The following is a 55,225-nucleotide window of genomic DNA, read 5'->3' as shown; positions in this document are numbered from 1 at the left end:
GGATCTGGTGGTTCAACGACACCGACGGCGACGAATTCGGTTCCTGGGTCCGCGAACCGTTCACCCCAGGGGCCGCCGCCGAACGGGCGGTGCCGGACGTCCACGACGGTTACCCCGCCGGGCTCGAGATCGGCACCCGCGTGGTCGCCGTCGGTGTTTCGACCGACGACGGCAGCGAACTCTTCGCCGACATCGACGGCGAAACCACCCGTTTCTACCGCCATGACGACGACGCCGGGATCGCGTCGCTGTCCCGTGACGAGTCCCTGCTCGCGATCTCCCATTCCGAGCACGGTGATTCACGACACCCCGCGCTGCGCGTCCTGTCGACCGACGGCTTCACCACGGTCGCCGACAAGTGGGACGGCGAAGGCAAGGGCCTCGGCGCGCTGGAGTTCTCGCCGGTCGCCGGTGATCAGCGCCTGCTGGTGCTGCACGAGCGGCGCGGCCGCGAGGAACTGCTGATCTGGGACACGGCCGCGGACACCGAACGGGAGATCGAACTCGACCTGCCGGGCGAAGTGGTCGCCGGCTGGTACCCGGATGCGCGAGCGCTCCTGGTCGTCCACTTCCACCAAGGCCGCAGTTCCCTGCATCGGTACGACCTCGCGAGCGGCGAACTGTCCTCTTTGGACACCCCGCCGGGCCGGATCGGTGGCGCCGGGGTGCGACCGGACGGGACCGTCGAGTACTCGTGGTCCAGTGCCGCGCAGCCCACGGCGGTACGCGCGCGGACCGCGGACGGCGCCGACTCGGTACTCCTCGAACCGCCGGGTGAGCGGGCTCCGGAATCCGCCCCGGTCACCGACGCGTTCGTCGACGGGGTCGGCGGGCAGATTCACGCACTGGTGTCCCGCCCGATCGACGCGCCAGAAGGCCCGCTGCCGACGGTCTTCTCCTTGCACGGCGGGCCGCATGCCGCCGACGAGGACCGGTTCTCCGCCTATCGCGCCGTCTGGCTGGACGCCGGATTCGCCGTCGTCGAAGTCAACTATCGCGGCTCGACCGGCTACGGCTCGGCCTGGCGCGACGCCATCGAAGGCCGCCCTGGGCTGACCGAACTCGAGGACGTCGCCGCCGTGCACGATTGGGCGGTCCAAAGTGGACTTTCCGATCCGGAGAAGTGCGTGGTGAACGGTGCTTCGTGGGGCGGCTACCTGTCCCTGCTGGCGCTGGGCACCCAGCCCGCCCGGTGGGCGGCGGGGATCGCCGGCGTTCCGGTCGCGGACTACGTCGCCGCGTACGAGGACGAGATGGAGCAGCTCCGCTCGTTCGACCGGGCGTTGTTCGGCGGATCGCCGGAGACGGTGCCGGCGGTGTACCGGGAATGCTCGCCGATCACCTACGTCGAGGCCGTGACGGCGCCGGTGCTGGTGCTCGCCGGGGACAACGACCCGCGCTGCCCGATCCGGCAGGTCGAGAACTATCTCGACAGGCTCGCGAAGCGGGAGATCCCGTTCGAGTTCTACCGGTTCGACGCGGGGCACGGTTCACTGGTGATCGCGGAGACGATCAAGCAGACGGCGATCGAGGTGTTCTTCGCGCAGCGGGCCGTCGGGCTCCGCTGACGTGCGATGGCTGACGTGAGACGAACGGGACTTTCATGGCAAATTTTGCGATGAAAGTCCCGTTCATCTCATCTGGAGGCTGGGTCAGCGCTCGGAGAAGAGGGTCCCGCCCGCGGCCCAGTGTTCGGCGGGGATCTCGTTGATCGTCACCCAGACGCCCTCGGCGTTGCCGCCACAGGTGCGGACGAAGGCGTCGGTCACCTCGCGGACGAGGGCCTGCTTCTGTTCGGCCGTGCGGCCGGGGAACATGGAAACGCTGATCATCGGCATGGCGGAACTTTAAAGGCCGCGGTCGTGCTTCCGGAGCCTGTCCACCGCGTAGGCGTCACCTTCGAAGGTGAGCCGGACGGCGTCGCGGCCGAAGACGAACAGCAGCAACTCGATCGGCGCACCGGCCAGGGTCACCGTGTCCGGGCCTTCCTTCACCCGCGCCTCGCGGCCTTCGGGCGTCTTCAGGATCACGCCGACCGGTGATTTCCGCAGGTTCAGCTTGGCCGCCTGCTTCGCCGACTTCCACGCCGCCGCGTCCCGCGCGGGATCCGCCGGACGCGGCTCCCAGCCGGGCTGTCCTCGGCGGACGTCCTCGTGGTGCACCAGGAACTCCGGCCCGTTCACCAGCTCGTCGAGGGGGCCGATCGTGGTCGGCCAGTACCAGGCGGGGCCGGACCGCACCTGGCCGACGACCTCGGACCACGGTCGCGCGGCGTAGGAGTCCTGCACCCGCTGCGTGTAGGAGGCGAGCGCGGGCACCAGGATCCCTGGCGCCGCGTCCGGCCGTCGCTCGCGCACCAGCAGGTGCGCCGCGAGATCCCGCGTCTTCCAGCCCGCGCACAGGGTCGGCGCGTCCGGGCCGACCTCTTCGAAAAGCTCGCTCAACGCACGACGTTCGTCTCCGGCGACTCCCATACCCCCCGACGTTACGCGCCGGTAGGGCCCGGGGAAATCCGGCGTGACACAGGGCACCCGGCTCGGTGAGGCAGTGGGTCTCGTGAGTGGTAATGACGGTTCTAACCGTCATTACCACTCACGAGGCGAAAGCGTCAGGCCTGCTGCGCCTGCCACATCCAGTGCGCCTTCTCGAGTTCCTGAGTGATCTCGATGAGGAGGTCCTGGGTGACCAGGTCACTCTTGTCGGTCTCGTCGATGCGCTTGCGCAGCCGCTCGATCAGCGCCGCGAGAATGTCGACGATCGCGGCGACCGTGGACTCCACGGACTGCCAGTTGTCGGGGTAGTCCGGCAGACCGGAACTCTCCACGACGACCTTCGCCTGCCCGTTCGGCGAGATGCCGATGGCGTTGGCGCGTTCGGCGACCTCGTCGACGTACTGGCGCGCGGTGGCGACCAGTTCGTCGAGCTGCAGGTGCGCGCTGCGGAAGTTCGCGCCGACGACGTTCCAGTGCGCCTGCTTCGCGATCAGCGACAGATCGACGAGATCGACCAGCGTAGCCTGCAAGGCGTTACCGGTGATCTCCTTGTCGGCTTCACTCAGCGGGCTCTGGATCGGGGACTTGCCCATCTTCGGTCTTCCTTTCAGAAATTGCCGGTACGAGTGGACCTGTCGCGAGCGGGGTCAGACCGTCGCCGACAGCGCGACCTCGATGTTGCCGCGGGTCGCGTTCGAGTAGGGGCACACCTGGTGCGCCTGCTCGACGAGCTGATCGGCCTGCGCCTGCTCCAGGCCGGGCAGCGAAACCTTGAGTGCCACACCGAGGCCGAAACCCGCGCCCTGCTTGAGCACGCTGACCTCGGCGGTGACGGTCGAGCCGTCCAGCTTCACCTTCGCCTGGCGTGCGACGAGCTGCAACGCGGAGTGGAAGCAGGCGGAATAGCCGGCGGCGAAGAGCTGCTCGGGGTTGGTCTTGTCACCGCCCGGTCCGCCCATTTCCTTCGGGACCGCCAACGACTCGTCGATGACGCCGTCAGAGGACGTGACCTCACCGTTGCGGCCGTCGCCGCGAGCGGTGGCCACAGCGGTGTACAGAGCCTCAGCCATTCTTCGCCTACCTCCTGGTCTCAAGACACGCCCCGTTGAGCGTCTCTTCGGTGTCAACGTCCCGCAACCGCGAAACCTTGCCACCCCATGGCAGGCATCACGTCCGGCGATTACCCGGACGATGAACGGAGCAAACGACTAGTGACCGGCGCGACTCAGCGCGAACTCGGCGACCTGGCCGCCGATCAGGCGAAGGGTGCGGACGCTCTTCTCGTCCGAGGCGCCGCCCGTTTCGTCGAACTTGGTCTCCGCGGTGTTGATCGAACCACCCAATGGGGTGGCCCAACCACGTAGTGCGTGCGTGATCGTGCGCAGTTGTTCCAACGTGGTGACCGCGGCCTGCCAGCCGAACGCGACGGCGGCGAGGCCGACCGCGCGGCCGTCGAGGTACGGGCGGGCGTCGTCACGCAGGTCTTCGACGTAGTCCAAGGCGTTCTTGACCAGGCCGGACAACGCGCCGTGGTAGCCGGGCGAGACGACGATGAGGCCGTCGGCGCGGCGAATCGCCTCGACCAGCCGCACGGCCTGGTCGTGCCGCTCGTCCAACGCGGCGTCGTAGAACGGCAGCACCAATTCCGGTCCGGCGATCAGCTCGGTGGTGACTCCGGCTTCGGCCGCACCGCCCAGGGCGATGCGCAGCGCGCGCTCGGACTGCGATCCCTCCCGCAGGGAGCCGCCGATACCGAGCACATGAACCGAGTTCGTCGAAGTCACGCTTCGAGGCTAACCCCTCTACTTAAGTGGAGGACCAGGATCTGGACCGGAGGCTTGCGTCACACCCGTTCGCCGCAAAGCGTCCTGTCCCGCTGGACGGCCTACTTACTCGCAAGTAACCTGGCCGGAAGCCCTCAGGAGGAAGTATGGCGATTCCGCTCCAGATCCGTGCCGAGGCCGCGTTCTCGCAGCTGGCGTTCTGGCTCCCGCAGCCGGTCAGAAGGGCCATCGCCGGGCCTCCGCTCCGCCTGGACGGACAGGAACTGGCCCTGGACGCCCAGCTCCTGCTTCGCCTGCAGAAGCTGGCGAAGGCGTCTCTGGTGCGAGGCACCGTCGAGGAGTCACGCAGTCTCCTGCTGGCGAGCAGGCACCTGGTCAGCGGCAAGATGATCGAACCGGTCGCCACCAGAGAGCTTCAGATCCCGACGGGTGATGGCGACGTGCCGGCCACGCTCTACACCCCGGCCGGGCTGCCCGATCCGTCCGCGCTGCTGGTGTTCTTCCACGGCGGCGGCTGGGTGATCGGCAGCCGGGTCTCCCACGACAACACCGTCCGCTACCTGGCGAAGCAAGCTGGCGTGCGGGTTCTTTCGGTGGAGTACCGGCTCGCACCGGAGACGCAGTTCCCCGGCGCCACCGAGGACGCGATCGCGGCTTTCGAGTACGCGTTCGCGAAGGCGCGGGACCTGGGCGCCGACCCGGCCCGCATCGCCGTCGGCGGCGACAGCGGCGACAGCGCCGGCGGAAACCTCGCGGCGGTGACCGCGCAACAAGCGGTGAAACGCGGCGGCGGCGTCCCGGCGTTCCAGCTGCTGTTCTATCCGGCGACCGATTTCACCGTGCGCCGTCGTTCCCGGGAATTGTTCGCGGAAGATCTGTTCCTCACCGACTCGGACATGAGCTGGTTCGAAGGACATTACGTGCCGAAGGGCACCGATCTGTACAACCCGAAACTCTCCCCGCTGCACGGCGACGTTTCCGGTTTGCCACCCGCGTATATCGCGACGGCCGGATTCGATCCGCTGCGCGACGAGGGCGAGGCTTACGCGGAGAAATTGCGGAAGGCCGGGGTTCCGGTGGCGCTCAGCCGCCAGCCGGATCTGATCCACGGGTACATCAACTTCATCGGCGTCGGTCAGCGGTTCCGCGAAGCGACGGCCGAGGCGGCGGGCGCCCTGCGGCTGGGACTCGCCCCCAAGTGACGGCCAGAGCCCGAGTGAGGAGAAATGTCCTCACTCGGGCTCCGGCCCCCATATCGTGGCCCGCCCTGCACGGCGGAACCGGACGGCCCTGCTACGGCGCGGGGAGTGGCACCGGGGGAAGCGGCAGCGGCGGGACAGGGAGTCCGCCTTGGCCGTCGGGTCGGCCAGCGGAACGTTTGGCTTCATCACTCTGTTGAACAGGCGCGTCGAACTGGTCCACTCGTGTTGTCCCCACGCACGCCTCGCCATCTGTATGGCGCAACTCGTTTCAGCTGCGAGCGTGGAGAGGAAACGCACCCGGTGCGCGAGGATGACGCGCACCGGGTGCGTTCCGGTGGTGGGAGCAGCCTCTCGAAGAGAGGTCCTTCTACTCGCGGAACGCGTCCGCGACCTTGTCGCCGAGGTCCTTGTCGACGTTCCGCCAGTACTCGAAGACGCGCTCGAGCACCGGCCGCGAAACGTCGTTCGAGGCGTGGCCGATGATGTTGCTCGCGAGCCGCGCGCGCTGCTCGTCGTCCATCACCTCGCGCACGAGCGTGCCCGGCTGGCCGAAGTCGTCGTCCTCCGCGTGGAGCTTGTACGCCGACCGGATGACCTCGTCCTCGACGCCGTAGCTCGACGCGGTCTCGGCGGCGATCTCCGCGTTGGCGTGCGGGCCGCCGTAGGAGTTCGGCGCGTACACCGGGTCGCCCGGGTTGTTGTAGCGCATCGCGCCATCGCGCGAATAGCTGTTCACCGGGGACTTCGGCGCGTTGACCGGCAGCTGGGTGTAGTTCGCGCCGATCCGGTAGCGGTGCGCGTCCGGGTAGGCGAACAGACGGCCCTGCAGCATCTTGTCCGGCGACGGGCCGATGCCCGGCACCAGATTGGACGGCTCGAACGCGGCCTGCTCGATCTCCGCGAAGTAGTTCGCCGGATTGCGGTCGAGTACGTAGCGGCCGACCTTGATCAGCGGGTAGTCGCCCTTCGGCCACACCTTGGTCAGGTCGAACGGGTTGAAGCGGTAGTCCGCGGCTTCGGCGTAGGGCATCACCTGGACGTACAGCGTCCAGCTGGGGTGGTTGCCCTGCTTGATGTTCTTGAACAGGTCGCGGATGTAGAAGTCCGCGTCCTCGCCCGCGATGCGGTCCGCGTCGGCCTGCGGCAGGTAGCCGATGCCCTGGTCGGTCTTGAAGTGGTACTTGACCCAGAACTTCTCGCCGCCCGCGTTCTCCCACAGGTAGGTATGCGAGCCGAAGCCGTCCATCTCGCGCCAGTTCGACGGGATGCCGCGGTCGCCCATCAACCAGGTGACCTGGTGCGCCGACTCGGGGCGCAGGGTCCAGAAGTCCCATTGGATGTCGTGGTCGCGCAGGTGGTTGTCGGCGCGGCGCTTCTGCGAGTGGATGAAGTCGGGGAACTTGATCGGGTCGCGGATGAAGAACACCGGGGTGTTGTTGCCGACGAGGTCGTAGTTGCCCTCGGAGGTGTAGAACTTCACCGCGAAGCCGCGCGGGTCGCGCCAGGTGTCGGGCGAACCGTTCTCCCCGGCGACCGACGAAAAGCGGATCAGGCTCTCGGTGCGCACACCCGGCTGGAAGAGCGCGGCCTTCGTGAACTGGCTGACGTCTTCGGTGACCTCGAGGAACCCGTGTGCACCGCCACCCTTGGCGTGCACGACGCGCTCGGGCACGCGCTCACGGTTGAACTGGGCGTTCTTCTCGATGAGGTAGTGGTCCTGGAGCAGGATCGGGCCGTTGGCGCCCAGCGTCAGCGAGTCGTTGTCGCTCGCGACGGGGATGCCCACGTTGTTCGTGGTCGGCAAGGTCACGCCGGTGCCTCCTGTTTGGTGGTGGTCCCACCACCCTCCCGCGTTTTCTGGAATCAGTCAAGAAACGACCCTCGGGTCGGGTGACCGGCACGACGAAATAAAGTTGCACGTGCGTACTAACTTACGTTCTCATCGGACACATGGCCCTCGCTCCGTACCGTCGTGTGTTAGCCGTGCCCGGAGTTCCCAGCTCGATGATGCTGATGTTCCTGGCGCGGCTGCCGATGACGGCCATGGGCGTGACGATGACGTTGTACGTGGTCAACGACCTCGGCCGCGGCTACGGCGCGGCCGGGCTGATCGGTGCCGCCACCACGCTCGGCAGCGCGCTCGGGGCGCCACTCGTCGGCCGGTACGTCGACCGCTACGGGCTGAGGCCGGTGGTCGCGATCTGCGGGCTGGGGTCGACGTCGTTCTGGGTGAGCGCGCCGCATCTGCCCTATCCGGTGCTGCTGGCGGTCGCGCTCCCCGCCGGCGTGCTGTCGGTGCCCGCCGGGACGCTCGCGCGACTGGTGCTCACCGCGCTCGTCCCGCTGGAGCAGCGCCGGGCGGCCTACTCGCTGGACACGATCCTCGTGGAGGCGTCGTTCATGATCGGGCCGTCGGCCGGGATCATGGCGATCACGCAGCTGCCCGCGGTCTACGCGCTCACCGGCATCGGGGTCTGCTTCGCGCTCTCCGCGATCCTGATCTACCGGCTGAACCCGCCGATCCGCGCCGAGGCCGACGCCGAGGTGTTATCCGGCGAGCGCCCGCCGGTACGGAGCTGGCTCACCGGACGGCTGGTGATGGCGATGTTCATCGCCGCCGGTGCGCTGTTCTGCCTGGTCGGTATGGAACTCGCCGCACTGGCGACACTGCGCGCGAGTGGCGACATCGCGTGGTCCGGACTGCTGATCACGCTGATGTGCGTCGCGTCGGTCCTCGGCGGGGCCATCCACGGCGCGGTCCGGCGATCGCTTTCGCAGGGCACGCTGATGGTGCTGCTCGCGGTGCTCACGCTGCCGGTCGGGCTGATCGCCGAACCATGGTGGCTGCTGGCGATCGTGTTGTTCCCGAGCAACGTGCTGTGCGCGCCGACGCTCGCGGCGAGCACGGAGACGGTCAGCGCGGCGGCCCCGGCGAGGGTGCGCGGCGAGGCGATGGGCCTGCTGGACGCGGCCAGCCGGATCGGGCTGGCGATCGGCAGCCCGATCATCGGGTTCGTGATCGACCACTCCAGCCCGGGCTGGGGATTCTCCGCCTCGGCCGTCGGGGCGCTGGCGATCGCGTCGGTCGGCCTGTTCTGGCGCCGCACCCGGACCCCCGCCAAGGTGCCCGCGCTGACTTCCTCCTGACGCGTTTCGTCCTCTGAATGCGGTAGATGCACGCGCAAGTAACGCATTGAGAGGACGAAACGCGGGTGAGGCTAGGCGCAGACCTGGCGGAGGGCTTCGACCCGGTCGAGGTTGCGCTTGGTCCAGTCCGCGATCTTGCCCGCGTCCTGGATGTTCTCCTTCTGGACCTGCAAGTACGAGTCGGCCATGCCGGTGAGGGCGCCCGCCACGTTCTGCTCGCCGACGCTCGTCGCCAGCTCGCGCAGGCGCTTCTCCTTGTCCGCGGCCCGCTCCTTGATGGTCGCCGGGTCCGGATTGAGGTCGACGAGGCTGAGTGCCTCGGCGCACGCGCCGACCTTCGTCGCGGCCTTGTTCGTCTGATCGACCGCGTTCGTGACCTCGCTGCAGCCCGCCAGCGCGAGTCCGGCGGCCGCCAGGAGCGCCGCGAATCCCAACCTGTTCATGAGAACCACAGTAGCGAGAAACGTGGGTGGTATGTCGGGTTCCCCCGGCACCACCCACGCTTCACCCCTTGACGCAGATGACCTGCTTCAAGTGCGCGACCACCTCGACGAGGTCGGTCTGTGCCTTGATCACCGTTTCGATGTCCTTGTACGCGGCCGGGATCTCGTCGACGACGCCGGAGTCCTTCCGGCATTCCACCCCGGCGGTCTGCGCGGCGAGGTCGTCGGCGGTGAACAGCTTCTTGGCCTTGTTCCGCGACATCCGGCGGCCCGCGCCATGCGACGCGGACTGGAACGACGTCTCGTTGCCGAGGCCGCGCACGATGTACGAACCGGTGCCCATGCTGCCCGGGATGATCCCGAGGTCGCCCGAACCCGCGCGGATCGCGCCCTTGCGGGTCACCAGCAGGTCGACGCCGTCGTAGGTCTCTTCGGCGACGTAGTTGTGGTGGCACGAGATCGCGTCGTCGAACGTCGTCTGCGGGACGACGTCCTTCAGCGCCTGCTTGACGAGCGCGACCATGGTCGCCCGGTTGCGCGCCGCGTAGTCCTGCGCCCAGAACAGGTCCCGCCGGTACGCCTGCATCTCCGGCGTGCCGGCGACGAACACCGCGAGGTCCGGATCCGGCAGGTCCGCGTTGTGCGGCAGCTTCCGCGCGACGGCCATATGGCGTTCCGCGAGTTCCTTGCCGATGTTGCGCGAACCGGAGTGCAGCATCAGCCACACACGGCCTTCGTCGTCGCCGCCCTGTTCGAGGCAGACCTCGATGAAATGGTTGCCGCCACCGAGGCTCCCGATCTGCCGCGCCGCGCGGTCGTGCAGGTCCTGGACGCCGACGTGCAGGTCGCCGAAGGACTTCCAGAACGCGTCCCAGCCACCGACACCGTGCACCTTCGCCGGGTTCACCGGCGTCTTGTGCAGGCCGAAGCCGACCGGGACGGCCGATTCGATCCGGCGGCGAAGCTTCAGCAGGTCGTCGGGCAGATCCGCGGCGGTGAGCGAGGTCCGCACCGCGCTCATCCCGCAGCCGATGTCCACCCCGACCGCGGCCGGGGACACGGCGTCGCGCATCGCGATCACACTGCCGACGGTCGCGCCCTTGCCGTAGTGGACGTCGGGCATGACCGCGACGCCGTGCACCCACGGCAGGTTGGCGACGTTGTGCAGCTGTCGCATGGCTTGGTCTTCGACCGAGGTGGGATCCGCCCACATCCGGATCGGAACCCGCGAGCCTTCGACCGCCGTGTACATGACTTTCCCTTCGTGGAAAACGTTTGTCGTCCATGAGGATGCCCGGACCGGGCGAACCGGACAACGCATTTACTCGTCTCCACAGTGGACAGTCCGTACGACGCGCTGCCACCCTGACGCGTTTGGTCCGCTGAATGCGGCAAGGCGGTAGCGTCAGGCCTGCGCGACCAGTTCGGCGATCTGGACGGCGTTGAGCGCCGCGCCCTTGCGCAGGTTGTCGTTCGACAGGAACAGCACCAGGCCGCGGCCGCCGTCGACGCCCGGGTCCGTCCGCAGCCGCCCGACGTAGGACGGGTCCCGGCCCGCGGCCTGCAGCGGGGTCGGGATCTCCGACAGCTCCACGCCGGGAGCGCCGGTCAGCAGTTCGGTCGCGCGGGCGACCGAAAGCGGCTGCGAGAACTCGGCGTTGATCGAGATCGAGTGCCCCGAGAACACCGGCACGCGCACACAGGTGCACGAAACGCGCAGTTCCGGGATACTCAGGATCTTGCGGCTCTCGTTGCGGAACTTCTTCTCCTCGTCCGTCTCGAATTCACCGTCGTCCACAATGGACCCGGCGAGCGGGAGGACGTTGTGCGCGATGGTGCGCGCGTACTTCTTCGGCTCGGGGAAGGTCACCGCCGAGCCGTCGTGGGTCAGCGCGCCCGCGTTCGACGCCGACGCGGCGAGCTGGCCTTCCAGCTCCTCGACACCGGCGAGCCCGCTGCCGGACACCGCCTGGTAGGTGCTGGCGACCAGCCGCACCAGGCCCGCTTCGGCGTGCAGCGGCTTGAGCACCGGCATCGCGGCCATCGTGGTGCAGTTGGGGTTCGCGATGATCCCCTTCCGCGCCTCCTTGACCGCCTCCGGGTTGACCTCGCTGACGACCAGCGGGACGTCCGGGTCCATGCGCCAGGCCGACGAGTTGTCGATCACCGTGGCACCGGCCGCGGCGAACCGCTCGGCCTGCGCCTTGGAAGTCGAGCCACCGGCGGAGAACAGCGCGATGTCCAAACCGGACGGATCAGCGGTCGTCGCGTCCTCGATGACGATTTCCTCGTCCTGCCAAGGAAGTTTCGAACCGGCGGACCGCGCCGAAGCGAAGTACCGCATTTCCGCGACCGGGAAACCCCGTTCGGCCAGCAGACGGCGCATCACGCCACCGACCTGGCCGGTCGCCCCGACAACCCCTACTCGCAGACCTTCCGGCATCAGCGACCACTCCCCGCGTAGACGACGGCTTCTTCATCGCCGCCGAGTTCGAACGCCTCGTGGATCGCACGCACCGCGTCGTCGAGTTGCGCGTCCCGGATCAGCACCGAGATCCGGATCTCCGAGGTGTTGATGATTTCGATGTTGACGCCCGACTGCGCGAGCGCCTCGCAGAACGTCGCCGTGACACCGGGGTGCGAACGCATCCCCGCGCCGACGAGCGAGACCTTGCCGACGTGGTCGTCGTAAAGGACCGACTCGAAGCCGATCTCGCCCTTGATCTTCTCCAGCGACTGCACGGCCTTCGCCCCGTTGGCCTTCGACAGCGTGAAGGTGATGTCGGTGCGGCCGGACACCGTGCTGGACACGTTCTGCAGCACCATGTCGATGTCGATCTCGTCGTCGGCGATCACCCGGAAGATCCTGGCGGCGGCGCCGGCGTGGTCCGGGACGCCGGTCACCGTGATCTTGGCTTCGGAGCGGTCGTGCGCCACACCGGTGATCAACGCTTGTTCCACGGGGATCTCCTCGATAGAACCGGTCACCGTGGTGCCCGGCTTGTCACTGTAGGAAGAACGGACTCGGATCGGGACGCCGTAGCGGCGCGCGTACTCCACCGAGCGCAGGTGCAGGATCTTCGAACCGCCGGCGGCGAGTTCGAGCATCTCCTCGTAGGCGATGGTGTCGAGTTTGCGGGCGTCGGGCACGACGCGGGGATCGGCGGTGTACACACCGTCCACATCGGAATAGATTTCGCAGACGTCGGCGTTCAGCGCCGCGGCCAGCGCGACGGCCGTGGTGTCCGAACCGCCGCGGCCGAGCGTGGTGATGTCCTTGGTGTCCTGTGACACGCCCTGGAAGCCCGCCACCAGCGCGATGTAACCCTGGTCGAGGGCTTCGGTGACCCGGCTGGGGCTGACGTCGATGATCCGCGCGTTGCCGTGCACCGACGTCGTCACCACGCCGGCCTGGGAACCGGTGAACGACCACGCCTCCGCACCCTGCGCCGAAATCGCCATCGCCACCAGCGAGTTGGAGATGCGCTCACCCGCGGTGAGCAGCATGTCCATCTCACGCTCCGGCGGAGCCGGGTTGACCTGCTGAGCCAGGTCGAGCAGCTCGTCCGTCGTGTCCCCCATGGCGGAGCAGACGACGACGACGTCGTTGCCCGCCTTCTTGGTGGCGACGATGCGTTCCGCGACGCGTTTGATCCGGTCGGCACTTTCCAGCGACGAACCGCCGTACTTCTGGACCACGAGGGCCACGCCCGAACCTCCTCGACGGGCCGGGCGTGCTCCTGGTGGGCACCGAGGAGCCCCCGCGTCCCTTATTTGGGCGAAAGCCTACCGGGGTCACGCACGCTCGCCACCCTCGTAAGTGGTCCTGACCACCGCTTCGAGGACTCCGGGAAGTAAATCTTCCTTAACACCAACGAAATAGTCGGAGGGCTTTCACTTTAGTGACGGAGAGCACCCCTTGCTAAAGTCCGGCGGTGCACAAACCCGCCGAGACGAGCACCCCGATCGCGCCGATCCTGGCCGCGAGGTGGAGCCCTCGCGCTTACGACGAGTCGGCGATCGTCACCGAAGACCAGCTCCGCGCGCTGCTCGAAGCGGCCCGCTGGGCGCCGTCGTTCGGCAACACCCAGCCCGCCCGCTACCTCGTCGGCCTGCGGGGCACGCCGTCGTTCGACCGGATCCTCGCGACGCTCAACTCGGGCAACCGCGCGTGGGCCGGACGCGCCGGGCTCCTGCTGATCGGCGTGATGGTGACCACGAACGAGAAGGGCGACGTCCCCTACGCCGAGTACGGGCTGGGGCTGGCGAGCGAGAACCTCGTGCTCCAGGCCGTCGAACTCGGGCTGGTCGCGCACCAGATGGCGGGCTTCTCGGCCGACGCGGCGAAGGACTTCTTCGAGCTCCCGGACGACGTCGTCCCCAAGGTCGCCATCGCCGTCGGCTCACCGGCGGACCCGTCCGTGCTCGAAGAGGACTGGCGCATCGAGCGTGAGAAGGCACCGCGCGAACGGATCCCGCTGGCGGAGTTCGCCTACTCGGACACCTGGGGCACGAGCGCCTTCACCGACGGACGCTGAGGGAGCCAGCGCAGGGCGAGCGCACCCAAGGCGAAGTGCAGCAGGCTCAGCACCACCACGGCCGCGTGCAGCCCCGAGACAAAGGCCGACTTCGCGTCAGCGGCCGCCGCGGGCGCGATTCCGGGCAGCTGGAGGGTTCCGTCGAGTGTGGGGGCGAGATCCGGACCGGCCACGCGGAACACCACCGCGGCGAGCGAGCCCATGAGCGCGATCCCCAGCGCGTTGCCGATCTCGTTGCTGGTCTCGGCGATCGCTCCCGCCGCTCCCGCCCGCTCGGCGGGCACCGCCGCGACGGCCGTGTCGGCCACCACGCTGAACGAGATGCCGTAGCCGACGCCCGCGACCACCGTCGAGGCGACGTACCAGCCAGCCCCGCCCGAAACGCCGGTCATCAGCAACAGCAGCAGGCCGGTGGCGATGGAGACGTGACAGAGGACCAGCGCCGTCCTCTTGCCGACGCGGTCGACCAACGCCGGGGTGACGACGCACATCGTCGTCAGCACCGCCGCCCCCGGCAGGGCCAGCAGCGCCGCGTCCGACACGGCCAGGCCGAGGACCGACTGGAGGTGGATCCCCGCCAGGTAGGCGGCGGCCGACCACGCCGCCAGCGGCAGCAGGCCGGTGACGATCGCGATCGTGAAGACCCAGTCGCGGAACAGCGAGAAGTCGATCAGCGGCTGCTCGAGGGTCCGCTGGCGACGGGCGAACCACCCCAGCAGGACGACCCCGGCGATCCCCGTGGCCACCCCGGCGACGGACAGGCCTGCCGCGGCGGTGTGCTTGACGCCGTAGATCGCGAGCAGCAGCCCGACGGCGGAGAGCAGCACGCTCGGCACGTCGACCTGGCCGGTCCCCGCGGCCCGGACCTCACGGAGCAGCATCGGTGCGAGCAGCAGGAAAACCGCGATGACCGGCAAGTTGATCAGGAAGACCGAGCCCCACCAGAACCGTTCCAGCAGCGCGCCGCCGACGATCGGGCCGATCGCGAAACCGGCGGCGAACGCGGCCGCGAAGACGCCGATCGCCTGCGCGCGCCGCCGGGGGTCGGTGAAGAGTTCGCTCAACACCGCCAGCGCCGACGGCAGCAGCGTCGCGCCCGCCAGGCCCATCAACGCCCGGAACGCGATCAGCAGTTCCGGACTCGGGGCGAACGCCGCGCCCGCCGACGCCGCGCCGAACACGGTGGCGCCGATCATCAGCAGCTTCAATCGGCCGTACCGGTCGCCGATGGCGCCGAACGCGATCAGCAGCGAACCGACGGCGAACCCGTAGACGTCCAGCAGCCACAGCTGCTGATCGGCCGTCGGGGTCAGGGCCTGGCTGATCTCGGGCATCGCGAGGAACAGGATCGACCCGTCCATGGAGACCAGGAGTACCGGGCAGAGGATCACCAGAAGGCCGAACCAGGACCAGGTGCTTTCTCGTGTCATGACGCCGACGGTGCGACACCGGCCGCCCGGCAACCATCCACCTGTTTCGGGTACCCATCGCAGGTATACCCAAGGGCCCGCCCGGCGCACTTAAGCTCGGAGTCGTGGAAAGCCTGGGGATGTTCTTGAAAAGCCGTCGGGACCGGGTGACGCCCGCCGAGATCGGCCTCCGCACCTACGGCACCTCACGCCGGGTGCCCGGCCTTCGACGGGAAGAACTCGCCCAGCTCGCCGGGGTCAGCGCCGGGTACTACGCGCGGCTCGAACAAGGCCAGGCCGAGACCGCTTCACGCCAGGTCCTCGACGCGCTCGCCAGGGCGCTGCGGCTCGACGACGTCGAGACCGGCCACCTGCACAACCTCGCGCGGCAGACCGCCCTGCCCAGGTTGGCCGACCCGGGTCCGGAGGAACCGCACCGCCGCGTCCTCGCGCTGCTGGAGAACCTCGGTGAGGCCGTGCCCGCGCTCGTCTTCGGCCGTCGCGGCGACGTGCTCGCGTGGAACCACGCCGGGAACGCGCTCATGGCCGAACATGTCGCGTTCGACGCGCCGCGGGATCCGGAGCGGCGGCCGTCCCTCCCGCGAATGTTCTTCCTCGACCCGCTCACCCGCGACCTGTACCGGAACCGGTCCGAACTCGCCCGCGTCCACGTCGCCTACCTGCGGCTGACCGCGGGACGCCAGCCCACCGACGCCCGGCTGGCCGGGCTCATCGGCGAACTGACCATGCGCAGCGACGACTTCGCGGCGCTCTGGGCGACCGGCGACGTCGCCGATTGCACCGTCGGCGCCATGCACCTCCAGCACCCCACGGTCGGCGCGGTGAGCGTCGACTACCAGGTGTGGCTTCAGCCGGACAGCCCCGATCACCGGTTGGAGATCTACACGCCGAAGGACCCGGGTTCCGCCGACGCGCTGAAGATCCTCACCCAGTTCGATCGCTAATCTCGGGCTATGGGGGCTTTGCGCAGTCATTTCCGGAACGAGGCACGCACGCTGGCCGGCCTCTGGCTGTATCTGAGGCGCCGCAAGGACGGAATCGACGGTGACGCGGTGGCCGTACCCTACGGCTCTAATGGCAAGGCGATCTTCATCGTCTTCACCGTGGTGAGCCTGGCCGAAGCGGGTCTGTTCTGGCTGATCGACCTCGGCCTGTTCGCCGATCTCCTGCTACTCGTCCTGGGCGTCTACTCGGTGCTGCTGGTCTTCGGGGTCTACGCGGGCACCGTCGTCCGGCCACACGTGATCTCCTCGCGCGAGGTTCGGGTGCGCTACAGCTCGTTCTACGACGTACGGATCCCGAGGGAGAACATCGTCAGTCTGCGTCACCTGAAGGAGAGCCACGATCCTGCCAAGGCGAAGGCCTTTCGTGACGGGACGTGGCTCAGCTACGACAACTACTACGAGACCAACCTCGTCGCCGAGCTGCGCGAGCCGGTCACGGTGACGCGGCCGCTGGGGAAGACCGAGCCCGTCCGCGTCGTGAAGTTCACCGCCGACGATCCGAAGGCCGCCGTCGAGGCATACGAACGGCTCAGCCTCACGTGAGCCGGTAACCCCTGGTCACGATCGCCAGCGCGAGCTCGCTGACGCTTTGGTTCCGGGCGAAGGCGTGGCCGCGGATCATGGCGAGCGCGTCCGAGACCGAGCAGTCGTGGGTGGCCATCACCACTCCCGCCGCCCGATGCACCGCGGCACGGAGATCGATGTCGCCGAACAACGGATGCACGGGAAGACCGTCGGCACCGTCGCGCCGCACGGCCGGGTTCAACGCGGTCTCGGTCAGCGCTTCGGCGATCACCCCCACGGATCTGGCCACCTCGGCGTCCGGTTCGGGCTCGGTCCGATACGCGGTGAGGGTGCCCAGCAGCAACGCGGACGGGCCCAGTGGCGCCAAAACCACCGCGCGGACGCCGAATTCCCGCACCGCGGCGCCGAATTGGGGCCACCGGCGCAAGAGCTCCGGCTCACCACAGACCCCCTTGGCCAACGAAGTGCGCCGGGACGGCCCCTCGGCGAAAACGTCTTCGAGATCGCGCACCCGGGCGGCGACGGGGTCCGACACCACGACCGCGGACCCGCTTTCGGTGGTGCCGAACAAGGTCAGCGCCAGACTTCCGAGGCCGGACGACTCGGCGACCGCCGCCATGAAGGCGGGCGGGACCCCGGCCGGTTCGCCCGGCCGGTCGGCCCAGCGCCCCACGGCGTCGAGATAGCCCGTGTGCAGATCGACCGCGGCACGGTGCTTGCGCTCGGTAGCGCGGTGCAGTTGCGCCATCCGCAGGTGAAAGGACCGCATGGATTCGATGGCCGTGCCCAGTAGGCCTTCGTGCCGCGATGCCACTGCCGCCGCGCGATCCGCGCGCCCGCGCTCGGTTTCGATCAATTTACGCAGAGCCGACGGGTCGTACCGGCCACCGGTGCCGTCCCACATGGGGCTGAGCGTACGCCCGCACCGGGCTCACCGGGCTGCCCCGAATGGTTGAGCGGGTGTCTTGTTCTCCGTCAGGGGACTACCGTGGTCAGCCCAGCGCCTCTCGAAAGCTTTTTGCCGCAGGAAGGCCGCATTCTGATGCTGAATCGAGAAAGATGGGTCGCCGACACGTTGGTGGAACTCGCCGACACGCTGGCCCCCGGCCTCGACCCGACCAATTATTGGCTCTGTGTGGCGGATCGCTACACGCACTTGATCGCATCGGCGTCGATCCGGCTGACCGCCGTCGGCCACCGAGCCGCCCGGCCGGTCGTGGTGGTCACGGACGATCGTCTCGGTGAACCGCCACTCGACGGGCTTTTCGCCGAGGAGGGTCCCGGGATCGAATGCGGCGAGAGCGGCGGACCGATCGTGAACGTCCGCCTCGACCAGGCGGCCACGCGCTGGGAGCGGCTGGCCCCGGCCGCGCTGTCCCTCGGATTCCGGTCCGCGCACGCGTTTCCGTTCAGCCGCCGCGAGGACACCCTCGGCGCGGTGACGATCCTGACCACCGAAACCACGCCGCTGCCGGAAGCCGACGTGCGCGTCGCGATCGCGCTCGCCGACGCCGCGACGATCGGCATGCTCAACCACCGGGCGATCGCCGGGCTGACCGCGACCTCCGAACAGCTGCAGGGAGCGCTCAGCAGCCGAGTGATCATCGAGCAGGCCAAGGGTCTGTTGTCCGCCCGGTTGGAGATCGGCCCGGACGAGGCGTTCCTCCTGCTGCGCCGCTACGCGCGCAGCCACAATCAGCGGATCGGCGAGCTCGCCGAAGAGCTCGTCAGCCGCCGCATGACCGCGGGTGACGTGGTGACCTCACTGCCCAAACAGGGAATACGGACCAGTCGCCGCTGACTTCATTTGCGCAGCCGCTTCTCGATCAACAGCACGACACCGCCGCCGGGCCCCCGCAGCGGTGAACAGCTGATCGAAGCCACGAGCGGCCTTCCCCGCCGGTCCATCGCGTCGATCTCGACCTGATCCGCCCGGTGCCCGGTCGCGTTGCAGACCTCGACGACGTCACGGAGTTCGGTGGTCGGCAGGCCGAAGTCGAGCTCGAAGAAGTCCTGCCGGTAGACCTCGCCGGTACGCAGGCCCCACAGCTCTTCCGCGCCGCGGTTCCAGCTGCGCACCTGGAGATCGCCGTCGAGCACGACCACACCGGCCTCGACGCTGGACAGCACCCCTTCGAAGAACATGCGCGTCTCGTCGAGTTCCGCGGTACGGGTGCGCATCTCCTCGTTCATCGTTTCGAGTTCTTCGTTGCCCGCCTGGAGTTCCTCGTTGGTGGTCTCCAGTTCTTCGTTCGTGGACTGGAGTTCCTCGTTCGTCGTCTCCAGTTCCTCGATGCTCGACTGGAGTTCCTCGTTGACCGTCTCGAGTTCCGAGTTGGTGGACTGGAGTTCGGCGTAGGCCGTCGACAGGTCTTCCTGTACGCGTTTCACTTCGTGCTGCAGCCTGGTGGCTTCCGTGGTGTCGACGAACGTGAGCGCCGCGCCGATGTCCTCGCCGTCACTGGTGATCAAGGGACGGACGATGACTTCGAAGTACTGTGTCTCGCCCGAATCCCGCTGCCGCCGCACGGAATCGAGCCGGATGGCGTGCCGCTCGCCGTGGGCCTGGTCGATCACCGCCCGGAGTTCGACCGGCCGGTAGGAGATCTCCAGATCGTGGAACGGCCTGCCGACGTCTTGCGCGGAAAGCCCGAACTGCAGTTTCGCCGAGCCGTTGATCAACGCGACCGTGCCGTCGCGGTCGAGGCCCAGCACGGAATCGGGCGAGGACGCCAACGCGAGTTCACTCACGAGCCGCCGCCGGTTGTTGACCTCCCGCACGCCGACCCCCGCGCGGGCGTCGAACCGTCCGGGCTTCAGCGTCGTCCCGCCCGCCCGCAGCTTGAACACGCGATTCCGGATGTCGGCGACGTCGAACCGGATACCGTCGGAAAGCAGCATTTCGGCCTTGCCGAGGAACAGATGGCCGCCTTCGTTGAGCGCGAAGTGGAAGCGCTCGATGATCTTCGCCTGCGCTTCGACGTTGAAGTACATCAAGGTGTTCCGGCAGGCGAGCAGATCGACGCGGGAAATGGGGGCGTCGCGCGTGATGTCGTGCCTGCCGAAGATCACCCGGCGGCGGAGATCGCGCCGGAAGGCGAACAGGTTGCCGGTCGGCACGAAGTACTTCTTCTTCAGCTCGTCGGGAAGCCGTTCCATCGACTTCGCCGAGTACAGCCCTGTCCTCGCCTCACGCAAGGCTTCGTCGTCGACGTCGGTGCCGTAGATCTTGACCCGTCTGGTGCTTTCTTCGATGCCGAGGTGTTCCGCGAAGACGATCGCCAGGGAATACGCCTCCTCGCCGCTCGAACAGCCGGCGCTCCAGATCCGGAGTTCCTCGTCGTCGCCGACCCTCGCGACGATTTCGGGTACGACCGTCGTCTGCAGATAGCGCCAGGCTTCGTCGTCACGGAGGAAACTGGTGACGTTGATCAGGATGGTGTTGAACAGCTCCTGGAATTCGCCGGCGTTGATCTCCAGAAAATCCCGGTACTCGCGGTACCCGGCGATCTTCACCTTCTGCATCCGCTTCTGGATCCGGCGGGCCAGCGAAGTCCGCTTGTAGCCGGTGAAGTCGAAACCGCGGGAGTCCCTGATGAACGCCAGCAGGATTTCGAGGTCTCGGCCGTCTTCGATTTCGCCGTCCGGCGCGGTCATCCCGTCCTCGTTCCGTTGACCAGGCCGACGAGCGCACCGGCGATTTCGCCCAGTGGCAGCACCAGGTCGACCGGCACGGCCTTGACAACGGCTTCGGGCATGCCCTTGAACTCGGCGGTCTCCGGATCCTCGGCGACGACGGTACCGCCCCTCGCCTTGACCGCACCGACGCCCGTCGCGCCGTCGGAGCCCGTTCCGGTGAGGACGCAGGCGAGTGCCGCGGGGCCGTAGACCGAGGCGACGGATTCGAAGAGCAGATCGGCCGAGGGCCGGACGAACTTCACCTGTTCGGTCGTCGACAGGCGGAGGACGCCGCCCGGTTTCACCAGCAGGTGGTGATCCGGCGGCGCGACGTAGGCCACCCCGGGTTCGATGACGTCACCGGACTCCGCCAGTTTGATCCGCAGCCCGGATCGGCGGTCGAGGATCTCGGCGAGCAGCGTTTCGCGCCGGGGGTCCAGATGCTGGACGAGCACCAGCGGCACGGGGAAGTCGGCGGGCAGGGCGCCCAGCACCTCGATGAGTGCCTTGACTCCGCCCGCCGAAGATCCCACGGCGACGATCTCGTAAGCCGCCTCGAGACGGTCAGGGAGGCGCATTCTTCAAGCGTAGTGCTCCCAGGGCCGCTTCGTGCGCTGGTCGGTGTCCTATGCCGAACCGCCCACGCGGCGGATGATCTTCGCGAGGATCGCCGAGACGACCATCCAGAAGACCGCGGCGATGCCGTAGTTGATCAGCACGCGCAGCTTGGCGTCCTCGGGCATGAAGAGGTCCTTGAAGCCCAACAGCAGCCCGTCGGCCCAGCCTCGGACGAACGAGACGATGCCGTTGTCGGGGTTGGCCTCGCCGATCACGAAGACGACGTGTAGCACCAGGATGGCCGCGAAGATCAGCCCGACCCAGCGAACGACACCGGCCAGCACACCGGCCGCGCGCCCGCCGCCCGCGCGCCAGTCGATCTTGCGCCTGGTCGTCTGATCTGCGGTTTCCTTCTCTTCAGCGTGCTCGCCCATGCCGGGCAGTGTGGCACGCCCTCAGGTCCGATTGCTACCCGCGAGTAACCCGAATGGGCGCCACTCCGGTCACGGTTGGATCGCGGCCCGGGTTTCCTTTCGGGAGATCTCGTGGTTAAGGTGGCGTCGTGGCTCGAGCTCTCCTGCTTCGCTGCCGCGACGGGGCCTGATCTGACCGGCTCCCCGTCGCGGGGCTTCGTGGTGCCGGTCGTCGCACCCGATTCTTCAGGAGAACCCTCCCCTCATGAGCATCCGTAAGCCCACGCGCCCGGCCCCTTCCGAGCAGGCTTCGTGGAACACCCAGCGCGGCACTTCGATGCCCGTACATCGCTATCGCCCCTGGTACGACCTGGTCGAGGACATCTCACTGCCCGACCGCACCTGGCCGGACAAACGCATCGACACCGCTCCGCTGTGGTGCGCCGTCGACCTGCGCGACGGTAACCAGGCCCTGATCGACCCGATGTCGCCCGCGCGCAAGCGCAAGTTCTTCGATCTGCTGGTCCGCATGGGCTACAAGGAGATCGAGGTCGGCTTCCCGGCGGCGTCGCAGACCGACTTCGACTTCGTCCGCGAGATCATCGACGAGGGCGCCATCCCGGACGACGTCAGCATCCAGGTGCTGACGCAGTGCCGTCCCGAGCTGATCGAGCGCACCTTCAAGGCGCTCGAAGGGGCACCGCGCGCGATCGTCCACATCTACAACTCGACGTCGATCCTGCAGCGCCGGGTGGTGTTCCGCGAGGAGCGCATCGGCATCACGAAGATCGCTTCGCAGGCCGCTGAGCTGGTCGTCGACTACGCGGCGAAGCAGCCCGACACCGACTTCCGCTTCCAGTACTCGCCGGAGTCCTACACCGGCACCGAGCTGTCCTACGCGCTCGAGGTCTGCAACACGATCACGGAGATCTGGCAGCCGACGCGCGCTAAGCCGGTCATCCTGAACCTGCCCGCCACCGTCGAGATGGCGTCGCCGAACGTGTACGCCGACTCGATCGAATGGATGCACCGCAACCTGGACCGCCGCGATTCGGTGATCCTGTCGCTGCACCCGCACAACGACCGCGGCACCGGCATCGCCGCCGCCGAACTCGGCTACCAGGCCGGCGCGGACCGGATCGAAGGCTGCCTGTTCGGCAACGGCGAGCGCACCGGCAACGTCGACCTGGTCGCGCTGGGCATGAACCTCTACAGCCAGGGCGTCGACCCGCAGATCGACTTCTCCGACATGGACGAGATCAAGCGGACCGTCGAATACTGCAACCAGCTCACGGTGCACGAACGCAGCCCGTGGGCCGGTGACCTGGTGTTCACCGCCTTCTCCGGCAGCCACCAGGACGCGATCAACAAGGGCCTCGACGCGCTGAAGGCCGCCGCCGACAAGGCGGGGACGCCGGTCGACGAGCACCCGTGGGAGGTCCCGTACCTGCCGATCGACCCGAAGGACATCGGCCGAAACTACGAGGCCGTGATCCGGGTGAACTCGCAGTCCGGCAAGGGCGGCGTCGCCTACATCATGAAGGCCGAGCACCAGCTCGACCTGCCGCGGCGCCTGCAGATCGAGTTCTCGAAGGTCGTCCAGCGGCACACCGACACCGAGGGCGGCGAGGTCGACCCGACCACGATGTGGAACGCGTTCTCGGCCGAGTACCTGGAGCTGAAGACGCCGCTGGAGCTGGTCCGCCAGCACGTCAGGGACAACGGCGACGGCGAGTACGACATCACCGCCACCGTGCGGGTCGAAGGCGACGAGCACGAGGTCACCGGCCGCGGCAACGGCCCGATCGCGGCGTTCTTCGACGCACTGTCGACCGTCGGGTTCGACCTGCGGCTGCTGGACTACAGCGAGCACACGCTCTCGCCGGGCGACGACGCGCGGGCGGCGTCGTACATCGAGTGCGCGATCTCCGACCGGGTGTACTGGGGCATCGGGATCGATCCGTCGATCGTGACCGCTTCGCTGCGGGCCGTCGTGTCCGCCGTGAACCGGGCCAACCGGTAGCTTTCGCTTCGCGCGTGAACAGTGCGGTCGGGCGTGACCGCGGGTTGGTCGTGAGTGGCGATTCGGGTTCTAACCCGAATCGCCACTCACGACCCTGCGACCTCTACAGGGCCTTGACCGCGGCCAGGATGTCGGCCGGGTCGGTGCGGGTGGTGTAGTCCGGGTGGACGTCGATGAACCGGATGACGCCTTCGCCGTCCACCACCAGGACGGTCGGATACGGCAGTTCCCATTCCTCCGCACCGTTGATCTTCTCGACGTCGCCGATGAGCGTGTCGAACACCGGCTTCGTCGCGGGGTCGAGGCGGAACGTGATGCCGAGCGCCCGCCCGAGTTCGTTGTCCACATCGGACAAGACAGTGAACTCAAGATCCCTTGTGGACAGTGAATCGTCCGGGAGCTGCGGACTGACCGCGATCAGCTTCACGCCCAGATTCTCCAGCTCCGGCAGGATTTCCCGCTGATACGTGCGCAGCGCCAGATTGCAGTACGGGCACCACGCCCCGCGATAGAACACCACGACCGCGGGGCCGTCGGCGACCGGAACCCGGCCGCCGGAAGCGTCCGGCAGCGTCAGGTCCGGCATCGCGGTCCCCGGCTTCGCCGCCGCCTCGGCGATCACCCCGACAAACCCTTCACGATCGGCCTTGAGCACTTCGGCGCTTTCCACCGGGACGTGGCTCGCGACCTTGGCCCGCAGCTCGGCGAGGTCGGTGTGGAGATCCCCCATGGTCGACTCCTTGGATTGTACTGATCGGTACAGTACAGCCGACTGTACTATTCGGTACATGGACGGTCAACCGGCGAAGACGCCCCGAGGACGCCAGATGCGGGAGGCGATCGTCGACGCGGCGGCGGAGCTGATGTACGTCCACGGCGTCGCCGGGACGAGCGTCGACAAGGTGCTCGCGGCGAGCGGCGCCGGGAAATCGCAGATGTATCACTACTTCAAGAACAAGGATCAGCTCGTCGAGGCGGTGATCAAGCGCTACCTCGAAGCCATCCTCGGCAACCAGCCGACCATCTTCGAACTGCGCGAATGGGACGACTTCGAGCAGTGGACCCGGGAAATCCTGGCCGTCCAGAGCACGCCGAAGGGTCCGATCGCCTGCCCCCTCGGCAACCTCACCGGCGAACTCGGGGACGACCCGAAGATCGCACCGCTGCTCGACAGCGCGTACCGCGAATGGGAATCCCATCTCCAACGTGGTCTGAAATCCTTGCAGGAGAAGGGAAAACTAGCCGAAGACGCCGACCCGGCCCGGCTCGCCCAGGCCGCGATGACCTGCGTCCAAGGCGGTCTGCTGATGGCGCACCTGCGGCACGACATCACGCCGATCGCCGACGCGCTCAAGATCGCGCTGGAGCACCTGAAGAGTCACGCTCGCCCGTGAGCGCGGCGACCTCGTCGGCGAGCGCGTCGAGCACCTTCGCCACCGCGGGCCGCGAGGACGCGCCGAGCCGGTAGACCGCTTCGACGTGTCGCGCCGCCTTGATCCCGGCGAGCGGACGGCACACCAGACCGCTGCCGCGCCGGGTGTCCATGGTGTACCTGGGCAGCAGCGCGATCCCGTGCCCGGCGGCGACGAGCCGTTCGGTGATGCGGAAGTCGTTGATGCGCTGCACGACCTGCGGGCGCACGCCGGTGCGGATGATCAGCGACTGGAGGATGTCGTCGACCGGGAAGCCGGCGTTGACGCTGATCCAGCGTTCGTCGGCCAGTTCGGCCAGTTCGATACGGCGCTTCTTCGCGAGCCGATGCCCCGCGGGCAGCGCGACGTCGAGTGGCTCGCGCAGCAGATGCCGCGTCTCCAGCCGTTCCGAACCGAGCGACGGCGCGTGCTCGTCCCGGTGCGCCACCACGATGTCGTAATCCGCGACGAGGCCCGGCACCTCCGGCGGTGTCATGTCGACGTCGCGCACGATGACGTCCAGCCCCTCGAATTCCGTCGTGCGGCTCAGCAATCCGGGCAGCAACATCAGCCCGGCCGACTGGAAGATCGCCATCCGGACCCGGCCGCGCGGGGCGCTGCGGTATGTGTCCAATTCGGACTCGGCGCGATCGAGTGCGGCGAGGACGTCGTCGGCGCGGGCGACCAGCGCGCGGCCCGCGTCGGTCAGCCGGAGCCCCCGGCCGGCCGGTTCCGTCAGCGCGAGCCCGACGTCGCTCTGCAAAGCGCGCAGTTGCTGGGAAATCGCGGACGGCGTGCAGTGCAGTGCCTTCGCGGCCGCCGTCACGCTGCCGCGATCGGCGAACTCGCGCAGGGTCCGCAACCGGCCGATGTCCATGCCACCACCCTCTGTGAAGCCAAACTGAACGGTCACTGAAAATATTGTCGCTTGTCCTTCACGATATACGCCCGTAAGAGTGAAGGTATGCCCGCCCGCGACCGTCTTCTCGCCCTGCTCGTCGCCGTCCTCTGGGGCTGCAACTTCCTCGCCATCCACGCCACCCTCGGCCAGTTCCCTCCCGTCTTCGCGGGCGGACTGCGCTTCGCCGTCATCGCGATCCCGACGATCTTGTTCGTGCCGTGGCCGAAGGTGAAGATCCGCCACCTTCTCGGCTATGGGCTCGGCTTCGGCACCGGGCAGTTCGCGTTCCTCTTCATCGCGATGGACACCGGTATGCCGACCGGTCTCGCGTCGCTGGTGCTGCAGGCGTCGGCCCCGTTCACCGTTCTGCTCGGCGCCGTCTTCCTGCGGGAGCGGGTGTCCGGGCGGCAGCTCGCCGGGATCCTGCTCGCCGTCGCCGGGATGGCGACGATCGCCTGGCAGCAGGCCGGGAACGCCGCCCTGCTGCCGGTGATCCTGACCCTGCTCGGGGCGCTGAGCTGGGCGTTCGGCAACCTGAGCACCCGGCAGGCCGCACCGGACAACCCGCTGAATTTCGTCCTCTGGATGTCCGTGGTGCCGCCGCTGCCGATGTTCGCGCTGTCGCTGGCCATGGAGGGACCGGGCGAGATCGGCCACTCGCTGAGCACCCTCGGCACCCCGACCGGGCTGATCGGTCTCGGCGGACTCGCCTACGTGGTGCTGTTCGGCACGATCGTCGGCTCCGGGATCTGGACCTCGCTGATGCGCCGCAATCCGGCGGGTGTGGTCGCGCCGTTCTCCCTGCTGGTGCCGGTGGTCGGGCTGTCGATGGCGTTCCTGGTCCTCGACGAGCGGCCGTCGCTGCTCGAAGTCATCGCGGCGGCCGTCGTCATCGGCGGCGTGCTGTTCGGTTCGGCGAAACGCCGGACGCGCGAGCCGGAGTTCCTCGCCGCAGTCGAAACGCCTCAGCCCACTGGCGTGCGGTGAGGCTCTTGGGCAAGGCGGTCGGCGCGATTCCCTCCGCCCGGAGCCACCGGCCGGCGTTCCGCAGTCCGGCGGTGGCGAGGATTTCGGCGATGCCACGGCCGCGACCGGTGAACACCCGCCGGACGAAATCCTGGTAGTGCTCGCGGTCGGCGTCCGCGAGGAGCGGCGACGGCCGCCGGACCATGGTCAGCACTCCGCCGTCCACCCCGGGCATCGGGCGGAACGCCGTCGCCGGAACCCTGCTGACCAGCCGGAAGTCGTACCACGGCCACCACTGCGCGGTCATCATGGTCGCGCCGCCAACACCCGCGCGGCGGCGCGCCACCTCCCATTGCACGAGCAGCACCGCTTCGGTCCAGCCGGGAGCGTGCAGGACGCGTCGCAGCGTCGCGGTGGTCAGATGGAACGGCAGATTTCCGACGAGCACGTACGGCGTCACCGGAAGGGGGTGCCGCAGGAAGTCGGCGGTGACGATCTCCGTCGGCGGCTCGACCCGGCGCGTCAGCCGGGCGGCGCGCCGATCGTCGAGCTCGATGGCTGTCAGGCGTCTGCCCAGCCGCTGCAACGGAAGGGTCAGCGCGCCGTCACCGGCGCCGATCTCCACGATCGGCCCACCGGTGTCGGCGACGAGCCGCACGACGGTTTCGATGACCGTCCGGTCGACGAGGAAGTTCTGACCGAGTTCGTGACGGCCAGGACGCTGTGTGCGCAAGGGATCTCCGCGGCTTCGAGGGGAGCCGGGCAGCCTGAAGCAGGCCCGGCGACGACTCGCTCGGGCAGCGGTTCCTTGCGATGGACGTAGGAGCCGCCGCTAGAAGCGGCGGGTCCTGGTCAATGCGGCGGCACACATGGCGGCGAAACTACCTCGGCCCGGAGACCGTCCGCCAACGATTTTCCTACGCGCTGATCCGGCTGGTGCCGAGCTGCTCGACCGGACCGGACAGCGCGGACTTCACCTGGCGGGTGCGGTCGTCGGTGCGCACCTCGGTCTCCCCGACGTGCGCACCTGCGGGAACATCGCGAACCTGCGAGCGTCGCGGGAACGGAAGAAAGCGCTCAGCTGAACGAGGACAGGGCCGACGGGATCGGGATGTCACCGCTGATGACGTCGAAGCCTTGGTTCTCGGTCAACGGTTCTTCCAGGGTGGCGACCATGACGGCGGCGACGTCGGCGCGACAGACACGACCGGGTTCGAGGTGGCCGGCGACCTTGACGTGCCCGGTGGGCGGATCGTCGGTGAGCGTGCCGGGACGGACGATCGTCCAGTTCAGGCTGGAGCGGCGGAGGACGCTGTCGGAGATCTGCTTCGCCATCAGGATCGAGCGCACCAGCCTGTCCCCCTGATCCGGCGAATCCGCGAACTGCGCGGAAAGCTGCACGAATCGCGACACACCCGCCTTCTCCGCGGCCCGGATCGCGGTGATCACGCCATCGCGGTCGACGAGGTTCACCGACGCCTGATCCGGATCGGGTGCGCCGATCGCGCTGAGCACGACCTCGGAACCGGCGAGCGCCTCGACGAGGTCGTCCGCGTCGGCGGTGACGTCGGCGACCACGGTTTCGGCGCCGAGCCCGGCGACCTCCTCGGCGCGGCGACGACTCCGCAGCCCCGCCCGCACCTGATGTCCCCGCCCCCGAAGAAGCCGGACCACGTGAATCCCCGTCCGCCCCGACGCTCCCAGCACTGTGACCCGCATAACAGAAGTCTGCCTGAAAGCGGCGGCCCGTGCCCGGTCATCGCCAGAACGCATTTAGTCCTCTAAATGCGGAAGTACGTGAAGGCCCCCTTCACTGCGTCTAGCGCAATGAAGGGGGCCTTCACGTACTTGCGATCTAGAGGATTTCCGCGGCCGAGCCGACGTCCGGCAGGCCGCCGATGTCGGGGTTCAGTTCCCCGGCCTCGACGAGCTCCGCCTTGACCTCGTGCGGCTTGATCCGCCCGTCGCGGATGTCCTCCGCGTAGTGGCAGGCCACCCGGTGCCCGGCGCCGATCTCCCGCAGCTGCGGACGGTCGGTGTCGCACAGGCTCTCCTGCTTCCACGGGCATCGCGTGTGGAACCGGCAGCCGGACGGCGGCCGCGCCGGCGAGGGCAGGTCACCGGCGAGCAGGATCTGCTCCCGGGTGTCCTCCACCGTCGGGTCCGGCACGGGGATCGCCGAGAGCAGCGCCCGCGTGTACGGGTGCAGCGGGTTCTCATACAGCGCGTCGGCGCCGGCCTCTTCGACCAGCGAGCCGAGGTACATCACGCCGATGCGGTCGGAGATGTGCCGCACCACCGCGAGGTCGTGCGCGATCACCAGGTACGTCAGCCCGAGCTTCTGCTGCAGGTCTTCCAGCAGGTTGACCACCTGCGCCTGCACCGAGACGTCCAGTGCGGACACCGGTTCGTCGGCGACGATCAGGTCCGGCTCGACGGCGAGCGCCCGCGCGATGCCGATGCGCTGACGCTGACCGCCGGAGAACTCGTGCGGGTACTTCCGCAGCGAGGATTCGGGAAGGCCGACGGCGGACAGGAGCTCGCGCAACCGCCGGGCGGTCGCTTCCTTGTCCTTGTCGAGGCCGTGCGCCTTCATGCCTTCCAGCAGAATGGATTCCACCGACTGCCGAGGGTCCAAACTGGACATCGGGTCCTGGAAGATCATCTGCATCCGGCGGCGCGCCTTGCGCAGCTCCTCACCCTTGAGCCCGGCCACGTCCGTGCCGTCGAAGACCACGTTGCCGTTCGTCAGCTCGGTCAGCCGGAGGATCGCTCTGCCCAAAGTGGACTTACCGCAGCCGGATTCCCCGACCAGACCGTAGGTTTCCCCCTTGCGGATGGCCAGGTCGACCCCGTCGACGGCGTACACGTGCCCGACCGTCCGGTCGAACACGATGCCGCGCTTGATCGGGAAGTGCACCTTGAGGTCGTTGACCTCGAGCAGCACTTCCTGCGGCGATACCGTGTGCGTCATCGGGCCCCTCCTCGTGCGGCCACGGCCGGGACCACCGGGTTGTGGCAGCGCAGCAGACCGCCGCGATCGGGCGTCAGCTGCGGTGAAACCTCCCGGCACACGCCGAGAGCGTTCGGGCAGCGGGGCGCGAAGGCGCACCCGTTGTCCCACGGGATGTTGTCGGACACGGAACCCTTGATCGGGATCAGTTTCTCGCCCCGGCCCGCGTCGAGACGCGGGATCGACGCGAGCAGGCCGTGCGTGTACGGATGCCGCGGCTCGGCGAACAGCGCGTGCCGTTCGGCTCGCTCGACGATTTTGCCGCCGTAGAGCACGTTGACCTCGTCGCACAGGCCGGCGACGACGCCGAGATCGTGCGTGATCATGATCAGCGCGGTCCCGGTCTCCTGCACCAGTTCCCGCAGCAGCGCGAGGATCTGCGCCTGGATCGTCACGTCGAGCGCGGTGGTCGGCTCGTCGGCGATGAGCAGCCGCGGACGGCACGCCAGCGCGATCGCGATCAGCGCGCGCTGCCGCATTCCGCCGGAAAGCTGGTGCGGGTACTCGGAAAGTCGCCGTGTCGGGTCGGGGATGCCGACCTTGTCCAGCAGTTCCGTCGCCTCCACCGACGCCGCCTTGCGCGACATGCCGCGGTGCCGTTCCAGCACCTCGGTGATCTGCAGGCCGATCGGGATGACCGGGTTCAGCGAGGACAGCGGGTCCTGGAACACCATGCCGAGGTCGCGCCCCCGGCGATCGCGCATTTCCCGGTCCGACAGGCGAAGCAGGTCCGTGCCTTCGAACGAGACCGAACCGCTGACCTGGTTGCCGCGCTTCGCGAGCAGCCGCATGATCGCCAGTGACGTCACGGATTTACCGCAACCGGACTCACCGACGAGGCCGACCGTCTGCCCGGGCTCGACGTCGAAACTGACCCCGTCCACCGCGGCGAACGGCTTCTCACCACGCCGCTGGAAAACGACCTTGAGGTCACGGACTTCGAGGAGTGCCATCTTCAAATCACCGCCTGTTCTTCGGATCGAGGGCTTCCCGCAAGGACTCGCCGAGCAGCGTGAAGCCGAGCGCGACCACGATGATCGCGATGGCCGGGTAGTACGCCAGCTCGGGGCGGATGTCGAGGAACTGCCGAGCGCTGCGGCTCAGCATGATGCCCCATTCCGCCCGGTTCGGGTCCGGGTCGCCGAGACCGAGGAACGACAGCGCGGCCGCTTCGAGGATCGCGGTCGCCAGCGTCAGCGTGGCCTGCACGATGACCGGGCCGAGCGAGTTCGGCAGCATGTGCCGCAGCACGACCGCCCCGCGTTTGACGCCGAGCGACGTCGCCGCGAGCACGTGGTCGCTGTTCCGTTGCGCGAGCATCGAACCGCGCAACAGCCGCGCGAAGATCGGCACGCCGACCATCGACACCGCGACGATCACCGTCCACTGGCTCGGCTTCTGGAACAGCGCGGCGACCGAGATCGCCAGCAGCAGCGACGGCACGGACAGCATGACGTCGACCAAGCGCATCAGCACCGTGTCGACCCAGCCGCCGAAGGCACCGGCGAGCCCGCCGATGATCATGCCGACCACGACGCCGATGATCGTGGCGAGGACACCGACCAGCAGGGTGTTCTGCGCGCCGACGAGCAGCCGCGAGAGGTAGTCGCGGCCGAAGTCGTCGACACCGAGCGGGAAGCCGGGCTGCGCGCCGGGGATGATGCCCTGGCCGAGGATGACCTGGCTCTGCAGGTACCGCTCGTAGGGATCCTTCGGCGCCAGCAGCGGCGCGAAGATCGCCACCAGCAGGAACAGCCCGGTGATCACCGCACCGGTGATCGCGACCGGACTGCGCATCATCCGGCGGAGCGCCTCGCCACCGAGGCTGTGCCCCTTCGCCGACGACGCGGCGAGCTTGTCGATCGGCTCCTTCTTCTTGTTCAGCAATGTGTTCATCGGACACGCACCCTCGGGTCGATGAGCCCGTACGAGACGTCGACCAGCATGTTCACCAGTACGTAGACCAGTGCCCCGAACAGCAGCAGTGCCTGCAGCCGCGGGTAGTCACGCCGTTCGATGCCTTCGGCGAGCAGGAAGCCGAGGCCGCGGAAGTTGAACACCCGCTCGGTCAGCACGGCGCCACCGAGCAGCGCGCCGGTCTGCAGGCCGATGGTGGTGACCACCGGCAGCAGGCCGTTGCGGAGCACGTGACGGCGCCGGACGACCGGCTGGGTCAGGCCCTTCGAATTGGCCGTCCGGATGAAGTCCTCGTTCAGCACGTCCAGTACCGACGCGCGGGTGATCCGGACGATCACCGCGAGCGGGATGGTGGCGAGCGCGAACGCCGGGAGGATCAGGTGCGTGATCGCGTCCCAGGCGGCGTCCCATTCCTGGGTGATGATGCCGTCGAAGATCGCGAAGCCGGTGACGGTGGTGGCGTCGAGACCGGCCATCTGACGGCCCTGCGACGGAAGTCCGAGCGGGGCGGCCAGCACGTCCTGCATCATGTAACCGAGGAAGAACACCGGCACGGCGACGCCGACCAGTGAGAGCACGATGATGACGTTGTCGATGGCCCCGCCGCGGAACCGGGCGGCCAGGTAGCCGAACGGAATACCGAGACCCACCGCGATCAGCATCGCGAAGAAGCCGAGTTCCATGGTGGCGGGGAGGAAGTTCCCGATCTCCGACATGACCGGCTGGGCGGAGACCAGCGAGTTGCCGAAGTCGCCGGTGATGGCCCGGCCGAGGAACTTGAAGTACTGGACGAAGATCGGATCGTCGAGGCCGAGGAGCTTGTTCAGGTCGGCGATCTTCTCCGGGGTCGCCTTGTCACCCAGCAGGGCGCCGGCGGGGCCACCGGGCAAGGACCGGAGCCAGGCGAAGATCAAAATGGACAGGATCAAGAGCGTCGGTATCGCTTGTAGCAGCCGACGCACGAGAAAACGGAGCACGTGCGTTCCTTTGTTGCCAGCCCGGGAATGGACTTCAGGGGGTGAGCGCGGTAGCACCCACCCCCTGAGCCACTAGTGGTGGAGGATCAGTTGACCGTGACGGTGTAGAAACGCTCGTCGGTCAGCGGGCTGGCCACCAGGCCCTTCACCTTCGGGCCGACGACGATCGCCGGGGGGCCGTAGGAGATCGGGATGGCGGGCAGGTATTCCATGATCTTCTGGTTCACTTCCTGGTACGCCTTGGTGTGCGTCTCACCGGCGGGCGCGGCGTCCGCGGCCGAGATGGCCGAGAACAGCTCCGCGTTGTTGAAGCCGAACTCCGGCTTCTCGCGACCGAAGAAGGTGCCGACGAAGTTGCCGGCGTCGTTGTAGTCGCCGGTCCAGCCGAGCAGGTGCACGTCCTGCTTGCCTGCCTTCTGGACGTCGTCCTTGTAGCCACCGTTCCACGGCTTGGCGATCGCCTCGACCTTGATGCCCATGGCCTTCATGTCCTCGGACAGCGAGGTGAAGATATCGGCCGGGTTCGGCATGTACGGCCGGGTGACCTCGGTCGGGTAGTAGAACTTCAGCGTCATGCCCTCGGCGCCGGCCTCCTTCAGGAGGTCCTTCGCCTTCTGGAGGTTGTAGTCGTACTTGGTGACGTTCTCGTTGTAGCCATCGATCGCCTTCGGAACGAACTGCGTCGCGGTCTCGGCGCCCTCGGGGAGCTTCGACTTCACGAACTGCTCACGGTTGAGGCCGTAGGCCAGCGCCTGGCGGACCTTGAGTTCCTTCAGCTTCGGGTTGTTCTTCTGGTTGATGCCCAGATACAGAATGTTGAACGACGGGCGGATGAGCACCTGCTCACCGTCGTTGCGCAGCAGGCCGTAGTCCGCGGGCGACGGGTAGTCGTAGCCCTGGATGTCACCGGCCTTGAGCGCCTGCTTGCGGGCGTTCTCGTCCGGGATGACCTTGAAGACCAGCTTGTCGAGCTTGGCCGTCTGGGTCGGCGAGTCGGTGGCCTTGGAGAGCGTGATCTCACCCTTGGCCTGGTCCCAGCTCTCGAACTTGAACGGGCCGGTACCGGTCGGGTGCTTCAGCGCGTACTCCGGATAGGAGAACGAGTCACCGCTCTGGGTGACGGCGTCGGCGTTGTACTTCTTCAGCGCGTCCGGGCTCTGGATCGAGAACGACGGCAGCGTGAAGGCCGCCGGGAAGGCGCCCTTGGCCTTGTTCAGGTTCAGGACGGCGGTCGACTCGTCCTTGACCTGGCAGTCCTTGAACACCGGGGCGCCGGAGGCGTCACCCTCGTTCTTGGCGAAGCCTTCGAAGACGTCGCCGTAGTAGATCATCTGACTCTGGGCGGCGGCGCCCTTCATGTTGAACATGCGGTTGAAGTTGAAGCAGACCGCTTCGGCGTTGAACGGGGTGCCGTCGTGGAACTTGACGCCCTTCTTCAGGGAGAAGGTCCACGTCTTGCCTTCGTTGCTGCCTTCCCACTTCTCCGCGAGGCCGGGCTCGAGGTCCGCGGTGCCCGGCTTGTTCATGATCAGGGTGTCCATCATCTGGCGGATGATGCGGAAGGTCTCACCGTCATCGTTGAACAGCGGGTCGAAGGTCTTCGGGTTACCGGCGGCGCCGAAGACCATGGTGCCTCCAGAGCCACCTCCTGCGCCCTCTTCACGCTTCGAGTCGGCACAAGCGGAAATGGTGACCGCGAGTGCGCCGGCAAGCCCGATCAGGGCCACACGGCGCGCTCTGGTCGCCCGCAGTTGCTGCATCTGGCACCCCTTGAGGAGAATTTCGGTGTTTTAGTCACCGTCCGGTCGGTCGGAAACTCGAACTCCGCGGACGATCGGTGTGCTCGCCGACACTAGCGGGAACTCGGCCCGCACTTAAGCACGTGAGGTTACGATCGCGCTACGCGAAGGCCAATACGACCGCAAAGTGTCCGCAATTCCAGACGGAGCGTAATCAATTCTCGACCACTAACGCGCAGAGTGCCGGGTCACTAACACAAATGGGTGTCCACCACTACGCCAGCCGGTCTCGTGAGTGGTAATGACGGTTAGAACCGTCATTACCACTCACGAGAGGTGACCACTCGATCCGCCGCCGCCCTGGTCCCGTCCACGGTGAACCAGCCGCGTTCGAACAACTGCCAGCGGCGCAGGGGCGCCCGGGATTCCGGGCCGTCGCGGCCGGCGGCACGGTCCAGGCGTTCGAGCTCGGTTCCGCCGTCCAGCCAGACCAGCAGGGACAACGACGGCCGGATCCGCGCCCTGCCACTGGAAACGCCCTCCAGCACCAGAACTTCGGGGACGTCGATTTCGACTTCTTCACCCGGCAGAGGGACACCGCTGGACCAGTCCACCCGCCGGTAACCGCCCGGCTTGCCCGCGCGCAAGGGCTCCAGAACGCCGGTTTCCAGCCGTGACCACCACGAAACGGGTTCGTCCCAGGTGGCGAATTCGTCGGTGCTGACCAGCGTGGTCCGGATCCCGCGGCCGGCGAGCTCCGCGACGATCTTCCCTGCCAGTGTGGACTTCCCGGAGCCGGAAGGCCCGTCGACGGCGAGCACGCGGACGGCGCCCAGCCTCGGCGGAGCCGCCAGAACGGCGTCGATCAGCGTGCGCGTGCGGGGCTCACTTCGGGGAGCCCTTTGACGTTGTCGGGCGTGGCCGTCCTGGCTTCCAGCGCGGCGACACGTTCTTCCAGTTCGCGCTGGGCATCGGCGAGTTCGCAGCGGAGCAGCGCGATCTCCTCGACAGAGGTCCGGACCTCTTCTTCGAGATGCCCGACCTCGGTCGACAGATGCAACGCGACCAGTGCCAGAACCACGCCTGCCAACAGGAATACGAAGTTCGACGGCGTCTGGACGCCGGTTACGCGAGCCAAGAAGTCGGCGGCCTGCGGAACGAGGGCGAGGACCACCACACCGATGGCGAGGACGAGCCACACACCCGCGTACTTCTCACGCAGTTTCCGCCGTCGCATCATCTCGAGGACGACGAACAGCACGAGACAGGCGACGACGATGCTGAGAATGCGCCAGCCAGCCATAATCAGCTCCTTTTACGCCGAATCCGACGAGTCGACGGCGGGGCGGCGGCGCACCAGCGCCAGCAGCAGGGCGAGTCCGGCTCGGCCGAGGTAGATGGCCGATTTCACCGGCGAATGGCTCGGCGTTCCGGCCGCCCGTTCGCGCATGATCACCGGGATTTCCTTGATCTTCAGTTCGGCCCGGATCGCCATCACCAGCGATTCGACCGTGTCGCCGAGGTATTCGGCCGGGTAGTACGCGGCGAACAGTTTGATCGCGCGCGGACCCATCGCCTTGAACCCGGAGGTCACGTCGGTGAGCTTGGTCTTCGCGAGCCGGGAGAAAACGAGCGAGAGCACGACCATCGCGTATTTCCGCGGGCCGCTCGCCTTGTACGAGCCCTTGCCCGCGAATCGCGAACCGATCGCGATGTCGACGTCGTCGAGCGCGTCGAGCAGGGCGCCGACCTCTTCCGGGTCGTGCTGGCCGTCTGCGTCCACCTGGACGACGACGTCGTAACCGCGGGCCGCCGCGTACCGGAAACCGGTGCGCATGGCCCCGCCGACGCCGAGGTTGACCGACAAGCGGGCCACCTCCGCACCCGCGGCACGGGCGAGCTTGGCGGTGTCGTCGGAGGAACCGTCATCGACCACCAGCACGTCCATGCCCGGCAAGGACTGCTTGACCTGGGAAATGACCGCGCCGACGCTGGCCTGCTCGTTCAAGGCAGGCATCACGATGAGTACGCGACGGGTGGTCACGGACGTACTGGACACTGGATCACTCTATCTTCTTACTGGCCGTGAGCGGTGTCGGACCCGGTGGTGGCGCCGGCGGCGACCACACCTTGCTGACCTTCGATTTCGTAGATCGACGCGTCGGAGTTACGGAAGACGCGCTTGAAACCCGGAGTGATGTCGAGACGCTGGAGCCCCACCGCCGGCTTCGAAGCAGGCGCGACCTTGCCCTTGCCGACGATCACGTAGCGCACTTTGAGCTCGTCGAGCGCCTGCCGGACCCGGGGCTCCCGGTTGATGTCGTTCAGGAACACGCTGAGCCAGCCCGGCTTGGTGGTGAACTCGGCGCCGTAGTTGGTCCACTCGACCGGTTGAACCCCCGAAAGGGCGTACATCCACACCGAGCCGTCGGCCCGGTCGTTCATGACCCGTTCGCCGGGTACGACGTGCTGGGCGAGCCAGGTGTAGGCGGCTTCCTCGGCCTTGCTGACGGCGGGACCGTCGCTGTACTTCATCGCGAGCGTCGAGGAGTTGCGGCCGATGTAGCCGCCCTTGCTCAGCGCCGTGACCACGAGCCCGATCACCACCGCGCCGACGACCGTCGCGGTGAACGGGTTCAGGTTCGGCTTGCGCTCGCCGAGCTTCTCGGCGAACTTGCCCGACGCGGTGTGCACGAACTCGCCGAACGCGACCGCGCCCGCCAGCGGCACGAGCGCGCCGATCCGCCAGTGGTCGTTGTAGAACACCCCGGTCAGGGTGTGGATGAGCGGGGTCTCCAGCGAGATCGTCGCGGCGAACAGCCCGCCGAGCACGACGTACGCCCCGACCATCCAGAGCATCCGCCGGTGCCGGACCAGGAAGAACACGCCGATGATCGCCGGGACGCCGATCCACCACTGCGGGAAGGCCGCCATCGGGGAGAAGGTGAGTGTCTGCCCGAGCGCGCCGGAGACGGTGGCTTCCGACGCCCAGGACGCACCGGTCACGCCACCCGCGTTGTACAGCGCCGGGAGGACCTGCGGCACGCCCAGCACGACCGCCGCCACGATCGTGGCCACCAGCGAGGTCGCGCTGCGGCGCCAGTCGATCTTCTCGAGGCGGAACAACACCGCGAGCAGGATCAGCAGGAAGTAGACCATGATGACGAAGATCAGGCTGGTGTGCAGACCCGCCAGCCCGGCGACGCCGACACCGATCGCGACCGGCCCGGCGATCCCCCGCGGCTTGAGCAGCAGGTGGGCGAGCGCGAGCATGGCGGGGACGAGGGCCACACCGGCGACGTACGGCCACAGCGGACCGCGCCACAGCGAGTCGTACGGGAACGCGGTGAACCAGGTGGACACGGCCGCGGCGGCGGCGGTCGCGAGTACCGGCATCCGCCAGGCGCGGCACATCGCGGCGACACCGAGCGGGATGGCCAGCACGACCATGAGCGCCGCCAGGTTCAGCGTCGGCATCATCGTCAGGCCACCCTTGCCGAAGACCAGGGCGAGCAGCGCGTGATAGGTGTCCGGGTAGAAGTAATCGGTCTGTTTCGGCAGGTTCGCGATGGTGCCGACCGTGGACGGCCGCGCGTCGCCGTGCTCGGCGATCCAGCGCACCAGGTTGCCGTGGAAGGGGGCGTCCCAGTCCTGCTGGACGTTGTCCAGCGAATGCGAGCCGCGCAGGAAGGTCACCGCGCCGACGCCGAGGCCGACCACCACGCCCGCGCCGATGAGCAGGTGATCACGCAAAGACCGCTTCGGCGCGTCCTCGTCGTCTTCAGCCCAGTCGGGGTGCCGTTTCGCGGTGAACCGGAGGACGAGGAACGACAGTCCGAAGCCGACGACGGACAACGCCAGTACCCACAGCCCGACGTTGAGCATCGACCAGCGGATGCCGAGTCCGCCGAGGATCGGGATGGCGATCGCGACGAGGCCGAAGGTCAGCAGCGGGGCCGCCGCGGCGAGGGTCCAGCCGCGCAGCCTGATCGCGGCGCCGAAGACGAGCCCCGGCAGCCAGAACGCCAGTACCACCAAAAGAACGTTCATCGAATTCGCTGTCCAACCCTATTTCGGCGTAGGAACGCCATCGCGTTTCGCGGCGCGTGATGGCGCGGCCACACTATCGAGACGTTTCGGACGGCCGTGCGTTGCCCGTCTCCGGCGTGCCCCGCACCACGAACGCCATGACGACCAGCAACCCGACCGTCGGCCCCGCGGCGAGGCCGACGACGGCCCGCACGACGGTGTCGCCGGGGAAGAACAGCAGGACCAGCGCGGTCGCGACGACGACGGCGGCCCAGGTGATCAGCACCTTTGTGGCCTTGGCCTGCGCGACCAGCACGGCGGCGAGCAGCTGCATCGTGGCCAGCAGCACCGACGACCAGACCAGCCCGGCCATCCACCAGGCCTCGGGGTCGTTCTTGGCGCCGTAGACCAGGCGGACCACCCACGGGCCGATCAGGTAGCCGATCAGCGCGCCGAGGGCCGCGAGCGCCAGCGCGCCAGCCGAACCGAGCGCGAGCAGCCTGCGCAGCCGGTGCTTGCCCTCTTCGGTGCTGGACAGCCGCACCACGGTCGGGACCGCGAGGGCCTGGACCGGCGCCATCAGGGTCAGCGGCGTCCTCGCCACGAACAGGGCGAGGAAGAGCACGCCGAGCTTGTCCTTGTCGCCGCCGGGCGCCAGCAGGCTGACCAGCGCCGGGTAGCCGGTGATGACGCTCGCGGTCAGCCCGGCACCCGCGAGGAGCATCAGCATGTTCGTGACGATCGGCTTCGCGGGCTCGTCGACGTCCAGCTTGGGGTCGACCAGCTTGGCGGCGCCGCGGGCGAACAGCAGCCAGGCGAACGAGCCGGTCGCGGCGGCGATGGCGAACCAGTACAGCTGGGTGAGCCCGGCGACCACGAGCGCGGCGACCACGAGGATCCGCACGGCCGCCTCGACGAGGATCAGCCAAGAGTAGGACCGGACGTGGTCCTGGCCGATGAGCAGGCCGCGCGCGGCGAACTGGAAGGCGAACGAAAGGCCGCCGGCGAGCACGATCACCGCGAGCGCGAACTGGCCGCCGTAGACCTTTTCGGTGATCGGCGGGAGCAACGTGACCAGCCCGACGACCGCCACGGCGATCGCGCTGGTGACGAACGCGATCACCGCGGGGCGCCCGGCTTTGCGGCCCTCGATCGCGGCGTGCGCGGACTGGCGGGAGATCTCCTGCTCCAGCGGGGACAGGGCGGCGCCCAGCCCCATCAACATGCCCCAGAAGGAGAGCAGGACGGCGTTGTCCTCAGGCGGGAGGACACGCCCCCAGACCACGGTGAGGACATAGCCGAGCGCGATGGCGATCAGTAGGTAGACACCGATCCGGCCGGCGGATTTCCCGGTGTCCTTGGCCAGTTCTTCACTGCTCACCGCGTTGCTCATTTACGCAGCCGTGCTCGCAGTGCCATGAAGAGGCCGCGGAGCGCTCCGGCGCCGAAACCGGCGGCGAACACCGGCGCGAGCTGGGCGACGGCCTTGGCCTCGGCCTTGGTCGCGCCGAACTTCGTCACCGCGAACCCGGCGGCCGTCGACCCCGCGGCGGCCAGCGCGACGGCGGTCTTCGGGCGCTTCGCGGCGACTCCGAGTCCGAGCACGCCGACGGCCATCGCGGCGAACAGGCCGTTGCGCGCCGGGCCGGGCGACGCGAGGTAGGAATCGACGAAGGTGGTGCCGCGGAAATACGACTGCCCGATGAACTTCTTGAACGAATCGCGACCGTGGTAGGTCGCGGAGAAGTCGGGGGCGAGGAAGATGCGGTGCCGTTCGGCGATCCACCGCAGAACACCCGTGTCGTCACTCGCGAAACGGACGTCTTCGAAGAGCGACTCGAACGCGTTGGACGAATCCTCGAGAACGTCCTTGGGCGCGGAAAAGAATCCGGTGCCTTTCGGGAAGACGTCGAACTCTTCGATACCGAACGACATCAACCGCGGGTTCGCGCAATAACGGCGCCACGGGATCTTGACCAGACCCGCCATGAATCCCGCATACGGATTGTGTTCGGACGCGACGTTGACGTGACCGTTCCACACCGTGCGTTCGGGGTGGTCCACGAGCTGATCGCGGAGGAAGGTGAGCGAGCCCGGATCCACGATCACGCGGCTGTCGAGCAACAGGATCTGCTGTCCGGACGCCTTCGCGATCCCCGCCCGACGTGCCTCGAACCGGCCGCTGTTCGGCTGGGTGAGGACCGTGATGCCGTACAGTTCCTGCAGCTTGGCGAGCTTGTCGCCGGTGCCGTCGGTGCTGCCGTCGTCGACCACGATCACCTCGACCGGCCAGTTCGCCGCCTGTGCCGACGCGATCAGCGCGCCCACACTGCGGTCGATCCAGTTCTGCTCGTTGTAGACCGGGATCACCACGGACAGGGCCGGGAGGAGCGAATTCGCACTCACCCCGGCGAGGCTACCTTGCGCGGGCCACCAGTATCCTTCGGGCACCGCAGACCCCGACAGAATGGCCCTTCCGGTGATTTCCTTCATTCTCGGCACCACGGCGGAACTGATCAAAATCGCGCCGGTCTACCACGGCATCCTCGAACGCGGGGTCCGGCCGAAGATCTGGTTCACCGCGCAGCACGTCGACGAGGTCTCGGACGTTCTCGCCGACCTGAACCTCCCGGAGCCCGACGTCTGGCTGGTACCGAAGGAGAAGGCGCACAACCTGGAGTCGCCCGCGCAGGTGCCGGGCTGGGCCGCGCAGGTGCTGCGCACCGCGTGGAGCCGCCGCGCCGAGCTGAAGGCCGCGCTGGTCGAGGACGGCCGTCCGCCGCTGGTACTGGTGCACGGTGACACCTTCACCACGCCGTACGGCTCGCTCATCGGGAAGCGGATCCTCAAGTCGCGGGTCGGGCACGTCGAGGCGGGCGCGCGATCGGGCAGCATCATGTCGCCGCTGCCGGAGGAGCTGAACCGGAAGATCGCCGCGAAGATCGTCGACATGCACTTCGCGCCGAGCGCTCGTGAGGTGAACAACCTCCGCAACGCCCGCGGTGTCGTCGTCGACACCGAGGCGAACACCGCGATCGACGCGATGCGGCTGGCCATCAACGGGCCGCTCGACCTCGAGGGGCTGCCGGAGAAGTTCGGTCTCGCCACCCTGCACCGCTTCGAGCTGGTCTCGCGCGCGGACAAGTACCGCGAGGCGCTGGAGATCCTGCGCGAGCAGAGCAAGCAGATGCCGATCCTCTACATGGCGGGCGCGCCCGAGCGCGAGAAGATCCGCTCGCTGGGCCTGGCGAACCTCTTCGACGAGAAGAACTTCATCATCCAGCCGAAGATGCGGTACCTGAAGTTCCTGCCGCTGGTCGCGCGCGCCGAGTACGTCGTCACCGACTCGGGTGGTCTGTCCGCGGAGTGCTACTACCTCGGCCTGCCGTGCGCGGTGCACCGCGAGCGCACCGAGACACCGCAGCACCTCGGCGAGACCGTCGTGCTGACCGAGATGCGCGGGGACAAGCTGCAGAACTTCCTCGACACCTACCAGAACCGCCGCGGTGAGTCCTGGGTCGAGAAGTTCCACCCGTCGGAGATCATCGTCGACACGCTGGCGCGACTGGGCTACTGCTGACGTCCGGTCGCCCGGCCCTCCACACGCGCGCTATGAAAGGTCCTTTCCTTGCAAATTTTGCGAGGAAAGGACCTTTCATAGCGTTCGAAACCGGCGAAGCGGAGCTTAGAGAGCCCGCCTGCCGGAAAGAGCGCGTCCCAGCGTCAGCTCGTCCGCGAACTCCAGGTCACCGCCCATCGGCAGCCCGGACGCCAGCCGCGTCACCCGCAGGCCCGGGAAGTCGCGAAGCATCCGTACGAGGTACGTCGCGGTCGCCTCGCCCTCGGTGTTCGGGTCGGTCGCGATGATGATCTCGCTGATCTCCGCGCCGCCGATCCGCGCGAGCAGCTCACGCATGCGCAACTGCTCCGGACCGATCCCGGACAACGGGTCCAGCGCGCCGCCGAGTACGTGGTAGCGGCCCTTGAACTCGCGCGTCCGCTCGACCGCGAGTACGTCCTTCGGCTCCTCGACCACGCAGATGACCGTGAGGTCGCGGCGGGTGTCACGGCAGATCCGGCAGGTCTCCTGCTCCGAGACGTTGCCGCAGACCTCGCAGAACTGCACGCCTTCCTTGACCTTGCCGAGCACTTCCTGCAAGCGCGAGATATCCGCCGGATCGGCCGCCAGCAGGTGGAAGGCGATCCGCTGCGCGCTCTTGGGACCGACGCCGGGCAGTCGCCCGAGCTCGTCGATCAAATCCTGGACGACACCCTCGTACAAGCTAGCCGCCGAGCCCGGGGAAGCCGCCGAGATCCGGCATCCCGCCACCGAGGCCGCCCGCGAGCGGGCCGAGCTTCTGTTCGGTGAGCTTCTGCGCGTTGGCCGAGGCGTCCCGCACGGCCGCGACGACCAGGTCGGACAGGGTCTCGACGTCGTCGGGGTCGACCACCTTGGGGTCGATGGACAACGACTTGAGCTGACTGTCGCCGGACACGGTCGCGGTGACGAGGCCGCCGCCGGAGGTGCCGGTCACCTCCGTGTTGGCCAGTTCTTCCTGGGCTTCGACCAGCTTCTGCTGCATCTGCTGTGCCTGCTGCATGATCTGCGACAGGTCGAAGCCGCCACCGGGTTGCACCATGATCCGATCGGTCCTCTCCTGGAAAATCCGTGCCGCCTACCAGCCTAGCCGCCACTCGTATGGCACCGTTGGCGCCGTGCGACGACGGCTGAGCCTGGTGATGGCGATCGGATTGACGCTCTTCGCGGCGTGTGGGGTCGAGACCCCCGCGTCGCCGCCGTCGACGTCGTCCGCTCCGGGGACCACCACCGTCTTCACCACGCCTCCGCAGCCGACGCAATCGAGTTCGGTGCCGCCTTCGAGCGCGCCGCAACCGCCACCCGCCACTCAGCGACCGGCGACGGGGAAGGTCGTCGTGCTGGACCCCGGGCACAACGGCGGCAACGCGGGCAGGCCCGGCGAGATCAACAAGCAGGTGCCCGCCGGGCGAGGCAAGACGAAACCGTGCAACACCACCGGAACCTCGACGAATTCCGGCTACGCCGAGCACGCGTTCACCTGGGATGTGTCGCAGCGGATCGCGGAAGCCTTGAGCGCCAAGGGAATCCGGGTCATCCTCACCCGGCAGAACGACAACGGCGTCGGTCCGTGCGTGAACGAACGCGCCGCGATCGGGAACGACGCGGCGGCGGACGCTGTCGTGTCGATCCACGCCGACGGCTCGAATTCCGCCGGTGCGCACGGTTTCCACATCGCCTATTCGGCACCGCCCTTGAACGCGCAGCAGGGCGAGCCCTCGGCGAAACTCGCGACGGCGTTGCGGGACGGCCTCCGCGCGGGTGGCTTCCCGACGTCGACCTACCTCGGTTCGAACGGGCTCGCGCCGCGTTCCGACCTCGCCGGGCTCAACCTCTCGACCCGGCCCGCCGCACTCGTCGAATGCGGGAACATGCGCAACGCCGCCGAAGCCGCGGCGATGGCGAGCGAAGAAGGGCGCCAGCAGTACGCCGCCTCCATCGCGAAGGCCATCGCGGACTACCTGGCGGCCTGACCCCCCACCGCGTTCGCCCCGCCGCGTTTCGTCCTCTAAATGCGGTAGTTGGCATCGCGAACTACCGCATTTAGAGGACGAAACGCGTTCTCGTCAGCGCTCGTCAGCGTTCTCGTCAGCGCTCGTCAGCGTTCTTCGAGGGGGCGGGCGTTGAGGTGGTCGGTGAGCAGCTTCCGGGCGATCTCCTCCGGGTCCTGCTCGGGCGGGAGCGGCGGAGGGGGCGGAGCGGGGCTCGCGTCCTCCGAGTAGAGCTCTTCGTCGTCCTCGACCGGCTCGGGCGGGAGCGGAATGTCCGGTTCCGTCGTCGCGACCTTGGGCCGCTGAGGCTCCGGCTTCGGCGGCGGCGGAGGCGCCGCAGGGGCGCCGGACACCTCGGCGGACCGGCGGGTGAACGATCGCTCGGCCGAAGGCGGCGGCGCGGTGGCCTTGGGAGCGGCGGCCTGCCGGGTCTGCGCGGCGCCGTGCACGCACCGTACCTGCCAGTCGCCGCCGAAGACCTCCTTGAACGCGGCCGCGATGCGCTCCGTGTGCTGCGGTTCGGAAAGCCTGAGTGCCACCGGTTCCGCGTTGTGCGTGAGGGTGACGGCGTTGCCTTCGACGCCGACCACACTCGCCTGCGTGAGCATCGCCCCGGTCACGGCGCCACCCGGGAGCTTGCGGATCGCGGCCTGCACCTGCGGCCAGCGGCCGCGGATCCCGTCCGCGTCCGACCCGCCACTCGAAGCCGCCGCAGGCGCCGGCGTGGCCGCGGGCGCCGGAGAGGCAGCGGGGACGGAAGGACGTTGGGGAGCGACCGGCTCGGGCCGCGCGGCGGGCTGAGCCGCCGGCGCGGGCTGCTGGACCGGCGTGGCCTGCTGGTCGGAAGCAGGAGCACGACGCGAGGGCCGCTGAAACTCACGAACGGGCTCACCGGCGGGAGCGACCGGGGTCGGCGCCGCGCCCACCGAAGCGACCGGCGCCGTCTGGGCGACCGGAGCGGCCTGGACGGCTTGAGCGGCACCGGCGACCGGCGCGGGTGCCGAAGCGGCGCGGCGTTCGAGCCGTTCGAGCCGGGCGAGCAGCGCGTTGGCGCCCTCGGCGACCGACGGCAGCAGCATCCGTGCCGTCAGCAGTTCCAGCACCAGCCGCGGCGAGGTCGCGCCCCGCATCTCCAGAAGTCCATTGTGGACGATGTCGGCGTAGCGCGAGAGCGTGGCCGGCTCCAGCTTGGCGGCCTGCTCCTGCATCTTCTTGAGTTCGTCGTCCGGCGCGGAGACCAGTCCGCGTTCCCCCGCATCCGGCACCGAACGCAGCATCACCAGATCGCGCAGGCGGTCGAGCAGGTCGGTGGCGAACCGGCGCGGATCGTGCCCGGCCTCGGCGAGTTTCTCGACGGTGCCGAACACCGCGGCCGCGTCGTCCGCGGCCAGCGCGTCGACCATGCCGTCGATGAGCGCCACGTCGGTGACGCCCAGCAGGGACACCGCCCGCGAGTAGTCGACGCCGTCCGGCCCGGCCCCCGCCAGCAGCTGATCCAGCACCGATTGCGTGTCCCGCGCCGAACCGCCGCCCGCCCGGATGACCAGCGGGTACACGGCGGGCTCGACCTTCGCGCCCTCGGCGGCGACGTTGCGTTCGAGCAGCTCGCGCATGGAACTGGGCGGGATCAGCCGGAAGGGGTAGTGGTGCGTCCGCGACCGGATGGTGGGCAGCACCTTGTCCGGTTCGGTGGTCGCGAAGATGAAGATCAGGTGCTCCGGCGGCTCTTCCACGATCTTCAGCAGGGCGTTGAAACCCTGCGTGGTGACCATGTGCGCCTCGTCGATGATGAAGACGCGGTAGCGCGAGTCCGCCGGGGCGTAGAAGGCCCTGTCCCGCAGTTCGCGGGCGTCGTCGACACCACCGTGGCTGGCGGCGTCGAGTTCGGTGACGTCGACACTGCCGGGGCCCTCGGGCGCGAGGTTGCGGCACGAGTTGCACTCGCCGCACGGATCCGGTGTCGGGCCCTTCGCGCAGTTCAGCGACCGCGCCATGATGCGCGCGCTGGAGGTCTTGCCGCAGCCGCGCGGGCCGGAGAAGAGGTAGGCGTGGTTGATCCGGCCGGCCGCCAACGCGGTCCGCAGCGGATCGGTCACATGCTCCTGCCCGACGACCTCGGCGAAGGTAGCCGGACGGTACTTTCGGTACAGCGCTAATGCCACGGCCGCGAGACTACCGGGAGGGCCCGACAGGTGGGACCAGCACCGACCCCAGGCACCTACCCGGTCCGCTTCGGCGCCGCCGAACTGCTCCGCGACACCGATCGCCCGAACGCCTGGACGATCACGGTCGACGGGGTCGCCCAGTCGCACGTCAACCTCGACGATCCCACGGATCTCGAGTTCGACTACGTCCGCCGGATCGCCGACGTCGTCGACTGCCTCGGCGAAGGGCCGCTCGACGTGCTGCACGTCGGCGGAGCGGCCTGCACCCTCCCCCGCTACATCACGGCGACGCGGCCGCGCTCACGTCAACTGGTCTTCGACGCCGACGGCGAACTCGTCGCGCTCATCCGCGAGCAGCTGGGTCTGAAGGGACTGAAGGTCCGTGTCGGCGACGGCCGCGAAGGCGTCTCCGGCAGGTATGACGCTTCGGCCGACCTGGTCATCGTGGACGCCTTCGAGCGGGGAGTGTTCGCCGGCGGGCTCGCGACCGTGGAGTTCACGAACGAGGTCGCGCGCGTCCTCCGACCGGGCGGGACCTACCTCACGAACGTCTCCGACGGCCCGAATCTGCCGTTCCTCCGCCGTTTCCTGGCGACACTGGCGACGTCGTTCCCGCACCTCGCGCTGCTCGCGGAACCGGGTGTCCTGCGGGGCCGCCGCTTCGGCAACATCGTGGTCGCCGCTTCTCGCGTCGAACTGCCCGTGACCGACATGACCCGCCGGGCCGCCTCGGCGACCTATCCGGCGCGTTGTGTCGCGGGCGAAGACCTCCGTGACCTGCGAGGCAAAGCGCGGCCCATCACCGACGCGGACGCCCTGCCGTCCCCGATACCGCCGAAAGACGTCTTCGGCATCTTCGAGCCCCGGAAATGAAAGGGGACCCCGCGCACCCGTCAGAGCTTGCTTATCCTTGCTGCCTTCCGGCCCTGGGGAGGTTCACAAGATGGACGCCGCGCGGGGTCCGGGGACCAGTGTAGTCACTCCCGTCCCGGCATGGAGGACAGTGGGGGGTATGAGTACTCCGACCTGGGAAGATGTCCGCGAAGCCGCCGAAGCCGTCCATCCGTTCGTGCGACGCACGCCGGTGCTGCGCGCCGAAGTCGACGGGCGGCCGCTCGTCCTCAAGCTGGAGCATCTGCAGCGGAGCGGGTCGTTCAAACTGCGGGGTGCGGTGAACGCGCTGGTGAGCGGTCCGCTGCCGGAGCGGGTGCTGACGGCGTCCGGCGGTAACCACGGGCTGGGCGTGGCGACGGCGGCTTCGCTGCTCAACGTGCCCGCGACGGTGTACGTGCCGGAGTCCGCTCCGCAGGCGAAGACGGATCGGATCGAGGCCACGGGCGCGAAGCTCATCCGCCACGGCACGACGTACGCCGAGGCGGCCGCGAAGGCGCTCGAAGCCGCGTCCGAGCCGGGTACGCGGTACCTCCCCGCCTACGACGATCCCGCCGTCGTCGCCGGCCAGGGCACCGTCGCGGCCGAGGTGATCGAGGACGCGCCGGACGTCGACGCCTTCCTGGTCGCCGTCGGCGGTGGTGGGCTGGTCGCCGGGACGTCGCTGGCCGGGTTGCCGACATTCGCCGTCGAACCCGAAGGGTGCCGTGCGCTCAACGCGGCGCTGGCGGCGGGAACGCCGGTGGACGTGGACATCGACTCGGTGGCGGCGTCCGCGCTGGGCGCGAGCAGGATCGGGAGCGTCCCGTTCGAGGTACTCCGGACGCGGGTCACGTCCGTGCTGGTCAGCGACGCGGAACTGCTCGCCGCACGGGACCGGCTCTGGGAGGAGTTCCGGCTCGCCGTCGAACCGGCCGCGGCGGTCCCGTTCGCCGCCTGGCTGGCCGGGCGGACCGGCGGCGAGCTGCCCTGCGTCATCCTGTGCGGCGCGAACAGCGAGTGGACGCCGTGAATCAGCGCTGAACAGGAGCGGCGCGGAACTGAACCCGGAACTCCGTCCGCCCCGGACGGCTGGCCACCCCGACCTGCCCCCCGTGCGCGGCGACCACGGCCGCGACGATGGCCAGTCCGAGTCCGGTGCTGCCCGCCGCCCGCGATCGGGAATCGTCGCCGCGGGCGAACCGTTCGAAGACGTCCGGGAGGAACTCCGGCGGGATTCCCGGCCCGGTGTCGACAATGGACAGTGTCACCATGGAGTCCACTGTGGATAGAGCGGTGGTGATTTCGGTTCCGGCCGGGGTGTGCGTGCGCGCGTTGCCGAGCAGGTTGATCACCACCTGGTGCAACTGACCCGCGTCGCCGAGGACGGTGATCGGTTCGGGCGGGACCTCCAGCAGCCATTTGTGCTCCGGCCCGGAGACGTGCGCGTCGGCGACGGCGTCCGCGACCAGCCGGGAGAGATCGACCGGCTCGTGCACCACCGGGCGGCCGGAATCGAGCCGCGCGAGCAGCAGCAGGTCCTCGACGAGGCCGGTCATCCGGGTGGATTCCGATTCCACCCGCCCCATCGCGAACGCGATGTCCGGCGGCACCTCGGAGCCGGAGCGGCGAGTGAGTTCCGCGTAGCCGCGGATGGCCGCGAGCGGCGTCCGCAGTTCATGGCTGGCGTCCGCGACGAACCGGCGCACCCGGCTCTCGCTGGCCTGGCGCGCGGACAGGGCGGCCGCGATGTGCCCGAGCATGCGGTTGAGCGCGAACCCGACCTTGCCGACCTCGGTCCGCGGATCGGTGTCCACTTCGGACACTCGTTCGGAGAGCGCGACCTCGCCGCGGTCCAACGGGAGTTCGGCGACCCTGGTCGCGGTGGCGGCCAGCCGGTCGAGGGGTTGCATGGTGCGCCGGACGGTCACCGCGCCGAGCGCGCCGGCCAGCAGGATGCCGCCGATGGCGACCCCGCCGAAGATGAAACCCAGGTTCCACAAGGTATCCGTGACGTCCTTTGTGGGCAGTCCGGTGATCGCGATCCCGCCGTTGGACGCCTGCTTGGCCACCACGCGGTACTCCCCGAGCGCCCCGAGGTCCACGTCAGTCGGCTTGTCGGTCGGCGTCGACCGCAGCAGGGCCGACAGCTGGGCCGGGCCGATCGGGTCGTGGGGGAACGGGTCGGCGACCTTCGCGTCGTAGCTGGACCGCAGCACGGCCGCGACCACCCGGCCGTCCGGGAGGATGTTCACGAACAACGAACCGGTGCTCTGGCCGTAGGCACGCAGGCCTTCGGGAACCCGATCGCCACCCGGACGGCCCGGCGGCGGCGGACGGCTGGCACGTTCGCTGGTCTCGGCGATCCGCGCGTCGAGCTGGCCGAACAGGAAGTCCCGCAACGCCAGTTCGGTCACCACGCCCACCACCAGGCAGACGAGCGCGAGCAGCCCCGCGACCTGGGCGATCAGCCGCCGTCGCAGGGACCAGGGCCGCCTAGCCCGCGGGCTTGAGGACATACCCGGCGCCGCGCATCGTGTGGATCATCGGTTCCCGGTCGGCGTCAATCTTCTTGCGGAGGTAGGAAATGTACAGTTCGACGATGTTGGCCTGGCCGCCGAAGTCGTAGCTCCACACCCGGTCCAGGATCTGCGCCTTCGACAGCACGCGCTTCGGATTGCGCATGAGGTAGCGCAGCAGTTCGAATTCGGTGGCGGTCAGCGGCACCGGATCACCACCGCGGTGCACCTCGCGGCTGTCCTCGTCCAGGGTCAGGTCGCCGACGACGAGCGTCGAACCGCTCGGCCCGGCGACCCCGCCCGCGCGCCGCAGCAGCGCGCGCAATCGCAGCGCGACCTCCTCCAGGCTGAACGGTTTGGTGACGTAGTCGTCGCCGCCCGCGGTGAGCCCGGCGATCCGGTCCTCCACCGCGTCCTTCGCGGTCAGGAACAGCACCGGCAGGTTCGGCACCTCGGAACGCAGGCGGCGCAGCACCTCCAGCCCGTTCATGTCCGGCAGCATGACGTCCAGTACCACCGCGTCCGGCCGGAACTCCCTGGCGACCCGGACCGCCTCGACGCCGTCGGCGGCGGTGCGGAGGTCCCAGCCCTCCATGCGCAGGGCCATCGACACGAGTTCGGACAACGTCGCCTCGTCGTCGACCACCAGCACCCGCACGGGACTGCCGTCGGCACGGCGCAGGCCTGCCTTCGCGGAACCTGACGAAGGGACGTTCACACTGGTCATGCTGCCATCCTGAGCGCCTCCGTTGAGGCTTCCCTGTGTCCGGCCTGTGCGTTTCCTGTGAACGATCACCCGGCCGGGGCGGAATCACAGCGCGTGCCCACGGTCGGCACAGCTTCCGCACAGCGACGGCGCCGAGCATGGCCGCAACCGAGTACACGGAGGCGACCAGATGACCGAACCGACCAAACCCGGCGAGCCCGCGGGGCCGACCGAGCCCGCGACGGGAGAACCCGCCGCCTGGGGCGCGCCCGTCCCGCCCGGTACCCCCAAGAAAGCGTGGTCCGGCCGCAAGACCGCGGTCGCGGCCGGGGTGGCGGTGGTGATCGCCGCCGGCGGCGGAGCCGCGATCTGGGCGGGAACCGTCGCGAACGGGGCCGAACGCGCTCAGGGCGGGATGATGGGCGGCCCCGGCGGTGGCCGGGTGATGATCGGCCCCGGCGGGGGCATGCCGCGTGACACACTGCACGGCGACTTCGTCGTCCCGGACGGCAAAGGCGGCTACAGCACGGAGCGGCTGCAGACCGGGGAGATCACCGAGATCAGCGCGACGTCCGTCAGTCTGACCAGCAAGGACGGCTACCGGCAGGTCTACACGATCGACGCGTCGACGCGGAAGACCGGCGACCCCAAGACCGGCGAGACGGTGACGGTGACCGCCAAGGTCTCCGGGGACACCGCGACGGCGACGACCATCGGAAAGGCCGGGCAGAACCAGCGCGGCCAGACCGGCGGCCAGCCCGGTCAAGGACAACAGGGTCAGCAGGGTCAGCAGGGTCAGGGCGGTCCGCGCGCCGGCTATTGACGCACGGCGGCGAGCAGGGCGGCGGCCGTCTCGGCGGGCTCCTGTCCGGAGGTGTCGAGGACGACGCGGTCGCCGCGGGACGCCCGCATCCGCTCCGCCTCGGTGACCGCGCGGGCGGCCACCCGGTCCCGCACACCGGGTGGCGCGCCACGGAGTTCGTCGCCTGCCAGCAGCGCGGAGTCGCCATCGGACCGGCGCCGGACGCGTTCGGCGAGCGCCGCGGCGTCCGCGTCGAGATGGACGACGGTGACCTCCTCGAAGACCCGGCGGTGCTCCGGGCGCAATTCTCTGGCCACGACGAGAAGTCGCCGCGCTCCAGCCTCACGGTAGCCGCGCCAGAGTGCCGCGAGGTTCGCCGCCTCCAACGCCGGGTCCGGGCCGGGGTGGGCGAACCCGAGCTGCGCGAGATCGACATAGGCGACCGGCGTCTCCTGCTGCCAGAAGTCCCGCAGCACCCGCCACGCGGCCGTCGACTTGCCGACCGCCGTCGGACCGGTCACCACGGTCACCGGTCCGGGCAGAGGCTCCCCCAGGTCCGGTCGGCGGACCGGTCCGTCGGCCACGACGCAACGCCGGAACAAGGCCTCCACGGTCTGTTCCGGGCGCTGGCCGGTCGTGTCCATCTCCTCGCCGAAGCCGGTGCGGTCGTAGGCGGCGGCCACCGCGAAGAGGTCGGGCAGGGCCTCGGCCGGCGAACCACGGCCGAGGAAACGGCTCCGCAGTTCGTCACGATCGCAGGTCAGGCGGACGAGCGTGAGGTCGAAGTCGCGGCCCTCGAAGGACGACTCGACACCGTTTTCGGGATCCACCACCCCGGACACGACGACCTGCCGGGTGCCCCGGTGGCGCAGGATCTCCAGCACCTGGAGCAGATTGGCCGCCTTGATCGCGTGCGCGGCTTCGCCACCACCTGGCGGTGGACCGATCAACCCGAGCTGGTCGATGTCGACGTACGCGACGTTGCCACCCGCTTCCACGACGCGCGTGTACAAACCCCAGGCGGTGGTCGATTTCCCGGCGCCCGGTGCCCCTGTCGTCCAGAGCACGGGCGTCTTCGCGGCCCTCATGGCTTTCGATCTTAAGAACCTTTGTCCACCGAAATAGGGCAGAGTTGGGCGCGTGCGGGACATCAGTGGTTCGCTGGCGAGGCAGGCCGGTGCGGTCGCGGCCGTCTGTCTGGTCTCCGACGCCGGGATATACCTCATCGCCGGGCCGCCGCTCTCCCTCGGCTGGCAGGCGTGGGTGGTGCTGTTCGGCGGGATTCTCGCCAACATCGCGCTCGCCGGGCCGTCTCGGTACTCGGGCTGGGTTTCGGCCGCGCACGCCACACTTCTCATCGCCGCGCCGCTGCTGTTGTTCCCCTACGACCACTACCTGCAGGCCACCAACGCGGGCGTGCTGATCGCGGGATACCGTGCGGGCGCCTGGCTCTCGACCAAACCCGCGGTGGCCGCGCTCGCCGCGATGCTCGCCGGGCTCGTCGCCTGCAACCTCATCCCGGTCGACCGCGGCGACCGGGACTGGCGGTTGCTGATCATCGACGTCGGCGTGAGCGGACTGCTCCCGTGGATGGTCGGCCGTTACACGACCGCGCGGCGCGCGTACATCGCCGATCTTCAACGCGCGGAAGAACAGCGACGGCAGCACGAAGCCGAGGCGGTGCGCCGTGCCGTCATCGAAGAGCGCACGACGATCGCCAGGGATCTGCACGACGTGATCTCCCACCACGTCAGCGCGATCGGCGTGCACGCCGGGGCCGCACGGCTTGGTTTGCCGGACGGCGAACCCGCCGTACGGCGTTCGCTCTCCGCCGTCGAATCGTCGAGCCGGGCCGCGATGGCCGATCTCCGGCGCCTGCTGGATCTGTTGCACGGCAAGGAGAACGGAGACGCGCAGCGGCAGCCGGGGTTGGACAATCTCGACGAGCTGCTCGAAAACCTCCGCACCGCCGGACTTCCGGCGCGGATGACCAGTCACGGTGGACCGCGGGAACTGCCGGGCTCGGTCGACATCGCGCTGTACCGCATCGCGCAGGAGGCGCTGACGAACGCGCTCCGGCACGGGCTGGACAGCGTCGTGGAGATCGACCTCTCCTACCGGCAGACCGAGGTCGTCCTCACCATCACGAACGAGATCGGCCGTCCGAGCGGGGGCTCGTCGGCCGAGTCGACGAAACGCGGTCTCGCCGGGATCAGGCAGCGCGTCGCGTTGTTCGGCGGGCACGCGGAATGCGGGCCGCTGGACGACGGGCGGCATTGGCGGGTTCGAGTCGGTTTTCCTTTGGAGGTCGAGTGATCCGGGTTCTGCTGGCGGACGACCACGCGATGTTCCGGTCCGGAATGCGCGCGGTGCTGGACACCCAGGCGGACTTCGAATGCGTCGGCGAGGCCGCGGACGGACGCGAGGCCGTCGCTCAAGCGGCCGCGCTGCGCCCGGACGTCGCGGTGCTCGACGTCCGGATGCCCAAATTGGACGGACTGGCCGCGACCGAGGCGATCATGTCGGCGCCCGGCAACGACACCCGCGTCCTCGTGCTGACGACCTACGACTCCGACGAGTACGTCTACCGCGCGCTGCGGGCCGGGGCGAGCGGATTCCTGTTGAAGAGCCTCGCGCCCGAAGAACTCGTCTCCGCCATGCGGGTGGCCGCGCGCGGCGACGCGCTGATCGACCCGACGGTGACCCGGCGGCTGGTCTCGACCTTCGCCACCAGCATCGAACCCGTCGCCGCCGAACCGGCGGAACTGGAACGGCTCACCTCCCGCGAACGCGAGGTCCTCCTGCTGGTCGCCGACGCCTCCAGCAACGCGGAGATCGCCGCGCATCTGCACGTCGGCGAGGAGACGGTGAAGACGCACGTTTCCCGGATCCTGGCGAAGCTCGGGCTGCGGGACAGGGTGCACGCCGTCGTCTACGCCTACCGCAACGGTCTCGTCGGCGGCCGGTGATCAGTTCGCCGGACGCGGCCGCCGGTGACAGAATCGCTCCAGGGCACGTCGAGGCGGGGAGCTGCGAATGAAGCGCTGGATCACGCTCACGATCGGGCTGGTCTTCCTGCTGGTGGGCGGCGTTTGGGTGCTCCAAGGCGCCGGCGTGCTGACCGGCAGCTTCATGACCGGGCAGAAGCTGTGGTTCCTGATCGGACTCGTCGCGTTCCTGGTCGGGGTGGTGCTGGTGGCGGCCACCGCCCGCCGGGGCAGGCGAGCGCCCACCGACGACCGGTCGTGAGTCCCTCAAAGCTGCAGCAGCACCCTCAGTCACACCTTCCCCAGTACATGAAGGACCCCTTCACTGCGCTAGGCGCAAGGAAGGGGACCATCATGTACCTCCCGCGAGCAGGGTCGCAGGTGACGCGAAACCGTACATAAGGACATCAATCGGTCACCCGCCCGCAGGGGTTTGTCCTTTGTGGACATTGGGCATCGGCCGACCCTCGTCGGTCGCGTTCGAAGCGTCCTAACGGCGTCAGCGGATCTGGAAGATCGGGTAGCCGGGCGCGATCTCCCGGAGCTTTTCGTCGGACGCCTTCGCGTCGACACCGTCGAAGAACACGCCTACCTCGAACTTCCAGCGCTTGAGGTAGGCGCGCAGGATGTCGGGCTTCTCGTCGTCGGCGAGTTCGGTGCAGGTGAACGTCTCGGTGCGGCGCCCGACCTTGAGTTCCCCCTCGCCCGCGACACGCAGGTTCCGCACCCACTGCGTGACGCCGCGCGGAGCGACCAGATAGCGCTCGCCGTCCAGCTTCAGCAGATTGACCGGGACCGAGCGGAGTTCGCCGCTCTTGCGACCACGGACCGAGAGGACCCGGCTGCCGAAGACGCTGACGCCGAGCTTCGTCAGCTTGAGCACGAACTCGTTGAACGCGTTGGTCGCCTTCGCGGGCTTGATGTAGCGAGGGGCGGTCATCTCGGCTCCTGAAAGTTTGGGAGAGCAGCGCTCTCCGTTAAGAGCAGGGAACACCAGAGCACCGCTTCACGTCAAGAGCAGTGCTCTCATTTAGGTGCGATGCTCTACAGTGAGAGCGTGCCCGCCACCCAGACCGCACGTGAACGCGCCCGTGCCGAGCTCACCCGTGAGATCAAGGACGAAGCCCGCCGCCAGCTCGCCGAGGTCGGCGCGCTGGGCCTTTCACTCCGCGCCGTCGCGCGGGAACTCGGCATGGTCTCGTCGGCGCTCTATCGGTACTTCTCCAGCCGTGAACAGCTGCTGACCGCCTTGATCATCGATGCCTACAACGCCGTCGGCGAGGCAGCGGAGGCCGCCGACGCGCCCGAGAAGAGTCCGCTGGAACGGTGGGAATCGATCTGGCGAGCGGTCCGCGCCTGGGCGAAGGCGCATCCGCACGAGTACGCGCTGATCTAC

General features: G+C 68.5%; 56 protein-coding genes and 1 other RNA gene (2 of these 57 cut by a window edge). 19 read left to right on the top strand and 38 right to left on the bottom strand.

Annotated features, from left to right (window positions below; translation table 11 throughout):
• Positions 1–1,568, top strand: partial view of a S9 family peptidase gene (locus ACZ54P_RS04040; RefSeq protein WP_465460045.1) — the 3' portion only. Its footprint begins 277 nt before the window's first position; the window shows 1,568 of its 1,845 coding nt (coding positions 278–1,845); its start codon lies off the left edge, out of view; it ends in the stop codon at positions 1,566–1,568.
• A gap of 84 nt (positions 1,569–1,652) precedes the next feature.
• Here ACZ54P_RS04040 and ACZ54P_RS04035 read toward each other — a convergent pair whose 3' ends face one another.
• The 5 genes from ACZ54P_RS04035 to ACZ54P_RS04015 form a co-directional block, all read right to left on the bottom strand.
• Complete coding sequence (locus ACZ54P_RS04035) at positions 1,653–1,838, bottom strand: 2-hydroxymuconate tautomerase (protein ID WP_181775136.1); 186 nt, start codon at positions 1,836–1,838, stop codon at positions 1,653–1,655.
• Positions 1,839–1,847: 9 nt separating this feature from the next.
• A complete protein-coding gene (locus ACZ54P_RS04030; RefSeq protein WP_465460044.1) occupies positions 1,848–2,474 on the bottom strand; it encodes a TIGR03085 family metal-binding protein in 627 nt (208 codons plus the stop codon).
• A gap of 134 nt (positions 2,475–2,608) precedes the next feature.
• Positions 2,609–3,085: a DNA starvation/stationary phase protection protein Dps gene (gene dps, locus ACZ54P_RS04025; protein WP_465460043.1), complete on the bottom strand. Its 477-nt coding sequence runs from the start codon at positions 3,083–3,085 to the stop codon at positions 2,609–2,611.
• Between the two features lie 54 nt (positions 3,086–3,139).
• A complete protein-coding gene (locus tag ACZ54P_RS04020; protein ID WP_465460042.1) occupies positions 3,140–3,562 on the bottom strand; it encodes an organic hydroperoxide resistance protein in 423 nt (140 codons plus the stop codon).
• A gap of 138 nt (positions 3,563–3,700) precedes the next feature.
• A complete protein-coding gene (locus ACZ54P_RS04015; protein WP_465460041.1) occupies positions 3,701–4,276 on the bottom strand; it encodes an NADPH-dependent FMN reductase in 576 nt (191 codons plus the stop codon).
• Between the two features lie 146 nt (positions 4,277–4,422).
• On the opposite strand from ACZ54P_RS04015, the gene ACZ54P_RS04010 reads away from it, so the two are divergent.
• On the top strand, positions 4,423–5,478 hold the full coding sequence (locus ACZ54P_RS04010) for an alpha/beta hydrolase (protein ID WP_465460040.1): 1,056 nt from the start codon (positions 4,423–4,425) through the stop codon (positions 5,476–5,478).
• A gap of 367 nt (positions 5,479–5,845) precedes the next feature.
• On the opposite strand, the gene ACZ54P_RS04005 is transcribed toward ACZ54P_RS04010, so the two are convergent.
• Positions 5,846–7,288, bottom strand: coding sequence for a catalase (locus ACZ54P_RS04005; RefSeq protein WP_465460039.1), 1,443 nt, complete (start codon positions 7,286–7,288; stop codon positions 5,846–5,848).
• A 194-nt stretch (positions 7,289–7,482) separates the two neighbouring features.
• Between ACZ54P_RS04005 and ACZ54P_RS04000 the strand changes: the two genes are divergently transcribed.
• Positions 7,483–8,625, top strand: a complete 1,143-nt coding sequence (locus ACZ54P_RS04000) for an MFS transporter (RefSeq protein WP_465460237.1) — start codon at positions 7,483–7,485, stop codon at positions 8,623–8,625.
• 71 nt (positions 8,626–8,696) lie between these two features.
• Here the strand turns inward: ACZ54P_RS04000 and ACZ54P_RS03995 are convergent, their stop codons facing one another.
• The 4 genes from ACZ54P_RS03995 to ACZ54P_RS03980 all read right to left on the bottom strand — a co-directional run bounded on the left by ACZ54P_RS03995 (position 8,697) and on the right by ACZ54P_RS03980 (position 12,776).
• Positions 8,697–9,068 (bottom strand): hypothetical protein, encoded by a 372-nt coding sequence (locus ACZ54P_RS03995; RefSeq protein WP_465460038.1) that lies wholly within the window; start codon positions 9,066–9,068, stop codon positions 8,697–8,699.
• A 61-nt stretch (positions 9,069–9,129) separates the two neighbouring features.
• A complete protein-coding gene (locus ACZ54P_RS03990; protein WP_465460037.1) occupies positions 9,130–10,320 on the bottom strand; it encodes an RtcB family protein in 1,191 nt (396 codons plus the stop codon).
• Between the two features lie 153 nt (positions 10,321–10,473).
• Positions 10,474–11,511 carry an aspartate-semialdehyde dehydrogenase gene (locus ACZ54P_RS03985; protein ID WP_465460036.1) on the bottom strand — a complete coding sequence of 346 codons (1,038 nt, stop codon included), beginning with the start codon at positions 11,509–11,511 and terminating at the stop codon, positions 10,474–10,476.
• On the bottom strand, positions 11,511–12,776 hold the full coding sequence (locus ACZ54P_RS03980; RefSeq protein WP_465460035.1) for an aspartate kinase: 1,266 nt from the start codon (positions 12,774–12,776) through the stop codon (positions 11,511–11,513). The genes ACZ54P_RS03985 and ACZ54P_RS03980 overlap by 1 nt, the downstream gene beginning before the upstream one ends.
• Before the next feature lie 227 nt (positions 12,777–13,003).
• On the opposite strand from ACZ54P_RS03980, the gene ACZ54P_RS03975 reads away from it, so the two are divergent.
• On the top strand, positions 13,004–13,606 hold the full coding sequence (locus tag ACZ54P_RS03975) for a nitroreductase family protein (protein WP_465460034.1): 603 nt from the start codon (positions 13,004–13,006) through the stop codon (positions 13,604–13,606).
• Here the strand turns inward: ACZ54P_RS03975 and ACZ54P_RS03970 are convergent.
• Positions 13,561–15,036, bottom strand: a complete 1,476-nt coding sequence (locus ACZ54P_RS03970) for an MFS transporter (RefSeq protein ID WP_465460033.1) — start codon at positions 15,034–15,036, stop codon at positions 13,561–13,563. The genes ACZ54P_RS03975 and ACZ54P_RS03970 overlap by 46 nt on opposite strands.
• Before the next feature lie 104 nt (positions 15,037–15,140).
• Between ACZ54P_RS03970 and ACZ54P_RS03965 the strand changes: the two genes are divergently transcribed.
• Together ACZ54P_RS03965 and ACZ54P_RS03960 are read left to right on the top strand one after the other, a co-directional pair.
• The gene (locus ACZ54P_RS03965) at positions 15,141–15,980 is read left to right on the top strand and encodes a helix-turn-helix transcriptional regulator (RefSeq protein ID WP_465460032.1); all 840 of its coding nucleotides are present in this window, start codon (positions 15,141–15,143) and stop codon (positions 15,978–15,980) included.
• A gap of 9 nt (positions 15,981–15,989) precedes the next feature.
• Positions 15,990–16,583 (top strand): hypothetical protein, encoded by a 594-nt coding sequence (locus ACZ54P_RS03960; RefSeq protein WP_465460031.1) that lies wholly within the window; start codon positions 15,990–15,992, stop codon positions 16,581–16,583.
• Here the strand turns inward: ACZ54P_RS03960 and ACZ54P_RS03955 are convergent.
• Positions 16,576–17,469 carry a GAF and ANTAR domain-containing protein gene (locus tag ACZ54P_RS03955; protein WP_465460030.1) on the bottom strand — a complete coding sequence of 298 codons (894 nt, stop codon included), beginning with the start codon at positions 17,467–17,469 and terminating at the stop codon, positions 16,576–16,578. The two genes, ACZ54P_RS03960 and ACZ54P_RS03955, sit on opposite strands and share 8 nt — an antisense overlap.
• Before the next feature lie 138 nt (positions 17,470–17,607).
• Here ACZ54P_RS03955 and ACZ54P_RS03950 point away from each other — a divergent pair, with 138 nt between their 5' ends.
• On the top strand, positions 17,608–18,366 hold the full coding sequence (locus ACZ54P_RS03950) for an ANTAR domain-containing protein (RefSeq protein ID WP_465460029.1): 759 nt from the start codon (positions 17,608–17,610) through the stop codon (positions 18,364–18,366).
• 2 nt (positions 18,367–18,368) lie between these two features.
• On the opposite strand, the gene ACZ54P_RS03945 is transcribed toward ACZ54P_RS03950, so the two are convergent.
• The 3 genes from ACZ54P_RS03945 to ACZ54P_RS03935 are packed head-to-tail and all read right to left on the bottom strand — an operon-like array spanning position 18,369 to position 21,235.
• Positions 18,369–20,222: a CheR family methyltransferase gene (locus ACZ54P_RS03945; protein ID WP_465460028.1), complete on the bottom strand. Its 1,854-nt coding sequence runs from the start codon at positions 20,220–20,222 to the stop codon at positions 18,369–18,371.
• A complete protein-coding gene (locus tag ACZ54P_RS03940) occupies positions 20,219–20,821 on the bottom strand; it encodes a chemotaxis protein CheB (protein WP_465460027.1) in 603 nt (200 codons plus the stop codon). Before ACZ54P_RS03940 ends, ACZ54P_RS03945 begins: the two co-directional genes overlap by 4 nt.
• Before the next feature lie 48 nt (positions 20,822–20,869).
• Entirely contained in the window at positions 20,870–21,235 is a 366-nt protein-coding gene (locus ACZ54P_RS03935; RefSeq protein ID WP_465460026.1) for a hypothetical protein, read from the bottom strand.
• Between the two features lie 244 nt (positions 21,236–21,479).
• On the opposite strand from ACZ54P_RS03935, the gene leuA reads away from it, so the two are divergent.
• Positions 21,480–23,237, top strand: coding sequence for a 2-isopropylmalate synthase (gene leuA, locus ACZ54P_RS03930; RefSeq protein WP_465460025.1), 1,758 nt, complete (start codon positions 21,480–21,482; stop codon positions 23,235–23,237).
• A gap of 103 nt (positions 23,238–23,340) precedes the next feature.
• Here leuA and ACZ54P_RS03925 read toward each other — a convergent pair whose 3' ends face one another.
• Positions 23,341–23,967: a peroxiredoxin-like family protein gene (locus ACZ54P_RS03925; RefSeq protein WP_465460024.1), complete on the bottom strand. Its 627-nt coding sequence runs from the start codon at positions 23,965–23,967 to the stop codon at positions 23,341–23,343.
• Positions 23,968–24,025: 58 nt separating this feature from the next.
• Here ACZ54P_RS03925 and ACZ54P_RS03920 point away from each other — a divergent pair, with 58 nt between their 5' ends.
• The gene (locus ACZ54P_RS03920) at positions 24,026–24,631 is read left to right on the top strand and encodes a TetR/AcrR family transcriptional regulator (RefSeq protein WP_465460023.1); all 606 of its coding nucleotides are present in this window, start codon (positions 24,026–24,028) and stop codon (positions 24,629–24,631) included.
• Here ACZ54P_RS03920 and ACZ54P_RS03915 read toward each other — a convergent pair.
• Positions 24,588–25,526 carry a LysR family transcriptional regulator gene (locus ACZ54P_RS03915; RefSeq protein ID WP_465460236.1) on the bottom strand — a complete coding sequence of 313 codons (939 nt, stop codon included), beginning with the start codon at positions 25,524–25,526 and terminating at the stop codon, positions 24,588–24,590. The two genes, ACZ54P_RS03920 and ACZ54P_RS03915, sit on opposite strands and share 44 nt — an antisense overlap.
• An 87-nt stretch (positions 25,527–25,613) precedes the next feature.
• On the opposite strand from ACZ54P_RS03915, the gene ACZ54P_RS03910 reads away from it, so the two are divergent.
• Complete coding sequence (locus ACZ54P_RS03910; RefSeq protein ID WP_465460022.1) at positions 25,614–26,537, top strand: EamA family transporter; 924 nt, start codon at positions 25,614–25,616, stop codon at positions 26,535–26,537.
• Here ACZ54P_RS03910 and erm read toward each other — a convergent pair.
• From erm to ACZ54P_RS03845, 13 genes are all read right to left on the bottom strand, one after another.
• Positions 26,440–27,249, bottom strand: a complete 810-nt coding sequence (erm, locus tag ACZ54P_RS03905) for a 23S ribosomal RNA methyltransferase Erm (protein WP_465460021.1) — start codon at positions 27,247–27,249, stop codon at positions 26,440–26,442. The genes ACZ54P_RS03910 and erm overlap by 98 nt on opposite strands.
• Before the next feature lie 344 nt (positions 27,250–27,593).
• Positions 27,594–28,235 carry an SDR family oxidoreductase gene (locus tag ACZ54P_RS03900; protein ID WP_465460020.1) on the bottom strand — a complete coding sequence of 214 codons (642 nt, stop codon included), beginning with the start codon at positions 28,233–28,235 and terminating at the stop codon, positions 27,594–27,596.
• Positions 28,236–28,371: 136 nt separating this feature from the next.
• Positions 28,372–29,490 (bottom strand): ABC transporter ATP-binding protein, encoded by a 1,119-nt coding sequence (locus tag ACZ54P_RS03895; protein ID WP_465460019.1) that lies wholly within the window; start codon positions 29,488–29,490, stop codon positions 28,372–28,374.
• The gene (locus ACZ54P_RS03890) at positions 29,487–30,482 is read right to left on the bottom strand and encodes an ABC transporter ATP-binding protein (protein WP_465460018.1); all 996 of its coding nucleotides are present in this window, start codon (positions 30,480–30,482) and stop codon (positions 29,487–29,489) included. The genes ACZ54P_RS03895 and ACZ54P_RS03890 overlap by 4 nt, the downstream gene beginning before the upstream one ends.
• Positions 30,483–30,489: 7 nt before the next feature.
• Positions 30,490–31,425: an ABC transporter permease gene (locus tag ACZ54P_RS03885; RefSeq protein WP_465460017.1), complete on the bottom strand. Its 936-nt coding sequence runs from the start codon at positions 31,423–31,425 to the stop codon at positions 30,490–30,492.
• Positions 31,422–32,423, bottom strand: coding sequence for an ABC transporter permease (locus ACZ54P_RS03880; protein ID WP_465460016.1), 1,002 nt, complete (start codon positions 32,421–32,423; stop codon positions 31,422–31,424). The genes ACZ54P_RS03885 and ACZ54P_RS03880 overlap by 4 nt, the downstream gene beginning before the upstream one ends.
• Positions 32,424–32,509: 86 nt before the next feature.
• Positions 32,510–34,183, bottom strand: a complete 1,674-nt coding sequence (locus ACZ54P_RS03875; RefSeq protein ID WP_465460015.1) for an ABC transporter substrate-binding protein — start codon at positions 34,181–34,183, stop codon at positions 32,510–32,512.
• Positions 34,184–34,482: 299 nt separating this feature from the next.
• Positions 34,483–34,983: a uridine kinase family protein gene (locus ACZ54P_RS03870; RefSeq protein WP_465460014.1), complete on the bottom strand. Its 501-nt coding sequence runs from the start codon at positions 34,981–34,983 to the stop codon at positions 34,483–34,485.
• Between the two features lie 44 nt (positions 34,984–35,027).
• Positions 35,028–35,465 (bottom strand): DUF2304 domain-containing protein, encoded by a 438-nt coding sequence (locus tag ACZ54P_RS03865; RefSeq protein ID WP_465460013.1) that lies wholly within the window; start codon positions 35,463–35,465, stop codon positions 35,028–35,030.
• 12 nt (positions 35,466–35,477) lie between these two features.
• Positions 35,478–36,179, bottom strand: coding sequence for a glycosyltransferase family 2 protein (locus ACZ54P_RS03860; protein WP_465460235.1), 702 nt, complete (start codon positions 36,177–36,179; stop codon positions 35,478–35,480).
• A gap of 59 nt (positions 36,180–36,238) precedes the next feature.
• Entirely contained in the window at positions 36,239–38,212 is a 1,974-nt protein-coding gene (locus ACZ54P_RS03855) for a DUF6541 family protein (protein ID WP_465460012.1), read from the bottom strand.
• Positions 38,213–38,285: 73 nt separating this feature from the next.
• Positions 38,286–39,584, bottom strand: coding sequence for a lipopolysaccharide biosynthesis protein (locus ACZ54P_RS03850; RefSeq protein WP_465460011.1), 1,299 nt, complete (start codon positions 39,582–39,584; stop codon positions 38,286–38,288).
• Positions 39,581–40,597 (bottom strand): glycosyltransferase family 2 protein, encoded by a 1,017-nt coding sequence (locus ACZ54P_RS03845; RefSeq protein WP_465460010.1) that lies wholly within the window; start codon positions 40,595–40,597, stop codon positions 39,581–39,583. Before ACZ54P_RS03845 ends, ACZ54P_RS03850 begins: the two co-directional genes overlap by 4 nt.
• Positions 40,598–40,658: 61 nt before the next feature.
• Here ACZ54P_RS03845 and ACZ54P_RS03840 point away from each other — a divergent pair, with 61 nt between their 5' ends.
• On the top strand, positions 40,659–41,771 hold the full coding sequence (locus tag ACZ54P_RS03840; RefSeq protein ID WP_465460009.1) for a UDP-N-acetyl glucosamine 2-epimerase: 1,113 nt from the start codon (positions 40,659–40,661) through the stop codon (positions 41,769–41,771).
• 105 nt (positions 41,772–41,876) lie between these two features.
• On the opposite strand, the gene recR is transcribed toward ACZ54P_RS03840, so the two are convergent.
• Positions 41,877–42,473: a recombination mediator RecR gene (gene recR / locus ACZ54P_RS03835; RefSeq protein ID WP_061981975.1), complete on the bottom strand. Its 597-nt coding sequence runs from the start codon at positions 42,471–42,473 to the stop codon at positions 41,877–41,879.
• A 1-nt stretch (position 42,474) separates the two neighbouring features.
• Positions 42,475–42,831, bottom strand: a complete 357-nt coding sequence (locus ACZ54P_RS03830) for a YbaB/EbfC family nucleoid-associated protein (protein ID WP_007035126.1) — start codon at positions 42,829–42,831, stop codon at positions 42,475–42,477.
• A 100-nt stretch (positions 42,832–42,931) separates the two neighbouring features.
• Here ACZ54P_RS03830 and ACZ54P_RS03825 point away from each other — a divergent pair, with 100 nt between their 5' ends.
• Positions 42,932–43,762 (top strand): N-acetylmuramoyl-L-alanine amidase, encoded by an 831-nt coding sequence (locus ACZ54P_RS03825; protein WP_465460234.1) that lies wholly within the window; start codon positions 42,932–42,934, stop codon positions 43,760–43,762.
• 125 nt (positions 43,763–43,887) lie between these two features.
• Here ACZ54P_RS03825 and ACZ54P_RS03820 read toward each other — a convergent pair whose 3' ends face one another.
• Complete coding sequence (locus ACZ54P_RS03820) at positions 43,888–45,942, bottom strand: DNA polymerase III subunit gamma and tau (protein WP_465460008.1); 2,055 nt, start codon at positions 45,940–45,942, stop codon at positions 43,888–43,890.
• A gap of 30 nt (positions 45,943–45,972) precedes the next feature.
• On the opposite strand from ACZ54P_RS03820, the gene ACZ54P_RS03815 reads away from it, so the two are divergent.
• Positions 45,973–46,818, top strand: coding sequence for a spermidine synthase (locus ACZ54P_RS03815; RefSeq protein WP_465460007.1), 846 nt, complete (start codon positions 45,973–45,975; stop codon positions 46,816–46,818).
• Here ACZ54P_RS03815 and ffs read toward each other — a convergent pair.
• Positions 46,817–46,911: signal recognition particle sRNA small type (ffs, locus tag ACZ54P_RS03810), an RNA gene on the bottom strand. The genes ACZ54P_RS03815 and ffs overlap by 2 nt on opposite strands.
• Before the next feature lie 46 nt (positions 46,912–46,957).
• Between ffs and ACZ54P_RS03805 the strand changes: the two genes are divergently transcribed.
• Positions 46,958–47,848 (top strand): serine/threonine dehydratase, encoded by an 891-nt coding sequence (locus ACZ54P_RS03805; protein ID WP_465460006.1) that lies wholly within the window; start codon positions 46,958–46,960, stop codon positions 47,846–47,848.
• 1 nt (position 47,849) lies between these two features.
• Here ACZ54P_RS03805 and ACZ54P_RS03800 read toward each other — a convergent pair whose 3' ends face one another.
• A complete protein-coding gene (locus ACZ54P_RS03800) occupies positions 47,850–49,334 on the bottom strand; it encodes a sensor histidine kinase (RefSeq protein ID WP_465460005.1) in 1,485 nt (494 codons plus the stop codon).
• A complete protein-coding gene (locus ACZ54P_RS03795; RefSeq protein WP_465460004.1) occupies positions 49,312–50,061 on the bottom strand; it encodes a response regulator transcription factor in 750 nt (249 codons plus the stop codon). The genes ACZ54P_RS03800 and ACZ54P_RS03795 overlap by 23 nt, the downstream gene beginning before the upstream one ends.
• 169 nt (positions 50,062–50,230) lie before the next feature.
• Here ACZ54P_RS03795 and ACZ54P_RS03790 point away from each other — a divergent pair, with 169 nt between their 5' ends.
• Positions 50,231–50,863 carry a hypothetical protein gene (locus ACZ54P_RS03790; RefSeq protein WP_465460003.1) on the top strand — a complete coding sequence of 211 codons (633 nt, stop codon included), beginning with the start codon at positions 50,231–50,233 and terminating at the stop codon, positions 50,861–50,863.
• Here ACZ54P_RS03790 and ACZ54P_RS03785 read toward each other — a convergent pair.
• Complete coding sequence (locus ACZ54P_RS03785) at positions 50,857–51,930, bottom strand: DEAD/DEAH box helicase family protein (protein ID WP_465460002.1); 1,074 nt, start codon at positions 51,928–51,930, stop codon at positions 50,857–50,859. The two genes, ACZ54P_RS03790 and ACZ54P_RS03785, sit on opposite strands and share 7 nt — an antisense overlap.
• A 52-nt stretch (positions 51,931–51,982) precedes the next feature.
• Between ACZ54P_RS03785 and ACZ54P_RS03780 the strand changes: the two genes are divergently transcribed.
• From ACZ54P_RS03780 to ACZ54P_RS03770, 3 genes are all read left to right on the top strand, one after another.
• Entirely contained in the window at positions 51,983–53,158 is a 1,176-nt protein-coding gene (locus ACZ54P_RS03780; protein WP_465460001.1) for a sensor histidine kinase, read from the top strand.
• The gene (locus ACZ54P_RS03775; RefSeq protein ID WP_465460000.1) at positions 53,155–53,811 is read left to right on the top strand and encodes a response regulator; all 657 of its coding nucleotides are present in this window, start codon (positions 53,155–53,157) and stop codon (positions 53,809–53,811) included. The genes ACZ54P_RS03780 and ACZ54P_RS03775 overlap by 4 nt, the downstream gene beginning before the upstream one ends.
• 67 nt (positions 53,812–53,878) lie before the next feature.
• On the top strand, positions 53,879–54,091 hold the full coding sequence (locus ACZ54P_RS03770) for a hypothetical protein (RefSeq protein WP_465459999.1): 213 nt from the start codon (positions 53,879–53,881) through the stop codon (positions 54,089–54,091).
• A 237-nt stretch (positions 54,092–54,328) separates the two neighbouring features.
• Here ACZ54P_RS03770 and ACZ54P_RS03765 read toward each other — a convergent pair whose 3' ends face one another.
• Positions 54,329–54,769, bottom strand: a complete 441-nt coding sequence (locus ACZ54P_RS03765) for a nitroreductase family deazaflavin-dependent oxidoreductase (protein ID WP_465459998.1) — start codon at positions 54,767–54,769, stop codon at positions 54,329–54,331.
• A gap of 117 nt (positions 54,770–54,886) precedes the next feature.
• On the opposite strand from ACZ54P_RS03765, the gene ACZ54P_RS03760 reads away from it, so the two are divergent.
• Positions 54,887–55,225: the beginning of a TetR/AcrR family transcriptional regulator gene (locus ACZ54P_RS03760; RefSeq protein ID WP_465459997.1), read on the top strand. 351 nt of this gene lie beyond the right edge of the window; only the first 339 of its 690 coding nucleotides appear in the window; the start codon lies at positions 54,887–54,889; the stop codon falls past the right edge of the window.

The organism is Amycolatopsis sp. NPDC034160 (assembly GCF_055575355.1).
Note: the sequence above shows the minus strand (reverse complement) of the source record. Positions and strands in the feature narration are given on the sequence as shown.

What these genes read in the sequence shown, in the direction of transcription:
- ACZ54P_RS04035 (WP_181775136.1), bottom strand. Translation starts at nt 1,838, where the DNA reads ATGCCGATGATCAGCGTTTCCATGTTCCCCGGCCGCACGGCCGAACAG.
- ACZ54P_RS04030 (WP_465460044.1), bottom strand. Translation starts at nt 2,474, where the DNA reads ATGGGAGTCGCCGGAGACGAACGTCGTGCGTTGAGCGAGCTTTTCGAA.
- dps (WP_465460043.1), bottom strand. Translation starts at nt 3,085, where the DNA reads ATGGGCAAGTCCCCGATCCAGAGCCCGCTGAGTGAAGCCGACAAGGAG.
- ACZ54P_RS04020 (WP_465460042.1), bottom strand. Translation starts at nt 3,562, where the DNA reads ATGGCTGAGGCTCTGTACACCGCTGTGGCCACCGCTCGCGGCGACGGC.
- ACZ54P_RS04010 (WP_465460040.1), top strand. Translation starts at nt 4,423, where the DNA reads ATGGCGATTCCGCTCCAGATCCGTGCCGAGGCCGCGTTCTCGCAGCTG.
- ACZ54P_RS04000 (WP_465460237.1), top strand. Translation starts at nt 7,483, where the DNA reads ATGATGCTGATGTTCCTGGCGCGGCTGCCGATGACGGCCATGGGCGTG.
- ACZ54P_RS03995 (WP_465460038.1), bottom strand. Translation starts at nt 9,068, where the DNA reads ATGAACAGGTTGGGATTCGCGGCGCTCCTGGCGGCCGCCGGACTCGCG.
- ACZ54P_RS03990 (WP_465460037.1), bottom strand. Translation starts at nt 10,320, where the DNA reads ATGTACACGGCGGTCGAAGGCTCGCGGGTTCCGATCCGGATGTGGGCG.
- ACZ54P_RS03985 (WP_465460036.1), bottom strand. Translation starts at nt 11,511, where the DNA reads ATGCCGGAAGGTCTGCGAGTAGGGGTTGTCGGGGCGACCGGCCAGGTC.
- ACZ54P_RS03970 (WP_465460033.1), bottom strand. Translation starts at nt 15,036, where the DNA reads ATGACACGAGAAAGCACCTGGTCCTGGTTCGGCCTTCTGGTGATCCTC.
- ACZ54P_RS03960 (WP_465460031.1), top strand. Translation starts at nt 15,990, where the DNA reads ATGGGGGCTTTGCGCAGTCATTTCCGGAACGAGGCACGCACGCTGGCC.
- ACZ54P_RS03955 (WP_465460030.1), bottom strand. Translation starts at nt 17,469, where the DNA reads ATGTGGGACGGCACCGGTGGCCGGTACGACCCGTCGGCTCTGCGTAAA.
- ACZ54P_RS03950 (WP_465460029.1), top strand. Translation starts at nt 17,608, where the DNA reads ATGCTGAATCGAGAAAGATGGGTCGCCGACACGTTGGTGGAACTCGCC.
- ACZ54P_RS03945 (WP_465460028.1), bottom strand. Translation starts at nt 20,222, where the DNA reads ATGACCGCGCCGGACGGCGAAATCGAAGACGGCCGAGACCTCGAAATC.
- ACZ54P_RS03940 (WP_465460027.1), bottom strand. Translation starts at nt 20,821, where the DNA reads ATGCGCCTCCCTGACCGTCTCGAGGCGGCTTACGAGATCGTCGCCGTG.
- ACZ54P_RS03935 (WP_465460026.1), bottom strand. Translation starts at nt 21,235, where the DNA reads ATGGGCGAGCACGCTGAAGAGAAGGAAACCGCAGATCAGACGACCAGG.
- leuA (WP_465460025.1), top strand. Translation starts at nt 21,480, where the DNA reads ATGAGCATCCGTAAGCCCACGCGCCCGGCCCCTTCCGAGCAGGCTTCG.
- ACZ54P_RS03925 (WP_465460024.1), bottom strand. Translation starts at nt 23,967, where the DNA reads ATGGGGGATCTCCACACCGACCTCGCCGAGCTGCGGGCCAAGGTCGCG.
- ACZ54P_RS03920 (WP_465460023.1), top strand. Translation starts at nt 24,026, where the DNA reads ATGGACGGTCAACCGGCGAAGACGCCCCGAGGACGCCAGATGCGGGAG.
- ACZ54P_RS03915 (WP_465460236.1), bottom strand. Translation starts at nt 25,526, where the DNA reads ATGGACATCGGCCGGTTGCGGACCCTGCGCGAGTTCGCCGATCGCGGC.
- ACZ54P_RS03910 (WP_465460022.1), top strand. Translation starts at nt 25,614, where the DNA reads ATGCCCGCCCGCGACCGTCTTCTCGCCCTGCTCGTCGCCGTCCTCTGG.
- ACZ54P_RS03900 (WP_465460020.1), bottom strand. Translation starts at nt 28,235, where the DNA reads ATGCGGGTCACAGTGCTGGGAGCGTCGGGGCGGACGGGGATTCACGTG.
- ACZ54P_RS03895 (WP_465460019.1), bottom strand. Translation starts at nt 29,490, where the DNA reads ATGACGCACACGGTATCGCCGCAGGAAGTGCTGCTCGAGGTCAACGAC.
- ACZ54P_RS03890 (WP_465460018.1), bottom strand. Translation starts at nt 30,482, where the DNA reads ATGGCACTCCTCGAAGTCCGTGACCTCAAGGTCGTTTTCCAGCGGCGT.
- ACZ54P_RS03885 (WP_465460017.1), bottom strand. Translation starts at nt 31,425, where the DNA reads ATGAACACATTGCTGAACAAGAAGAAGGAGCCGATCGACAAGCTCGCC.
- ACZ54P_RS03875 (WP_465460015.1), bottom strand. Translation starts at nt 34,183, where the DNA reads ATGCAGCAACTGCGGGCGACCAGAGCGCGCCGTGTGGCCCTGATCGGG.
- ACZ54P_RS03865 (WP_465460013.1), bottom strand. Translation starts at nt 35,465, where the DNA reads ATGGCTGGCTGGCGCATTCTCAGCATCGTCGTCGCCTGTCTCGTGCTG.
- ACZ54P_RS03860 (WP_465460235.1), bottom strand. Translation starts at nt 36,179, where the DNA reads ATGCCTGCCTTGAACGAGCAGGCCAGCGTCGGCGCGGTCATTTCCCAG.
- ACZ54P_RS03855 (WP_465460012.1), bottom strand. Translation starts at nt 38,212, where the DNA reads ATGAACGTTCTTTTGGTGGTACTGGCGTTCTGGCTGCCGGGGCTCGTC.
- ACZ54P_RS03850 (WP_465460011.1), bottom strand. Translation starts at nt 39,584, where the DNA reads ATGAGCAACGCGGTGAGCAGTGAAGAACTGGCCAAGGACACCGGGAAA.
- ACZ54P_RS03840 (WP_465460009.1), top strand. Translation starts at nt 40,659, where the DNA reads ATGGCCCTTCCGGTGATTTCCTTCATTCTCGGCACCACGGCGGAACTG.
- ACZ54P_RS03830 (WP_007035126.1), bottom strand. Translation starts at nt 42,831, where the DNA reads ATGGTGCAACCCGGTGGCGGCTTCGACCTGTCGCAGATCATGCAGCAG.
- ACZ54P_RS03825 (WP_465460234.1), top strand. Translation starts at nt 42,932, where the DNA reads ATGGCGATCGGATTGACGCTCTTCGCGGCGTGTGGGGTCGAGACCCCC.
- ACZ54P_RS03805 (WP_465460006.1), top strand. Translation starts at nt 46,958, where the DNA reads ATGAGTACTCCGACCTGGGAAGATGTCCGCGAAGCCGCCGAAGCCGTC.
- ACZ54P_RS03800 (WP_465460005.1), bottom strand. Translation starts at nt 49,334, where the DNA reads ATGTCCTCAAGCCCGCGGGCTAGGCGGCCCTGGTCCCTGCGACGGCGG.
- ACZ54P_RS03795 (WP_465460004.1), bottom strand. Translation starts at nt 50,061, where the DNA reads ATGACCAGTGTGAACGTCCCTTCGTCAGGTTCCGCGAAGGCAGGCCTG.
- ACZ54P_RS03790 (WP_465460003.1), top strand. Translation starts at nt 50,231, where the DNA reads ATGACCGAACCGACCAAACCCGGCGAGCCCGCGGGGCCGACCGAGCCC.
- ACZ54P_RS03785 (WP_465460002.1), bottom strand. Translation starts at nt 51,930, where the DNA reads ATGAGGGCCGCGAAGACGCCCGTGCTCTGGACGACAGGGGCACCGGGC.
- ACZ54P_RS03770 (WP_465459999.1), top strand. Translation starts at nt 53,879, where the DNA reads ATGAAGCGCTGGATCACGCTCACGATCGGGCTGGTCTTCCTGCTGGTG.
- ACZ54P_RS03765 (WP_465459998.1), bottom strand. Translation starts at nt 54,769, where the DNA reads ATGACCGCCCCTCGCTACATCAAGCCCGCGAAGGCGACCAACGCGTTC.